This window comes from Mesorhizobium sp. B3-1-9 (genome assembly GCF_006439595.1).
Classification (GTDB): Bacteria; Pseudomonadota; Alphaproteobacteria; order Rhizobiales; family Rhizobiaceae; genus Mesorhizobium.
In genome coordinates this window covers 55,967-113,637 of the sequence record NZ_VFTJ01000007.1, presented here as the reverse complement: position 1 = coordinate 113,637, position 57,671 = coordinate 55,967, and the positions used below count along the sequence as shown (strand labels likewise).

The window sequence follows — 57,671 nt, the reverse complement described above, 5'->3', positions numbered from 1 at the left end:
CTCTATCTCTTTGTTTTGACGCAATTCCGGACGGAAAACCGTTTCAGACTTTTCCTTGAACCTGCTCTAGGTGCGACGGGCGGAATGACGCACGAGATCGGCGTCCACCATTTCGCGGATCATCTCTTCCAGGGAGATCGTCGCTTCCCATCCGAGCTTCGCCTTGGCCTTGCCAGGATTGCCGAGCAGGATTTCGACTTCCGCCGGCCTGAACAAGTCGGGATCGATCACAAGATGGTCATCCATCTTCAGCCCCACATGCTCGAAGGCGATACGGCACATGTCGCGAACCGTCGTCGTCCTGCCCGTGGCTACCACATAGTCGTCGGGCTGGTCCTGCTGCAGCATCAGCCACATGGCGCGGACATAGTCTTTCGAATGGCCCCAGTCGCGCTTGGCGTCGATGTTGCCCAGGCGCAGTTCCTTTGCCAGGCCCTTCTTGATGCGCGCGACGGCGTCCGTGACCTTGCGGGTCACGAATTCGATGCCCCGAAGCGGCGATTCGTGGTTGAACAGGATGCCGCTCGAAGCGTGCAGGCCGAAGCTCTCGCGATAATTGATCGTGATCCAGTGACCGTAGAGCTTCGCCACCGCATAGGGGGAGCGGGGATGGAAAGGCGTCGTCTCCGACTGCATCGGCTCCTGGATAAGGCCGTACATCTCTGACGACGAAGCCTGATAGAAGCGCGCTTCGGGGATTTCGAGGCGCAGCGCCTCGAGCACATTGGTGACGCCGATGCCGGTGACGTTGCCCGTCAGTATCGGCTGCTGCCACGAGGATTTGACGAAGGATTGTGCGGCAAGGTTGTAGACCTCGTCCGGCCTTATGTCGCGCATGGTTCGGGCAAGGCCCGACAGGTCCGTCAGGTTGCCGTCCACGATCCGCACGTCTTTCTCGATGCCCAGCCATTTCAGGCGTGTGGTGTTGACGTCCGCCGTGCTCGAACGCCGCGCAAGTCCGTGGACCTCATAGCCCTTCGCGAGCAGGAGCTCAGCCAGATAGGCGCCGTCCTGCCCGGTAATGCCGGTTATCAATGCTGTCTTTGTCATCAATGCTCTCAGTATGTTTTGGTGATTCTCTCCCAAGCCCTGTTGCGTCGCGGCCCGCCCCAGCCCTGCGGGCACCAATGAATCGCTATGCGCGACCGTATACGTCGTCGAAGCGCACTATGTCATCCTCGCCAAGATAATCGCCGCTCTGAACTTCGATGATCACCAGATCGATCTTGCCCGGATTTTCCAGCCGGTGCTTGTGGCCGCAAGGGATGTAGGTCGACTGGTTCGTCGCCAGGAACAGTTCCTGATCGCCGTTGACCACTTTCGCCGAGCCGCTGACCACGACCCAATGCTCCGAACGATGGTTGTGCATCTGCAGGCTTAGGCGCCGTCCGGGCTTCACTTCGATGCGCTTGATCTTGAACCGGTCGCCTTCCTCCAGAACCGTGTAGGTACCCCATGGCCGGTGCACCGTCGAGTGCAGCAGGTGCGCCTCATGTCCTGAAGCCTTGAGTCCTTCGAACAGTTTCTTGACATCCTGGACGCGGTCGCGGGATGCCACCAGCAATGCGTCCGGGGAATCCACGATGACCAGATCGTTCACGCCGACAGTGCCGATGACGCGCTTGTCCGAGCTGATGTAGCTGCCGGCCGTGTCCACCGTGTGGACATCCCCCCGTATCCTGTTCCCGCGATCGTCCGCCGGGGTCAGTTCCGCCATGGCGTTCCACGATCCGATGTCGTTCCACTCCATCTCGCAGGGAACCACCGCAAGATTGCGCGTCTTCTCCATTACCGCGTGATCGAGAGAGATGCGGGGCGCAAGCGCGAAATGCTCGGACGAAAGTTCGATCTTGTCGGACTGCCCGTTGTTGAATTGTCCCTGCTCATAGCTCGCGGCAACCGCCTTGAGGACGGCAGGGCAGTGTGCGGCCATAGCATCGAGCATGGTTTGCGCCTTGAAGCAGAAGATGCCGGCGTTCCAGAAAAAACTCCCTGACGCTAGGTAGGTCTTAGCCGTGTCGAGGTCCGGTTTCTCTACGAAACGGATGACCTTCTCGCCGTCGGCCTCGATATAGCCGAAGGCGGTGTCTGGACGGCTTGGCCATATGCCAAGCGTGGCGATCAGCCCTTGCCGCGCATGCTCGATGGCCCGGCCCATGACATTTGTAAATGCGGGCAGGTCGCCGATCATGTGGTCCGCCGGGAAGACGCACAAAATTGCGTCCGGACCCTGCGTTGTATTGGCGTGAACAACAGCCGCAGCAACCGCGGCGGCCGTGTCACGCGCTTCCGGCTCAAGAAGGAAAGTATGCGGCGGTATTGCCGGAGAAAGTTCGTCGAAATCGTCTTTTGTCAAGAAAAGATGATCCCTTGACGTTACCGCGACAAGCTCCGCGACATCCTTCAGCGAAGCGGCACGCAGCACGGTGTGCTGAATCAGCGAGTGCCCATCCGCAACCTTGAGAAAAGGCTTTGGATGCGACTGCCGCGACGCCGGCCAGAGCCGCGATCCGGCGCCGCCGCTGATGATGACGGGGACCACTTTCATTCGATAGCCTCTCGCTCGTCTGACACTGTGGCGTCCCGCGCCCGTTCCAGCGCCATTGCCACAATTTCGGTCGCCCTGTCATGGCTGGCGGCCTCGGCATAGCAACGAAATTCGGGGGCGTTGCCGGAAGGCCGCAGATGGATGATCTCGCCGCTGCTCATCCGTGCCCTGAGGCCGTCGGTCTCATCGACGTCCGTGACGGTGCCGAAGGGGGCAAGGAATTGCCGCAACGCATCGCGGTCGGCGAGCTTGCGCATCAAGCCGCGCGATGCCTCGACAGGGAAGTTCTCGAGCCGCTCGCTGGCACAGACCGGAAGGTTCCAACTTTCGCGCAGGCCCGACAGCGATTTGCCGGTCGATGCCGCCGTGCCCAGGACAGCCAGGATGGGCAAGAACGAATCCCGCGTCGGCAGCGCGGACAAAGTCCTGCCGTTCACCAGGCAGTCCGACCCCAGAAGAACCCCGCCATTGGCTTCGAAGCCGACGACGGTGCCGCGGGCCGATTGCGCACCCTCCATGCCCGCTATGACGAAAGGGGACCCGACCTTCGTTCTCCTGACGCTGAACCCGAAAGCCTCGGAGATGCCTGAATTGGAGGTGACCGGCGTCACCACGATGTCGGCCTTGAGGAACAGCGCCGTCGCCAGCCCGATCAGGTCGCCGCGGAACAACTCGCCACTGTCGTCAATGATGAGAGGGCGATCGGCATCGGCATCGGCCGAGAGCACGGCGTCGAATTTGAATTCGCGCACCCAGGCTTTCATCTTCGCCATCGTTTCCGGGCTGACGGCCTCGGTATCGACCGGCACGAACGTTTCCGCTTTGCCTACGGGGATCACATCGGCGCCGTAGGATCGCAGAACCTCGACCAGCAGCGCCGCCGCAACGGTGCTGTGCTGGTAGACGCCGAGCCTCATTCCGGAAAGGGCGCCAGGAGGGAGAATGCCGCCGACCCGGTCTCGGAAGGCCACGTGCGCCTGTTCGTGGGCGGACTGCCACTCGGCGGGAGCCGGCGGCCACGGATACTGGTCCGACAGTTCAGCGACATGATGGGTGATCGCTGCCTCGTCCGCCTTGTCGATCTCGCCCTTCGGCCCGTAGAACTTGATGCCGTTGCGGTCGGCGGGAATATGCGAGCCGGTCACCATCAGCGCCGCGGCGCCGTGCAGGCGGGCATAAAAGGCAAGCGCGGGTGTGGGGATGGGGCCGCAATCGACCGGCTGGAAGCCGGCTGCGGCCAGGGCCGCCATGCAGTCCTCTGCAATTGCCGGACTGCTGTCGCGCAGATCGCGTCCGACGAAGACCTTGCCTTGCTGAAACCCGGTCGACCGCAAGCGCCGGGCGAAACCCTCGCTATAAAGCCCGCTTGGCCTCCCAACCAATTCGGAAGCCAAACCCCGAACGCCGCTTGAGCCGAATTTCATCAGTCTGCTTTTGCCGTTGGAAGATCGCCGCTACTTATTGGAGTGAGCAAGACTGTCAACAGCAAAAGATACCTTGAAATCCGCGTCTTTCCTAATATCCCCATACAGCCAGTTCGTTGCCGGCCGGATCTGTGAAATGAAACCGTCTACCGCCGGGAAAGGCGAAAATTGGCTTGATGATGGTGCCGCCGGCACTCTCGACAGCGTCCAACGCTTCCTCGAGGTTTTCGCAGTAGATGACCGGAAGCGGCTTGGCCGGCGCTTCGCCGGCATCTGCCTGGAAGCCGCCGTCGAGTCCTTCGGCAAAGGCGGCATAGGTCGGGCCGTAGTCGGTGAACGACCACGAAAAGGCGGCGCTGTAGAAGGACTTGACGCTGTCCAGCTTGCCGCCTGTCGCCGGCAGTTCGAGATAGTCGAGTTTTCCGTTGAGTTTCATCACGCTACTCCACTATGTTCCCTTTATGTTCTATATCGCGCCGCCCCCTCCCGCAAGTCTTTTTGACGCAGTTTTTGCTTAATCGATTGTAGTTGCGATGCCCGCTGGGCCGGTGCCTTGCCTTTCGCACTGCAGCATCCTATCGCTCGGGTCGGGGAAGGCGGGGAACCGGGCAATCATCCGGATGTTCTATCTTCCACGAACTGGAGGGCAAGCATGACCAAGTGGGTTTACACCTTCGGCGACGGCGTTGCCGAAGGCCGTGCCGGCGACCGCAACCTTCTCGGTGGCAAGGGTGCCAATCTGGCCGAGATGTGCAGCCTCGGGCTGCCGGTGCCGCCCGGTTTCACCATCACCACCGAAGTCTGCAACGCCTATTACGCCAACGGCCGCACCTATCCCGACGCACTCGAGGCGGACGTCGTCTCCGCTCTCGATCATCTCGGCCGCATCACTGGCCGCCGCTTCGGCGACCCGTCGAAGCTGCTCCTGGTTTCCGTGCGCTCCGGCGCCCGGGCCTCCATGCCAGGCATGATGGATACGGTGCTCAATCTCGGCCTCAACGACGAGACGGTCGAGGCCCTGGCCGCCGATTCCGGTGATGCGCGTTTTGCCTATGACAGCTACCGCCGCTTCATCCAGATGTATTCCGACGTCGTGATGGGCCTGGACCACGAAGTGTTCGAGGAAATCCTCGAGGACGAGAAGGCGAGCCTCGGTCACGAGCTCGACACCGGGCTCTCGGCCCAGGAGTGGCAAGGCGTGATCGGCCTCTACAAGGCCAAGGTAGAGGAAGAGCTCGGCAAGCCGTTCCCGCAGGATCCGCGGGAGCAGCTCTGGGGCGCGATCGGCGCAGTGTTCTCGAGCTGGATGAACAACCGTGCCATCACCTACCGGCGCCTGCACGACATCCCGGAAAGCTGGGGCACGGCCGTCAACGTCCAGGCCATGGTGTTCGGCAATATGGGCGACACATCCGCGACCGGCGTCGCTTTCACCCGCAATCCCTCGACCGGCGACCGGCAGCTCTACGGCGAGTTCCTGGTCAATGCCCAGGGCGAGGACGTGGTGGCCGGCATCCGCACGCCGCAGAACATCACCGAAGCGGCGCGCATCGCCGCCGGCTCCGACAAGCCGTCGCTGCAGAAGCTGATGCCCGACGCCTTCCAGGCTTTCGTCGACATCTCCGACCGGCTGGAAAAGCATTACCGCGACATGCAGGACCTCGAATTCACCATCGAGCGCGGCAAATTGTGGATGTTGCAGACCCGCTCCGGCAAGCGCACCGCCAAGGCGGCGCTGAAGATCGCCGTCGAGATGGCCAGGGACGGGCTGATCACCAAGGAGGAGGCCGTCGCCCGCATCGATCCGGCTTCGCTCGACCAGCTGCTCCATCCGACCATCGACCCGAAGGCCGCGCGTGACGTCATCGGCATGGGCCTGCCGGCCTCGCCGGGTGCGGCCACCGGTGAGATCGTTTTTTCCTCCAGCGATGCCGAGGATGCCAAGGCGCAAGGCCGCAAGGTAATCCTGGTGCGCATCGAGACCAGCCCCGAGGACATCCACGGCATGCATGCCGCCGAAGGCATCCTCACGACGCGCGGCGGCATGACCAGCCACGCCGCAGTGGTGGCGCGCGGCATGGGCAAGCCCTGCGTGTCGGGCGCAGGCTCGCTGCGTGTCGACTACAAGGCAGGCACGCTGCTCTCGATGGGCCAGACCTTCCGCAAGGGCGACATCATCACCATCGATGGCGCCAACGGCCAGGTGCTGAAAGGGGCGGTCGCCATGCTGCAGCCGGAGCTGTCGGGCGATTTCGCCGCCATCATGGAATGGGCGGACGCGGCGCGCCGCATGAAGGTGCGCACCAATGCCGAAACGCCGCTCGACGCGCGCATGGCGCGCTCCTTCGGCGCCGAGGGCATCGGGCTGTGCCGCACCGAGCACATGTTCTTCGACGGCGACCGCATCGTCGCCATGCGCGAGATGATCCTGGCCGATACCGAGAAGGACAGGCGTGCGGCACTGGACAAGCTCCTGCCCATGCAGCGCTCGGACTTCCTCGAACTGTTCGAGATCATGGCCGGCCTGCCGGTGACGATCCGCCTGCTCGATCCGCCGTTGCACGAATTCCTGCCCAAGACCGAGGCCGAGCTCGCCGAGGTCGCCGCGGCCATGAACGTGTCGGCGGACAAGCTCAGGCAGCGCACGGAGGCGCTGCACGAATTCAACCCGATGCTCGGCCATCGCGGCTGCCGGCTCGCGGTCTCCTATCCGGAGATCGCCGAGATGCAGGCGCGCGCCATCTTCGAGGCGGCGGTCGAGGCCGGCCACAAGGCCGGCGCGCTTGTCGTGCCGGAAATCATGGTGCCACTGGTCGGCCTCGTGAGGGAGCTGGAATATGTCAAGGCGCGCATCGACGCGGTCGCGCAAAGCGTGATGCAGGAGAGCGGCACCAAGATCGATTATCTGACCGGCACGATGATCGAATTGCCGCGGGCGGCGATCCGCGCCCATGTCATCGCCGAGGCGGCCGAATTCTTCTCCTTCGGCACCAATGATCTTACGCAGACCACCTTCGGCATCTCGCGCGACGATGCGGCATCCTTCCTCGAAACATACCGGCAGAAGGGCATCATCGAGCAGGATCCGTTCGTGTCGCTCGATGTCGACGGCGTCGGCGAGTTGGTGCGGATCGCGGCCGAAAAAGGCAAGGCGACGCGGCCGGGTATCAAGCTCGGCATCTGCGGCGAGCATGGCGGCGATCCGGCCTCGATCCGTTTCTGCGAGGAGGTCGGCCTCGATTACGTCTCGTGCTCGCCCTACCGGGTGCCGATCGCCCGGCTGGCGGCCGCGCAGGCGGCCGTGGCGGCGGCGAAGGGCGCTGCAAAACGCGCTTCCTGATGCATGTCGCCCAAAAGTGCGCAGCGGTTCTGGGACAACGACATGCATCAAGATAAAGACTTGAAGCGCGCGGCCTGAATTCGTTTCAGCGCGGCGCGCTCAAGGGGCATTCGGATACCTTACGGTTTTGTATGCAATGTCACGCGAACGTGCGCGTGACGGCCCTGAATCTCGACACCGTTTCAAGCGACCTTCCGACACCGAATTTATTGGTGTCGGAAAATCCATGTTGCAGATTTCCCCATCCGCTTACCGCTCGATCCTGATCCTGCAGACCAAGTTCATCGGCGACATCGTGCTTGCCTCCGCGCTGGCGAAGAACCTGCGGCTTCAATATCCGGGCGTCCGGATCGTGTTTCTTTGCGAAGCGCATTTCGCCGGCTTCCTGACTGCCCATGGCATAGCTTCCGAGGTCGTCCCCTTCAGCCGTGCCAAGATGCGTGGCTCGCCGCTCGAGCGGGGTCGCGAGCTCTTCCGCATGGTGCGCACATTGCGGCAGCACCGTTTCGACATGACCATCGACATCACCGATTCCAAGACCTCGCGGATCATTTCCGAACTGGTCAACGCTCCGGTCAGGGTCGGCTATTTTCCGACGGAGCGGCCTTTGCGCTGGCACGAGCGTCAACCCGCCAACGTCAGGATGAAGCCCTTCGGATTTGGCAAGACGCATTATCTCTACCGCTATCTGTCTCCGTTGGAGGCGCTGGGCGTCGGTCTGCGCGTCAGGGCGCCTGCCATTCGCCCGCTGCCCTTCGAGACGACGCGCGCCCTGGCCTTGCTCGCCAGGCACCAGATCCGGCCAAACGCTTTTGTTGCGGTCCATGCCGGAGCAAGCTTCGTGGGTCGCCGGTGGCAGCCGGAGCGCTTTGCCGAGGCAATCGGCAGGATCGTCCGCGAAACCGGCCTGCGCGTGGTTCTGGTCGGCGGTCCGGACGAGAGCGAGGCGACCGACAGGATCATGGCCGCGGCCAAGACGCCAGTCCTCAACCTAGCGGGCACGCTGCGGTTGGAAACGCTGCTGGCGCTGCTCAAGGAGGCGCGGCTGTTTCTCGGCAACGAAAGCGGGCCGATGCATATGGCGGCCGCGGCCGGCACGCCGGTCGTCGGCCTGTTCGGCCTGACCAGCCCGGTTCGCTGGGCGCCGATCGGGGTGCCCAGCATTTCGTTGCGGCCATCCATGCCTTGCGACTGCGTCGGCGGCGACCTTTGCCGCCGGACCGACCCGCGTAAGGCATGCTGCGTCTGGCGCCTGGAGGTCGATCCGGTCGTCGACGCTGCGCTCGAACTGCTGGCGCGCACCGAGATGCTCCTGGAGGCCGCGGTCTGACATTCGCCGGAAAGTTGCCCGTCGGCGGCGTAGCGTCCTTTGGACCAATCCCAGGAAGGTATGAAACGTTGGGCGCGGCCCCTTCGCCTTTTCCGTGAAACGGTGGAAGGCGCTTGTCGGCGCGCGAGTCACTCTGGTCCATGATCTTGCCATCTTGTATATGAGAGCCACGTGAAACAAGCGCATGACGGCTCCACATGTCGACGTCTCAGCCCAGCTTCGTGGACTCCGATCCGTCCGGCGCCCGGACGCGGGTGTCGCAGCTTCTCTCCGGCCCTCTCCGGTCGATCCTGATCCTGCAAACGAAGCACATTGGCGATCTCGTTCTTTCCTCCGCGTTGGCGAGGAATCTGCAGCTCGAATATCCCGGCGTGCGCATCGTCTTCCTCTGCGATGGCCGCTTCGCCGGCCTCCTCACGGCCAACGACATCGCCTCGGAGGTCGTGACATTCCGCCGTTCCCATATGCGCGGCACGCCGCTGCGGCGCACGCAGGAGCTCATTCTCACGCTCCTTAAGTTACGCCGCGGCCATTTCGATATGGTCGTCGACATCACCGATACGAAGACGTCGCGATTCATCTCAGGACTGGTTGGTGCACGGGTTCGCGTCGGATATCACCCGTCAGAAAGGCCCCCGCGTTGGCTCGAGCGCCAACCTGCCAATGTCAAGGCAAAGCCGTTCGGCTATGGCGAGCAGCATTTTCTCTATCGTTATCTTTCGCCGCTGGAGGCGCTTGGCATAGAGTTGCGTGTGCGGGATCCCGACATTCGACCGCTGCCGTTCGAGACGACGAAAGCCTTGGCCCTGCTGGACAAGTTCCACCTTCGGCCGAACGCCTTCGTCGCGGTGCATGCCGGTGCAAGCTTCCCCGGGCGCCGCTGGCAGCCGGAGCGCTTTGCCGCCGCGATCGACCGGATATCGGCTGAGACAGGTCTGGACGTCGCCCTGGTCGGCAGCCCGGACGAGAACGAGGTGGTCGAAAAGATTCTGGCGGCTGCGAAGACGCCGATCGTCAATCTGGTCGGAGCGCTCCCGCTCGACACGCTGCCGGCGCTGTTCAAGCAGGCGCGGCTGTTTCTCGGCAACGACAGCGGCCCCATGCACATGGCCGCCGCGGTCGGCACTCCGGTCGTCGGCCTGTTCGGCCTGCAGAGCCCGGTCCACTGGGGACCGGTCGGCGTGCCGAGCATCGCGGTGCGCCCGGCCATGCCTTGCGATTGCATCGGCGGTGACCTGTGCGAACGGCCTGACCCCAACAAGGCGTGTTGCGCCTGGCGCCTGGAGGTCGACACGGTCGTCGATGCCGTGCTCCAGCTGCTGGCGCGAACGGAGTTGGCGCTGGAGGCCGCGGTCTAAGCGAAAGCAAATTTTCGCGACTGCTGCTTTTTGCGCTGTTTGCCGTCCCGATTTTCGCCTAGATGCGGGCTTTGTAGAGGCGAGTTTTGTTGGCGCGGCGCGGAGAATGCCCGAACGTGCCGGTTTGGAACGAATGATGGGCGTGCTTCGGAAATCCCTTTGCGCGATGGCGCTGTCGCTGTTCGCGGCGTCGGCGGGCAATGCCGCGACGCTGCTCGAGCCGACGCTGCATGTGAAGCCGCAGGGCCTCGAGGTCGGCGGCGGGCGCGTCGCGCTGACGCTCGATGCCTGCGGCGGCAAGACCGACACGAGGATACTTTCGGCGCTCGTCGACAACAGGATACCGGCGACGATCTTCGTTACTGGCATCTGGCTGAAGCGCAATGCCGAAGCCGTCGAGATCATGCGGGCGCATCCCGATCTGTTCGAACTCGAAAACCACGGCGGCCGCCACATTCCGGCGGTCGATACGCCCCAGAAGATCTACGGCATCCGCAGCGCCGGCAGCCCGGACGCCGTGCAGGCCGAGGTCGAATCCGGCGCCGCCGCGCTAGCCGGCGCAGGCGGGCCCGCGCCAAAATGGTTTCGCGGCGCAACCGCCGAATACAGCCCCTCGGCGATCGCCATGATCCGCAGGCTGGGCTTCAAGATCGCCGGCTTCTCGGTCAATGGCGACGGCGGCTCGCTGCTCGGCGCGAAGGAAACCGCGCGCCGCATCGCCGCCGCCAAGGACGGCGACGTCATCATCGCCCACATCAACCAGCCGACCCATGCGGCCGGCGAGGGCGTGGTTCAGGGGCTGCTCGCCTTGAAGCAGAAGGGCATGACCTTCGTGCGCCTCGACGATGCCGAGGGCATAGGCAACGACGGCACGACGGACTGAGTTGCCATGATATTCAGGTGAAGCCGGCCTGCGAACAGCGAGTTCCTGCGCTTCCGGCCTTCGCCAGCCGAAGCACTCATGAATGGCACGTCAGTTAAGGTTACGGCCGGCGTAGGCCGGTTCTCGGAACTCGCTTTTGTCGGCTCGGCCTGACCTGAATCTCAAGGCACCTCTGGCGGGCCAACAAAGGCTCAGCCCGGCTCAGCTTCGACCGTTACCTTGCTCGTATAGAATGCGCCGTGATTGCGGATTTCGGCCATCTCGTCGAATGGCGTCTCATAAGCCCACATTGCATTTTCGCCGACGTCGCCGGCTTCGCGGACGCTCCAGTAGCTGGCATCCCCTTTGTACGGGCAATGCGTCGAGTGCTCGGTGGCGGCCAGCTTGCTGAAATCGATGTCGTCGAACGGGATGTAGAAAGCATCCGCGTAGGGCGGCTCCGACAGCACCTTGGCCCGGGTCGACCGGCCGATGACGGTGTCGCCCGCGCGCACGATGACGCTGCCGCGATAGGGTTCGACTGTGATCGCCTTGTCCGGGTTGCGCTGGAAGCCGGGGGCGGGGTTGGCGAGCTTGTCCATGAATAATCTCCTTGGGGGAGATTTACATGTGTCGGACAAGCGCGTCGCGCAAGCCCGCGCGGTGCGAGGTGTCATCACCATTCATTGAATGTCTGTCACGCAGCCGTCAGGCGGCCGTCTTGAAGGCATCCATGAGGCTGGCATAGGCGGCGGCAATGCCCGCAACCGGATTGGTGCTTCTCGCCGCGGTTTCGACCTTCAGCGCGCCGCCGCTGGTCGGCAGCGTCAGCAGCAGGAACTGACGATTGTCGGCGTTGCCGACACAGGCCGCGGCGACATGTTCACCCTCGGTCCCGTTTTCGACGCGCATCTTGAACAGCAACGTTCCGCCGACGGCCTCCAGCGCGCCGCCGACGACTTCGGCAAATTCATCTTCGGAAACTGTTTTGGTGTCCGGCGTCAGAACGTCCAGACTTTCGGCAAGCGTGCTTTCGAGGGCCTTATCGTCGAGCTGCGCGTCCATGCGAACCACTCCATTCGCCAATCTCACCCAGCCCGTTAATGAAGCTTAACGGCGACGATGGCCGGATTATGGCGGTTTTTCAGGTTCTTCGATCCATCCACGGGCTTCTACTTATGGCGGCTGGACAAACCGCCGGTTCGTTCCACAATGCGTGAAACAAACGACGCGAATGCGCAAAGGGGAGGAACAGATGCTTGGATTGATGCAGGAATGGCCGCTGCTTTGCCACAAGCTGCTCGACCATGCCGAACGCCAGCACGGCGGCAGGGAGGTCGTGTCGCGTTCGATCGAAGGCCCAATCGTGCGCACCACCTTCGCCGAAATCCATCACCGGGCGCTCAAGGTGGCGCAGCGGCTGGAGCGTGACGGCTTCAGGCTCGGCGACCGCATCGCAACCCTTGCCTGGAACACGGCCCGCCATATCGAGGCCTGGTACGGCATCATGGGCATCGGCGCGATCTATCACACGCTCAACCCGAGGCTTTTTCCCGAGCAGATCGCCTGGATCATGAACAATGCGGAGGACAAGGCGATCTTCGTCGATTTGACCTTCGTGCCACTCCTGGAAAAGATCGCCGGCGCAATCCGGTCACTGAGAAAGGTGATCGTGCTGACCGACCGGGCGCATATGCCGCAAACGTCGCTGGCGAATGCCGTCGCCTATGAGGAATGGCTGGCCGAGGCCGATGGCGCCTTCGCCTGGAAGGCGTTCGACGAGAACACCGCCGCCGGCATGTGCTACACCTCGGGCACGACGGGCGACCCGAAGGGCGTGCTCTACAGCCACCGCTCCAATGTCCTGCACGCGATGATGGCCGCCATGCCCGACGCCATGGGCATATCCACCCGGGATGTGATCCTGCCTGTCGTGCCGATGTTCCACGCCAATGCCTGGGGTCTCGGCCAGAGCGGACCGATGATCGGCGCCAAGCTGGTGATGCCCGGCTGCAGGATGGACGGAGCCTCGATCTATGATCTGCTCGACACCGAGAAGGTGACGTTCAGCGCGGCCGTACCGACCGTCTGGATGATGCTGCTGCAATATCTGGAGGAGACCGGCAAGAAGCTGCCTCACCTGAAGAAGGTCGTCATCGGCGGCGCGTCCTGTCCGCGCGCCATCACCGCCAAGTTCCAGGACAACTACGATGTGCAGGTGGTGCATGCCTGGGGCATGACCGAGATGTCGCCGCTGGGCACGCTCTGCACCCTGAAGCCGCAATATGAGACGCTGACTGGCGAGGCGCGGCTCGATATCCAGGGCAAGCAGGGTTTTTCGCCCTTCGGCGTCGAAATGAAAGTGACCGACGACGACGACAACGCGCTGCCCTGGGACGGCAAGACCTTCGGGCATCTCAAGGTGCGCGGCCCCGCGGTGGCCCGCGCCTATTATGGCGGCGCCGGCACCGAGCAGTTCGATGCCGATGGCTGGTTCGACACCGGCGATGTCGCCCATATCGACGCCAGCGGCTACATGCAAATCACCGATCGCGCCAAGGACGTCATCAAGTCCGGCGGCGAATGGATATCGACCATCGATCTCGAGAATCTCGCCGTCGGCCATCCCGACGTGGCGGAGGCGGCGGCTATCGGCATCCCGCATTCGAAATGGGGCGAGCGGCCCTTGCTGGTCGTCGTGAGCAAGCCCGGCAGGGAGCCGAGCAAGGGCGACATCCTCACCTTCATGAGCGGCAAGGTGGCGAAGTGGTGGATGCCCGACGACGTGGCCTTCGTCGGCGAAATTCCGCACACCGCCACCGGCAAGATCCAGAAGACCAGTTTGCGCGACCAGTTCAAGGATTACCGCCTGCCGACGGATTGACCAAAAATGTTTGTTCTTTCGGCTTCAAGCCGGCGTCAAAAACCGCTAACTCTCGGCGCGGGTTGGGACGACACGGCACAGAATGGCATCTATTCCTGAAAGGCAGACGTCGAGGGCGGCCGGCTGGTCGCGGCGGATCGGGGCATTTTCCCTCGTCCTTTTGCTCACCGTCATTGCCGCCTACAGGCTGGGTCTCGTCGACACACCGCCTTTCCTGTGGGTGCTGGCGGTCGTGGCGCTGCTGGCGGCGCTTGCCCTTTTGCTGGCTGGTCTCGGTCTGTCCAGGGTCTGGAGTTTCGGCGATCGCGGTGGCCGCGATCTCAGCATCGGCGCGCTGCTGGCGCTTCTGGTGCTGGCGCCATACGGCGTCGCCGTCTACTGGGCGACGATCTATCCGCCGCTGCGCGACATCTCGACCGATCTCGACGATCCGCCGGTGCTGGACACCAGCGAGCGCACCGCCGACATGAACGAGCTGTCGCCGCCCACCCCGGGCGAACAGAGCCTGCAGGCCGACGCCTATCCGCTAGTTAGCGGGCGCAGCTACAACCTGCCTTTCGAAACCGTCGTCGACGCTGTCGAAACCGTGCTCGACCGCCGCGACTGGCAGCTGACGGCACCTTATCCCGACATCAACGGCCAGAGCGAGGCGACCATCAATGCGCTGGCCAAGGGCTTCGTGCTCGGACTGCCGGCCGACGTCGCCATCCGCGTCACGGACGACGGCGAGCAGGTGGTCGTCGACATGCGCTCGGCCTCGCGCTACGGCCGCTACGACCTTGGCGACAACGCCGCCCGCATCACGGATTTCCTCGGCGAGCTCGACCAGGAGGTCGCCGGGCAGGTCGGCGCGGCGCCGGCCGAATAGAGCAATTCCCGGAAAAGTGTGAAGCGGTTTTCCGTCCGGAATTGCGCCAAGAAGGACGAAGGAGCGCTTCGCCGTTTCCGTGAAACGGTGACGCGCTCCGGACCTACGCAGCGGGCGCGAAAACGCCGTCTATGGCCGGATCGCCTTCCGTGACGACCAGGCCGCGCGCGACCAGATCCTCGAGATGGGCAAGCACCGAAAGCCCCGCGGCGCCGTGCAGCCGCGGGTCTGTGTCGCGATAGATCGCAGCGACCATTTCCGCGATCGTCCGGTCTCCGGCGCGGATGCGTTCCAGGATCGCCCTTTCGCGCATCTTGCGATGCGTCTTGAGGCCGCGCATGAACCGTTGGGGCGCGGTCACGGGGCCGCCATGGCCTGGCAACAGCAAGCGATCCTCGCGCGCCAGCAGCTTGTCGAGGGAGCTCATATAGTCCGCCATGGCGCCGTCCGGCGGCGCGACGATCGAGGTCGACCACGCCATGACATGGTCGGCTGAAAACAGGGTTCCGGCTCCCTCGAGGGCAAACACGGCGTGGTTGGCGGTGTGGCCGGGCGTCAGCACGGTGCGGATTGTCCAGCCGTCGCCCTGGGTAAGCGCATTGTCGGCCAGCACGACATCGGGAACGAAGCCAAGGTCGGCGCTGGCGTCGAGCGGATTGACCTCGCCGATGCGTAAAGGCCGTGCCGGTCGATGCGGGCCTTCGGCAAGCGTTGGCGCGCCGGTCAGCTCTTTCAATCGCGACGCGAGTGGCGAATGGTCGCGATGGGTGTGGCTGACGAAGATGTGGCTGACCGGGCGGCCAGCGATCGCGGTAAGCAACGTCTCGAGATGGGCGTCGTCTTCCGGCCCTGGGTCGATCACCGCCAGCGTCTCGCGGCCGACGAGATAGCTGTTGGTGCCGTGGAAGGTGAAAGGGCTCGGATTTCTGGCGGTGATGCGCAGCACATCCGGCGCAACCGCAACCGCCCGGCCATAGGCGGGATCGAAGCTGGTGTCGAATTCAAGGGCCATGCCGGCGGGCTCCGTTGCAATGCGGCAAAGTGATTGCCGCCCGATACGGAAGCCAATATAGGAAAATTAGTGCATGTCGCCCAAAAGTGCGCAGCGGTTTTGGGAGAACGACATGCAGCGACACGAAGTTTGAAGCGCGTTGCCTGAAATCCGTTTCTGCGCGGCGCGCTTCAAGCCAGCAAATCAGCCACCCAATAGATTAGCCAGAATGGGGAAGACCATGGCAACTGCAACCACGATGCGCCCGCTTGTTTCTCTCACTCTACCGGATCGGGGCGCTGCCCGGCTCGCGACTCAGCTCTTCCTGGCACTCGCCGGAACCCTGCTGCTGACGCTTTCGGCCAAGACCAAAGTGGTGCTTGGCCCGGTCGACATTTCGCTGCAGACGCTGGCCGTGCTGTTGATCGCCTCGGCGTTCGGCCTGCGGCTGGCCGTCGCCACGCTCCTTCTCTACCTCGCCGAAGGTGCTTTTGGCTTGCCGGTTTTCCAGGGTACGCCGGAAAAGGGCATCGGCATCGCGTATATGCTGGGTTCGACGGGTGGCTATCTTGCCGGCTTCGTGGTCATGGCGGCGATCGCCGGCTGGGCCGCGGATCGCGGCTGGGACCGCAATCCGTTCAAGCTGTTCGGCGCTATGCTGACGGCGGAGGTCGTCATGATGGCCATCGGCTTTGCCTGGCTGGCGATCCTCATCGGGCCGGAAAAGTCCTGGCAGTTCGGCGTCCTGCCCTTCATCGTCGGCGACCTGATCAAGGTGGCTTTGGCCGCCAGCCTTGTGCCGGCCGTGTGGACATTGCTCAAGCGCGGCTGAGACAATCGGCGAGAAAAGGGCCGGCGGGCGACAAGCGCCGGCCGGCCCTTTTTCATGGCGCTGTCGGATTTCGCTCGAAACCACCTTATGCCAGATGATAGAAAGCGATGAAGTAACGTCGGGAAGCAGTCGAAGCCGACATTGACAAGCCAGCGCCCGAAAACTAAGCACGGGCAACTTGGCGTCGAGGCGGGGGCCGCGGTAGCTCAAGGAGAGCTTGTTGAAAGGAATTATCCTTGCGGGCGGCAGCGGAACACGTCTCTATCCGCTTACATTAGCGATTTCTAAGCAGATACTGCCGATCTACGACAAGCCGATGATCTATTACCCGCTGAGCGTGCTGATGCTCGCGGGAATTCGCCAGATTCTCATCATCTCGACTCCGCGCGACTTGCCGGTCTTTCAGGCATTGCTGGGCGACGGTTCCGAATTCGGGCTGGAATTGTCCTATGCCGAGCAGCCGCAGCCCAACGGTCTCGCCGAAGCCTTCATCATTGGCCGCGAGTTCATTGGCAACGACAGCGTGTCGATGATCCTTGGCGACAACATCTATTTTGGCGGCGGCCTGTCGCAACTCTGCCGCGAGGCGGCGATCCGCGAGGGCGGCGCCTCGGTCTTTGCCTACTATGTCGACGATCCTGAGCGTTATGGCGTGGTTTCCTTCGACAAGGCCTCCGGCAAGGCTCTGACGATCGAGGAGAAGCCGCAAAAGCCGAAGTCCAACTGGGCCGTGACCGGTCTTTATTTCTACGACAACAACGTGGTCGACATTGCCTCGACGATCCGCCCTTCGGCGCGCGGCGAGCTCGAGATCACGGCGGTCAACAACGTCTATCTCGAGCGTGGCGAACTGCATGTCCACCGTCTCGGCCGCGGCTATGCCTGGCTCGACACCGGCACGCATGACAGCCTGCTCGAGGCATCGTCTTTCGTGCGCACGATCGAGCATCGCCAAGGCATCAAGATTGCGTGCCCCGAGGAGATTGCGCTGGAGCAGCACTGGATCAGCGCCGACAAGGTTCTGGATCGCGCCTTTCGGCTCGGCAAGAACGAATATGCCGCCTATTTGCGCCGGCGGGTGGCCGATCTGATGGAGGAACGCGGTGCTTGAGGTCAGGCCGCTCGGCCTCGATGGCGTGCTGGAGATCGTGCCCAAGCGGCATGGCGATGCACGCGGTTTTTTCAGCGAGACCTGGAATGCCGAACGCTTCGCCGAAGCCGGCATCGATCTCGCCTTCGTGCAGGACAACCATTCCTATTCCGCCGCGGCCGGTGTGCTGCGCGGCCTGCATTACCAGTTGCCGCCGCGCGCGCAAGCCAAGCTGCTGCGCGTCATCCGGGGCAGCGTGCTCGATGTCGCGGTCGACATCCGCCGTTCCTCGCCCACTTTCGGCAAATGGGAAGCGCTGGAGATATCGGCCGACAAGGGCAACCAGGTTCTGGTGCCGAAAGGCTTCGCGCATGGTTTCGTCACGCTCGTGCCGGATACCGAGGTGCTCTACAAGGTGACCGACACCTACTCGCCCGGGCACGACCGCTCGATCCGCTTCGACGACCCGGCGATCGGCATAAAATGGCCGGCGATTGCGGGCGGCTTCCAGCTTTCGGACAAGGACCGCAACGCGCCCTTGCTCGGCCTGGCGGAGGTGTTCGCGTGAGGAGGGATGGCGGCATGAATTTTCTGGTCACCGGAGGCGCCGGCTTCATCGGCTCGGCCGTGTGCCGGCATCTGTGCGCCAATCCGGCCTATCGCGTCACCAATCTCGACAAGCTGACCTATGCCGGCAACCTCGCATCGCTGAGGCCGATCGAGAACGCGCACAACTACCGCTTCGAGCAGGCTGATATCTGCGACGAGCGCGCGGTGCTGGAGATCTTGCGCGGCGACGACATCGACATCGTCATGAACCTCGCCGCCGAGAGCCATGTCGACCGCTCGATCGACGGCCCCGGCGCCTTCATCGAGACCAACATCGTCGGCACCTACCGCATCCTGAATGCGGCGCTGGAATACTGGCGCGGGCTTCCGCAGGCCCGACAGGACAGCTTCCGCTTCCACCATGTCTCGACCGACGAAGTCTTTGGCGACCTGCCTTTCGACGGCGGCATGTTCGTGGAGGAGACGCCTTACGCGCCGTCCTCGCCCTATTCGGCCTCGAAGGCGGCATCCGACCATCTGGTGCGGGCCTGGCACGAGACCTATGGCCTGCCGGTGGTGCTTTCCAACTGCTCGAACAATTACGGCCCCTATCATTTCCCGGAAAAGCTGATCCCGCTGGTCATCCTCAACGCGCTCGACGAGAAGCCGCTGCCCGTCTACGGCGCCGGCGCCAACGTGCGCGACTGGCTGTTCGTCGAGGATCACGCGCGGGCCCTTGAACTGGTGGCCACCCAGGGGCAGCCGGGCGAGAGCTATAATGTCGGCGGCAATTCCGAGCGCACCAATCTCGGCGTCGTCGAGGCGATCTGCGATCTTCTCGACCAGAGGCGGCCGCGCGCCGGCGGCAAGCGCTATCGCGATCTCATCGCCTTCGTCACCGACCGCCCCGGCCATGACCGACGCTATGCGATCGACGCCTCCAAGATCGCGCGCGACCTCGGCTGGGCGCCGCGGGAGGACTTCGACAGTGGCCTGGCCAGGACCGTCGACTGGTATCTCGACAACAAATGGTGGTGGGGGCCGATCCGCGAGCAGCGCTACGATGGCGCGCGGCTAGGCCGAGCTACGGCGCAAAAGCGCCCGATCGAGAACGCCCCGGTCGAGAACGCCCAGATCGAAAATGCAAGGGTCGAAAGCAGCCCGGCCGGGAACGCGGCCGAGAGCAGGAAGGTGACCACGTGAGGCTTGCCGTCACCGGACGTGAAGGCCAGGTCGCCGCAAGCCTGGTCGAGGCGGCGCGGGGCCGCGACGATGTCGAGGTCGTGGCCGTCGGCCGGCCGGCGCTCGACCTGGCGCGGCCAGACACGGTGTTCGCAGCCCTCGAAGCGGCAAGGCCCGACATCGTCGTTTCCGCCGCCGCCTACACCGCCGTCGACCAGGCCGAGGACGAGAAGGACCTGGCCTTCGCGGTGAACGCGACCGGCGCCGGCAAGGTGGCCGAAGCCGCGGCAAGGCTCGGCGTGCCCGTCATCCATCTGTCGACCGACTATGTCTTCGACGGCACCAAGGATGGCGCCTATGTCGAGACCGATCCGACCGCGCCGCTCGGCGTCTACGGCGCCTCCAAGCTCGCCGGCGAAGAGGCGGTCGCGGCGGCCAATCCGCGCCACCTCATCCTGCGCACCGCTTGGGTCTACAGCCCCTTCGGCAGGAATTTCGTCAAGACGATGCTGCGCCTCGCCGCCGACCGCGACGAGATTCCAGTCGTCGCCGACCAGTGGGGCAATCCGACATCCGCGCTCGACATCGCCGCCGCCATCCTGCATGCGGCGGCGAAGCTGCGGGACGACAGGAATTTTGCCGCCTTTGGCGTCTATCATCTGGCGGGCACCGGTGAGATCAACTGGAGCGGCTTTGCCCGTCACATCCTGGATACGAGCCAGGCCCTTGGCGGTCCGCATGCCCGTATCCTCGACATCGCAACCGCCGATTACCCGACAAAGGCAAGGCGGCCGGCCAATTCGCGGCTATCGAGCGCGAAATCGGCGGCTGCATTCAGGTGGACCGCTCCGGATTGGCGGGAATCGACCGGAGCTGCCGTAGGTCGTATCGTCGCCGACCGTTCGGCCTCGGGACGTTGATCGACAGCCCGTGCCATGGAATAGGTCCGAAGCGATCTGGCGCGCCGTATAGAGACAGTCCGATGCGATGAACGAGGCGTCGTAGAAGGATGCTCTGAGATGACCGCGGGGGAGCAAATGGCCATGCCCTGCCCCTTCGTCAACACTACAGCGCAATGCAAACAAAAAACCTCTGGCTCTCCCGCTCGCTCCGCGCTAAGGCGATAACCGGGTTACGGGGGTAGGGGATTTGCAATCCAGGGTGGTGGCGGACGCTGGTCGGGCCGGCGCCGTTCTGGTAGGCATATCCCGCGCCTGGAGCCAGTACTGCCCAATGACCGCATACGTAGAAGCCGTATCGGAACTCCGACCGAGGATGCGGCGCGCCATCATCATGATCCAGGACCTCGTCATGGTCCTGGTCGCGGTTGCGCTTAGCCTCATCCTGTCGCAGTCGCGGCTTTCCTTCGACGCGTTCTCTTCCGGCGGGCTGGCCTGCTGGGCGCTCATCGTGCTCATCGCCCATCTGCTGTTCCGATCCAGCGGCCTCTACAACACCGTCTGGCGCTTTGCCTCCACGCCCGACTTCTTCAACATCCTGAAGGGCTGCGGCAGCCTGACGGTGATTCTCTATCTGGCCTCGCTTGCCTTCCGCTTCTTCTTCCAGCCGGTCGCCGGCCTCAACGAGCGCCAGTTCATCGTCTTCTTCCTGGTCTCCTTCACCATCATTTCGGCGCCCAGGCTCTATTATCGCTTCCTGCGCGACGGCGCGAGCTGGCGCATCCTGCGCCGCGCCGCCGGCGATGCCTCGACCAAGCAGGCGCTGTTCATCGGCCGGCTGAGCGAGGCGGACCTGATCGTCCGCTTCACCCGCACGGCCATGCCTGCCGAATACGCCATCGCCGGCATCATGGCCACCGAGAGCGACGCGCCGCTCGGCACGCGGATCCAGGGCGTTCCGGTCGTGGCGCTGCGGCCGCGCCTGGTCGAGGTGCTGGAGGAATATGTCAAGGGCACGGAAAACCTCGACCTCCTGATCTTCGGCCAGGGGGTCGAGCGCGAGATCGAGGACTATGCCGAACTGGTGCGCGTCGCCCGCCACAGCGGCATCGCCGTCGTCCAGTTTTCCGGCCTGTCGGAACTGGGGCAGGGCGGCAAGCTGGTTCTCGATGCCGTCGAAATGGCGACCATCATGCGCCGTTCGGCGGTCGCCACCGACATCACGCGCATCGGCGCCTTCGTCGGCGGCAAGCGCGTGATGGTCACCGGCGGCGCCGGCTCCATCGGCCGCGTGCTGGTCAAGCGCGCGCTGGAACTGGGCGCCGAGGCGGTGCTGGTGGCCGACAATTCCGAGTTCGGCATCTTCCAGCTCGATCAGCAGACCGACGACGGCGACCGCGACCGGCTGACCAGCCGCATCGTCGATGTCACCGACCGGCCTCACATGACGCGCCTCGTCAGCGAGTTCAAACCCGCGATCATCTTTCACGCCGCGGCGCTGAAGCACGTGCCGCTGCTCGAGGAAAACTGGGAAGCGGCGATCGAGACGAATGTCTTCGGGACGCTCGCCTGCGCCGAGATCGCCGCCGAATGCGGCGTGCCGCAGTTCCTGCTGATTTCCAGCGACAAGGCCGTCGACCCGACCTCGGTGCTGGGCGTCACCAAACGGGCGGCCGAACAGGTCGTCTCCTCGCTGCATGAAACCCAGGCGGCCTCACCGCCGCCGCGTGCCGGCGCGGCAAATGGCCACCCTGCCGGCGCCCCCGATCTGCGTCATTCGGGCACGAAATTCATCGCCGTGCGCTTCGGCAACGTCTTCGGCTCCAACGGCTCGGTGGCGACCATCTTCCAGGCGCAGATCGAGGCCGGCGGGCCGGTCACCATCACCGACCGGCGCATGACCCGCTATTTCATGACCGTGGCCGAGGCCGTCGACCTCGTCATCATGTCGGCCGCCGATGCCGAGCAGCGCCGGGGCGCGGATGACTACGCCATCTACATGCTCGACATGGGCAAGCCCGTGCCGATCCTCGAAGTCGCCGAAACCATGATCCGCATGGCCGGCAAAAGCCCCTATACCGATATTCCGATCCGCTTCACCGGCATCAGGCCCGGCGAGAAGCTGCACGAGACGCTGCATGCCGAGAACGAGGAGGTGGTCAAGCTCGACACCGCCAAGATCTTCGGCCTCAGGACCGGCGTCATCGAATGGCCGAAGATCGAGGCGGCCCTGCCGGCGTTGGTGGCCGCGATGCACGATCGCGACAAGACCGCCGCGCTTACGGTGCTGGCGGGGCTACATCAGGACCAGAACATTCCAGATCGCGACATGCCGAAAGCGGCAGGGCAAACGGCTTAGCCTGACTTGTTCATGCGCAGCCACCCAAGTGTACCCGAATACAGGCTGGATGTGCCGCTCTTGTTCCCCTTTTGGCGACGGATCTGAGCGATGACCGCGAAGCGCGCGCTCGACCTCGCGGTCGCCGTTCCGATGCTGGCGGCGGCGGCTCCCGTCCTGCTTGTCGCGATGCTGGCAATCCGGGCAACATCGCCCGGCCCGGCCATCTTCTCGCAAATCCGCGTCGGCCGGGGAGGAGCCCTCTTTGCCTGCCGCAAATTGCGCACGATGTATCGCGCAACGCCTTCCTTGCCCACGCACGAAGCGCCGGCCGGTTCGGTCACCGCGGTCGGCAAGGTGCTGCGGGCAACCAAGATCGACGAATTGCCGCAGCTCTGGAACGTGCTCAAGGGCGAGATGAGCCTTGTCGGCCCTCGTCCATGCCTACCGACGCAGGCGGAACTGATCGAACGGCGCAGGGAACTGGGCGTGCTCACCGCACTTCCAGGCATCACAGGGCTCGCGCAGATCAAGGAGATCGACATGTCGGATCCAAAACTTTGCGCGGAAACCGACGCGGCCTACATCAAGGCCGCCTCGACCAGCCTGGACCTGAAGATATTGCTGGCTACGTTCTTTTGAGGCGCTCCCGCAGGGAAAGCTACGGCGAAGGCGCCGAACCTGGCCGCTTTCCGGAATCGTTCTGACCGGCCTGCCGCGCCAATTCCTCAAGCCGGCCGAGCGTGTCGGTTTCCGGCATCCAGCCCTCCGAGGCCAGCAGGGACGGGTCACAGATCTGCGTCGCCATGAAGGCTTGCCATGACGCCTGCCGGCCAAGCAGCATGGCCAGCAGGCGCAGCGGCCAGGCCGGCATGGGGAAAAGCCGGGCCGGCCGGCCGTATCCGCGCCAGAACGCGGTGATGATTTCGGACATCGTAACCGGCGAAGCATCGCTGAGCACATAGATCGGGCGCGGCGGCGCGGGACGGGTCAGAAGATGCGTCACGGCGCCGGCCACGGCGTCTTGCGAGACGAGCGAGCGAACCGCCGTCAGGGCGGCTGCTGGCAGCGGCAGGCCGTTGGCGGCGAGGCGCGTCAGCCCGCGCAGATTTCCCTTCATGCCTTCGCCATAGACCGGCGGCAGCCGCAGCGCCGTCGCCCCGGCGCGCCTTGCCGCTGCGAAAGCCTCCAGCGTTTTGATCTCGCCTTCGCGCTTGGAACGCCCATAGGCGTCTTGCGGGGCAGGGGGCGTGGCCTCGTCGATGGTGCCGCTGAAACCGGCGCCCACCACGGCGCGGATCGAGGAAAGATAGATGAAGCGCCCGGCGGTGCGCGTGGCCGCCGCCTGGGCGAGCCGTCCGGTCAGCATCGCATTGACGGCCTGGAAGTCGGCAGCGCCGGCGTTGCGGTCATTGTTGAGCGCTGCGCAGTGGACGACATGCGTCACCTCGCGCATCAGCTCCAGGAAGGCTTCGTCCGGCGCATCGGCGTTGGGCAGCGCGACGGCATCGTCCACGCCCGCCAGTTGCTGCGGCTGGCGAGAGGCGATCCGTATGCCGAATCCGGCCTCACGCAACCGGCTGACGACCCGGCGTCCAATGAAGCCTGTCGCGCCGGTGACCAGGACCTTCATGGTTGCAGGCTGGCGTCCGGCGCCGCCGCAGGCGCGCTTCTCCCGGTTGGCGCTGCCGTCCGCCCGGATGCAAGGTAGGTCCCCGAGATCAGGAACACCATCAGCGTCGCGTCGAGGATGTCGTGGCCGACCAGGATGCCGGCCATTCCGCCGGTGAGATAGGTGATGACCGCGACAAGGACGATCGTCGCGCCGAACCGCTCCACCGGATCGACGCTGAGGCGCAGCGTCCGTGCCGCGTTCCAGGCAGCGACGACGAAAATCGACGCCAGGGCCAGCGCCCCCAGCAGACCGGCCTCGACCAGCGCGGTCAGGAAGCCATTGTGAAAATGGCTGAAACCCGCGCTTAGGCCGAACTGCTCGTGAAAACCCTGCTTCATCAGCGCCCGGCTCGCCGAGATGCCATGGCCGAAAATCGGCATGTCGCGAAACGCGGCAAAGCCGATTTCCCACATCGCTACGCGCAGGCCGAGCGCCGTCGAATGGTCACCATTGGCGTTCAGCGCATCCCAGTCGCTGACCAGGAAGTCGGTTCTATCCAGCACGGCGCGGGAGCCGATGGCGGCGATCACAAGGGCGACCACGACGCCGATCGCCACGAAGCGTGCCAGGCTGGCGCCGGTGAACCGGCGACGGTTGATGAGAAGCACGACGATGCTGGCGATCGGCACGGCCACCCAGATCATGCGCGATCCCGAATAGACAATCGCAATGACTCCGGCGACCGCCGCCAGGACCAGCAGCTTCCAGCGTTTCTCGATGCCCGACAGCGCGCCGGCAAGGCATGTCATGACGGCAAGGCAGGTAACGGTTGCGAAAACGATCGGATTGCCGGCGCCGCCCTCCGCCCTCACGCCGAGCCGATGATACTGGAACACGGCCATCGCCAGCGCGCCGAAGCAGGCCGCGGTGCTGGCCAGAATGGCGATGCGTGCCAGCGCGCTCTTCTCGGTGATGCTCCAGGTCGAATAGGAGATGGGGAACAGCAGGAAGGTGATCAACGGCAGGAAAAACCGCAAATCGGCGGCCAGCGTGCCGTTGACGATCGAAGCCAGAACCATGGCCGCGCAATAGGCGTAGATCGCCACCGTGACGGCGAGCATCGGCCGGTCGATGTTGAAGCGCCGGCGTTTCGCGGCCAGAAGCATCGCGGACCACACACCACCGGCATTGAAGGCGATGCTGACCAGCGATCCAAGCACCGGCGGCGAGAAAAAGCAGACGATCGAGAAATAGATGTTGATCTGTGCGGGCGTGAGGTGGCGCCGGAGCGTTGTAAACGGGTTCAAATGCTTGCTTCGCAATTTTCCAGGTTGCGCCCGGATCCATGGAGCCAGCCAGAGGCCACCTCGCCGATCTCCGTTTGCCGCGCCTTGCCCGTTCCCCGAGCCCGTATAGCGGCTGGCGCCGCTCCGCGATAGTGCGGTCGACGATGTTGCGGCAGAAATCCCCGATCAGGCCACGATCGGACGGCCTCGGAATTCCCCGGACGCCACGGGCTTTCTCCGCTTCCGCGTTTTCGATGGCTCCGGCAGGATTTTCCGCTTTGCCGGCCGCGCTTGGAAAATTCGTTCTCTAATCACCTCGCGCCGCGCGGGTCTTGCATTGTTATCGGCGGCGCCGATCTGTTAGAACGCCCGCACGAAACAGTTTGTCTGAAGTGAAATCTGCGCCCGGGGGGCATGGAATTGCGCCTGCGATGCAAGATTTCCGCTCCACGGCACGAAAGAACGCTCGACGCTCCATGAATATCGCGCTCACGCATCTGCAGCGGCTCGAGGCCGAATCCATCCACATCTTCCGCGAGGTCGCGGCATCTTTCTCCAAGCCGGTGATGCTCTATTCGGTCGGCAAGGATTCGTCCGTGCTGATGCATCTGGCGATGAAGGCCTTCTATCCGGCCAAGCCGCCTTTCCCGTTCCTGCATGTCGACACCACCTGGAAGTTCCGCGAGATGATCGCCTTTCGCGATCAGATGGCGCAGAAGCTTGGCTTCGACCTCCTGGTCCACGTCAATGAGGATGGTGTTCGCGAGGGCATCAACCCCTTCGATCATGGCTCCAACACCCACACCCATGTGATGAAGACGGTGGCGTTGCGCCAGGCGCTCGACAAATACGGCTTCGACGCCGCATTCGGCGGCGCCCGCCGCGACGAGGAGAAGTCGCGCGCCAAGGAGCGCATCTTTTCCTTCCGCAACGCCCAGCACGCCTGGGACCCGAAGAACCAGCGGCCGGAAATGTGGAAGATCTTCAACACCCGAATCGCGCCGGGCGAATCGATCCGCGTCTTCCCGCTGTCCAACTGGACCGAGCTCGACATCTGGCAGTACATCCTGCAGGAAAACATCCCGATCGTGCCGCTCTATTTCGCCAAGGAGCGGCCGGTGGTCGAGCGCGACGGCATGCTGATCATGAAGGACGATGACCGCATGCTGCTGCGCCCCGGCGAGGCGGTCGATAACCGGCTCGTGCGCTTCCGCACACTGGGATGCTACCCGCTGACCGGCGCGATCGAGTCCGACGCCGACACGCTGGAGGCCATTGTCGGCGAGATGCTGACCGCCCGCACCTCCGAGCGCCAGGGCCGCCTCATCGACCGCGACGAGGCCGGCTCGATGGAAAAGAAGAAGCGCGAGGGTTATTTCTGATAATGCGCCACATCATGGCAAAAAGCCTCGCCCCGACCGATTCGATCCGCGACTACATGGCCGCGCAGGAGAAGAAGTCGCTGCTGCGCTTTCTCACCTGCGGCTCGGTCGACGACGGCAAGTCGACGCTGATCGGGCGGCTGCTCTCCGACACCAAGCAGATCTTCGAGGACCAGCTTGCGGCGCTCGAGAAGGATTCGCGCAAGCACGGCACCACCGGCGACGACATCGATTTCGCGCTGCTGGTCGACGGGCTGGAGGCGGAGCGCGAGCAGGGCATCACCATCGATGTCGCCTATCGCTTCTTCGCCACGCCGAAGCGCAAGTTCATCGTCGCAGACACGCCCGGTCATGAGCAGTACACGCGCAATATGGCAACGGGCGCCTCGACCGCCGATCTCGCCATCGTGCTGATCGACGCGCGCCAGGGCGTGCTTCGCCAGACCAGGCGTCATTCGATCATCGCCTCGCTGCTCGGCATCCGGCACATCGTGCTTGCGGTCAACAAGATCGACCTCGTCGGCTTCGACGAGACCGTGTTCGACCGGATCGTCACCGACTATGGCGAGTTCGCGAAGGAGCTGGGCTTCGTCAGCATCGCGCCGATCCCGATGTCGGCGCGCTTCGGCGACAACGTCACCAGCCGCTCGGAGCGCACGCCCTGGTATTCCGGGCCATCGCTGATCGAGCATCTCGAAACCGTGTCGGTCGACGAGGCCGCCGTCGAGCTGCCTTTCCGCTTCCCCGTCCAGTATGTGAACCGCCCCAACCTCGATTTCCGCGGCTTCGCCGGTACCATCGCCTCGGGTGTGGTTTCTGAAGGAGACGAGGTCGTCGTGGCCAAGTCTGGCAAGGCGTCGCGGGTCAAGCGCATCGTCGCGCAGGGCGGCGATCTCGAGCAGGCGGTTGCCGGCCAGGCGGTCACGCTCGTCCTCGAGGACGAAGTGGAGGTGTCGCGCGGCAACCTGCTGGTGTCGCCGGCCGCACGGCCGCAGGTCGCCGATCAGTTTGCCGCCAACATCGTCTGGTTCGACGAGCAGGCGCTGCTGCCCGGCCGCTCCTACGTCCTGCGCACCGAGACCGATCAGGTCAGCGCCACCGTCACCGAGCTGAAATACCGGGTCAACGTCAACGATTTCGCGCATGAGGCGGCGAAGTCGCTCGACATCAACGAGGTCGGCGTCTGCAACCTCTCGACCCGCGCGCCGATCGCCTTCGATCCGTTCGCCGAGAACCGCACCACCGGCGCCTTCATCCTGATCGACCGCATCACCAACGCCACCGTCGGCGCCGGAATGATCCTGCATTCGCTGCGCCGCGCCGAAAACATCCATTGGCAGTCGCTCGATGTCGGCAAGCGCGGCCGCTCCGACCTGAAGAACCAGCGCCCGGCCGTGTTCTGGTTCACTGGGCTCTCCGGTTCCGGCAAGTCGACCATCGCCAATTTGTTCGAGAAGAAGCTGTTCGCGTCCGGGCGCCACACCTACATCCTCGACGGCGACAATGTCCGCCACGGTCTCAACCGCGATCTCGGCTTCACCGACGCCGACCGCGTGGAAAACATCCGTCGCGTCGCCGAGGTGGCGAAGCTGATGGCCGATGCCGGCCTGATCGTCATCGTCTCCTTCATCTCGCCCTTCGCCGCCGAACGGCGCGTAGCGCGCGAGCTGATGGCCGAGGGCGAGTTCGTCGAGGTCTTCGTCGACACGCCGTTCGAGGAATGCGCAAGGCGCGATCCGAAGGGTCTTTACGCGCGCGCCTTGAGCGGCGAGATCAAGAATTTCACCGGCGTGGATTCTCCTTATGAGGCGCCGCAGAATCCGGAAATTCACCTGAAGACTCTCGGCAGGAGCCCGCAGGAGATGGCGGAAGCCCTGGAACATTGGCTGACCGAGCGCGACATTGCCGAGGAGCAGTACGACAATGGCGGCGGTATCTGACGACGAGGCAATGTTGGGCGTCTTCGAGCGCCTGGCGCTCGAAGCCGGGCGCGAGGTGATGCGCGTCTTCCACGAGGGCTGCGCCGTCGACAGCAAGGCCGACTCTTCGCCGGTGACGGAAGCCGACCGCGAAAGCGAGAAGATCATCCTGGCCGGCCTGCGCGCCGCCTATCCGGAAATCCCTTGCGTGGCCGAGGAGGAGGTTGCGGCAGGCATCGCAACACCTGATCTTGACGGCGCGTTCTTCCTGATCGATCCGCTCGACGGCACCAAGGAATTCGTCAACCGCCGCACCGATTTCACCGTCAACATCGCGCTGGTCCGCCATGGCGTGCCGGAAGTCGGCGTCGTTTTCGCGCCGTGCACGGGGCGCTTTTTCTCCGGACGACCCGGCAAGGCCGAGGCGCTCGAGGTCGATCCCGACTATCGCGTGGCCGGCCGCCGGCCGATCACGGTGCGGGCAGGCGGCTCGCCGCTCGCCGTCGTCGCCAGCCGCTCGCACAACACGCCGGAGACCGATGCCTTCATCCGCGATCTCGGTGCCGCCGAGATCGTCTCGGTCGGCTCGTCGCTGAAATTCTGCCTGCTCGCCGCGGCGGAAGCCGACGTCTATCCGCGCTTCGGCCGCACCATGGAATGGGATACGGCGGCGGGCGACGCGGTGTTGCGCGCCGCCGGCGGCATGACGCGCACCCTGGACGGCGAGCCGCTCGTCTACGGCAAGCGCAACCAGGCGAGTGACAGCGATTTCGCCAACCCGCATTTCATTGCAACGGGGAAGACCGCGGCTTAGGGCAGCGTTGCCAATTATCGATGCTGGCGGGACAGAGGGGGGGCGGCGCCGACCTTTCAGGCTTTAAGCCGCCGCCACATGCGCCGAGTTCGACCCGATATAATTGCGGATCGTCTCGATGATGCGGTCCTGGTCGGCCTCGCTCAAATAGGCGTGCATCGGCAGGCAGAGGATCTGCTTTGGCAATGCCTCCGAGACGGCGAGGCCGGTCGGCGTGCGCGGATAATCCTTGTAGGCCACCTGCTCGTGCAGCGGCTTCACATAATAGATCACCGACGGAATGCCCTTTTCGCCGAGATGGGCCTTGAGCCCGTCGCGTTTCGGCGTCTCGATCGCATACTGCGCCCAGGCCGAGCGGCCATGGCCAAGATTGCGCGACGCCTTGACGATGTCGCCGAGGCCCTTGGCATAGCGGTCGGCGACGATCTGGCGCGCCACCATCTCATCCTCGAGGATGGCGAGCTTTTCGATCAGGATCGCCGCCTGCAGCGTGTCGAGGCGCGAATTGATGCCGACGCGGACATTGTCATATTGCGTCTCGCCCTTGCCGTGGAAGGCGAAGGAGCGGAGCTTGTCGGCCAGCGCGCCGTCATTGGTGAACATGGCGCCGCCGTCGCCATAGCAGCCAAGCGGCTTGGCAGGGTAAAAACTGGTCGAGCCGACATGGCCAAAAGCGCCGCACATTTTGACGTCGGCGGAACCGCCCATCGACTGCGCGGCATCCTCGATCACCAGAAGGTTCTCGCGCTTGGCGATCGCCATGATCGCCTCGTAGTCCGCGGAGAGCCCGAACAGGTCGACGGGGATGATCGCCCTCGGCTTCAGCCTTCCTTCCTTCTTGATCATCTCGATCGCCGCCTCGAGGCTGGCGATGTCGATGTTGTAGGTGTCGCGGTCGACGTCGACGAAGACCGGCTCGGCCTTGGCTAGCGCCACCACTTCGGCGGTGGCGGCGAAAGTGAAGCTCGGCACGAACACCGCATCGCCCGGGCCGATGCCGGCGGCAAACAGCGGCAGAAGCAGCGCGTCGGTGCCGTTGGCGCAGGCGACCACATGCTTGACGCCGATATAGGCCGCCAGCTTGTTCTCGAGTTCGGTGACCTGCGGGCCGAGGATATAGCGGCCGTCCTCGACGACTTTGTCGATAGCGACCTTCAGCCGGTCGCGGATACGTTCGCGCTGTGCGCCAAGATCGATGAACTGCATGTCGGCCTCAATGCCTGTAAAACCGGCCCGCTGGTAACAGACTTGAACCGGCTGAGAAAGCCGGCGGCGGCCGGCGCAGATTGCTTATGTGTCGCAGCGTGTTAGCGACTTTACCGGCGCAATGCCTGAAAAAGCCGGAAATCCGAGCTTTGAGAGGCGTTTTCCGGCCCCTCTTGTCGCGTCGTTCCACCGATGGGAAACATAAAGTGATCGGCCGCGAAGGGCGGGCTCACGTCCGTCCCCGCGCCGGATCAGGCGATCTCGTGCCGCCATGGCGGGTTGGCGCCGGCCCGCGAAACCGTTACCGCGGCGGCCTTGGCGCCGAGTTCCAGCGCCTTGCGGATGGCGTCCTCGGAGAGGCTGCCGATCGCCGCCTTGGTGAGCAGGCCCTGCTCGTGCAGCGAAGCCAGGATGCCGGCATTGAACGTGTCGCCGGCGCCGACCGTGTCGATGACCTTCACCTTCTGCGGCATGACCGTGACCTTGTGCGCCTTGCTGTAGCCGACGGCGCCTTCGCCGCCATGCGTGACGACGATCAGCTGCGGCCCACGCTCCAGCCAGTTGCGCACCACATCCTCGTGCGAGCCGGCCTCGTCGAACCATTTCAGGTCCTCGTCCGACAATTTCACGATGTCGGCCATCGCCATCATCTCGCGGATGCGTCTGAGATGCTTGGCCTTGTCCGGAATGAAGTTCGGCCGGATGTTGGGGTCGAGCATCATGACGCGGCTTTGGCGCTCGCGTCGCATGAATTCTTCGTAGGCCGAGCCCGCCGGCTCAGAGATCAGGCTGATGGCGCCGAACAGCATCGCCTCGATCTCGGCCCCGAGCTTCGGCAGGTCCTCGATGGTCAGCATGCGCCCGGCGGTGTTCTCGTCATAGAAAGTGTAGGTCGCCTGGCCGTTGGTGAGCCGCACGAAGGCGAGCGTGGTTGGACGCGGCGAGGTGTGCGCATAGGTGGAGCTCACCTTGCTGGCGCCGAGCGCCTCGCGGAATTGGCCGCCGAACAGGTCGGAGGAGAGGCCGGAGAAGAAGCCTGCCGGGGCGCCGAGCCGGCCGAGCGCGATCGCCGAGTTGAACACCGCGCCGCCGACATAGGGCGCGAAAGCCGCTTCGCCTTCCGTCGTGGTGCGCGGCAGCATGTCGATCAGGGCTTCGCCACAGCAAAGGATCATGTCGTCTTGGTCTCCGGCGGATGGATCACGCCCTTGCGGATGATGATGTTGGCAAAGAGCCTGGGTTCGCTGGTCGCCACGATCGCGTGCGCGGCCTTGACGCGTGCATAGAAGTCGGGCCCGGCCAGCGCAACCACCTTGTGACCCGGCGCGCGCCTGGCGCAGACCGCTTCCATCTCGCGATGCACGGGGTCGGCGAGCGCCGGGTCACCCTGCACCGAGGCACGGAACAATGCCTCCGGCACCGCCTCGTCCACCGGCAGCACGCTGAGCACGGCGTCGAGGACGGCTATGACGTGGTGGCCGTCCGCGCGGATCAGCCGCCGCGCCTGTTCCTCGGCCGGATAATTGCCGTCGACGATCGCGATCTCGTCGCCATGGCCCATTGCCCTGAGCGTCGCCAGGAACTGGGGCCCGAGCAGCGACGGGATGCCGATCAGCATGTCAGGCGCCCCCGGACGTGTTCGGCCCGATCAGGAAGCGCTCGGAGAGCGGCAGGCTGGCGCCGCCCATGGCGCGTGCGTGGATGCCGACCGTTCCCTCGCGCACGACAGGCAGTTTCAGTCCTTCGGCATCGATGCGGGCGATCGTTTCCGTGACGGCATCGACCAGCCGGCGCCGCACGTCGAGCGGCATCCAGCCATCGATGACCGCCGCTTCGAAATCGATGACCGACGAGGCAGCGACGATGGCATAGGCGAGCGCCCGCGAGGCGCTGGCGATCCACTCGTCGAGATCGGCGCCGATCTCGCCCCATTCCTGCGGCGAGGTCCAAAGATAGGAGCCGTCGATGCCCTTGGCGGAGAGCGCCCTTTCCAGCATCGCGATCGAGGCGACGTCGATGAGCTGCGTCGGCTTGCCGTCCGGCCCCGGCACCGGCATCGAGCCCAGCGCGCCGGCGTTGCCTTTCGGCCCGCTGTAGAGGCGGCCGTTGAGCACGATGCCGCCGCCGGCGAAGGCGCCGATATAGAAATAGACGAAATCGCGCGCCGCGCCGGCCCGCCCGAAGACGAGCTCCGCGCCACAGGCCGACGTCGCGTCGTTCTGCAGGTAGACGGGAAACTCGCACTGCCCCTGGATGTCGGCGCGGATGTCGCGATGGCGCCATTCGTCCATGATCTCGCGCGGCGCGCCGGCCGTGTCGACCCAGTTCCATAGCTCGAACGGCATGGCGATGCCGAGCCCGGCGATGCGCTTGTCCTGAGCCGGCGTAAGCGCGCCGCGCATCGTCTTGATGCCGGCGGTGACGAACTCGACGGTCTCGCGCGGTGCGGGATAGCGGTAGGAATGCTGCAGCATGGCGCGCACATTGCCGAGGAAGTCTATCAGCACGAGCTCGGCGCTGCGGCGGCCGATCTTGAGGCCGATGAAAAAGGCGCCTTCCGGATTAAGCGCCATCGGGATCGAAGGTTGGCCGATCTTGCCGCGCAGCGGCGCCTGGCGCACGAGCAACTTGTCTTCCTCGAGCTCGCGCATGATCACCGACACTGTCTGGGCAGACAGCCCGGTCATGCGCGCAATGTCTGATTTGGCCAGGCTGCCATGCTGGCGCACCAGGGACAGCACGAGCCGCTCATTGTGGTCGCGCATGCCGCTCTGGTTGGTGCCGCGATGCAGCCGGCTTTCCAAAGCCTCGGGCGAACCGTGCCTCGCAATGCCGGTCTCCACCCTGTTCCTCCCGTCTGTTTCCCCTCGATGCTTTTCGTTCAGAATGAGTGAACAGCGCAAGAGTGTCAATAATAAATAAGAGTGATTTAATTATTGACAGCCGTTGCGGACTGGTGTCTCTTTGACATCGCGCCCACACTGGGAGAACTTCGGTGGGCGCTCCGCAGGCGCCGGTTGGCCGGCGCCGGAGTGGTTCACTGGGAGGAAATCATGCGTAAATGGACTATCCTGAAGGCGGCCGTTGCCGGCCTTGCCTTTTACGGCGCGATGGCCACGGCCTCGTATGCCGCCGACATCGTCGGCCTGATCACCAAGACCGAGGGCAACCCGTTCTTCGTCAAGATGCGCGAAGGCGCGCAGGCCAAAGCCAAGGAGCTCGGCCTCACGCTGCAGACCTTTGCCGGTAAGTTCGACGGCGACAATGACAGCCAGGTCGCGGCCATCGAGAACCTGATCTCGGCCGGCGCCAAGGGCTTCGCCATCGTGCCGAGCGATTCCAGCGCCATCGTGCCGACCATCAAGAAGGCGCGCGATGCCGGCCTGCTGGTCATCGTGCTCGACACGCCGCTCGATCCGATCGACGCGGCGGACGCCACTTTCGCAACCGACAATTTCAAGGCAGGTGAGCTGATCGGCGAGTGGGCCAAGGGCACGCTGGGCGACAAGGCCTCCAGCGCCAAGATCGCCTTCCTCGATCTCGCCACCAATCAGCCGACTGTCGACTATCTGCGCGACCAGGGCTTCATGAAGGGCTTCGGCATCGACATCAAGGATCCGAAGAAATACGGCGACGAGGACGACGCGCGCATCTGCGGCCATGAGATGACCGGCGGCGCCGAGGATGGCGGCCGCACCGCCATGGAAACGCTGCTGCAGAAGTGCCCGGACGTGAGCGTGATGTACACGATCAACGAGCCGGCGGCGGCCGGTGGTTACCAGGCGCTCAAGGCGGCCGGCAAGGATGACGGCTCGGTCCTTGTGGTTTCGATCGATGGCGGTTGCCCGGGCGTCAAGAACGTCGCGGCCGGCGTCATCGGCGCGACCTCGCAGCAATATCCGCTGAAGATGGCCGCCATGGCCATGGAAGCGATCGAGAAGTTCGCCAAGACCGGCGAAAAGCCGAAGCCGACCCCCGGCAAGGAGTTCTTCGATACCGGCGCCACGCTGATCACCGACAAGCCCGTCAACGGCGTCGAGTCGATCGACAGCAAGAAGGGCGCGGAACTTTGCTGGGGCTGATGCCCTTCCTAATACCCGCAACAACGGACTAAACTCACCGAAAGGGCGGCTCCGGCCGCCCTTTCCCGAAACACGGGATCCTGGGAGGGGATAGAGATGAGCGACGACGCAACCGGCTCAGTCTCGGCCGAGCGCGGCCTTCACGGCAGCGATCAGTCCGTGGCGAGCTTCGACGAAGACCGGGGCTCGGTGCTGAAGAGCATCCAGCGCTTCCTGCACGAATACCCTACGGCCATCCCGTTCATCGTGCTGGTCATCGGCATTCTGATCTTTTCGGTTGCGGCGGGCGGACGGTTCTTTGCGCCGTTCAATCTTTCGCTTGTCCTGCAACAGGTCACCATCATCGCCTTTCTGGGCATTGCCCAGACGCTGGTCATCCTGACCGCCGGCATCGATCTTTCGGTCGGCGCGATGATGGTGCTGTCGTCCATCGTCATGGGCAGGCTGACCGTCACCTACGGCGTGCCGGTCGAATTGAGTTTCGTGCTGGGCCTGCTCACGGGTCTTGTCTGCGGCCTGATCAACGGCGTGCTGGTGGCGGTGATCAAGCTGCCGCCCTTCATCGTCACGCTCGGCACCTGGAGCGTCTACGGCGCGATGGTCATCTACGTCTCGCATTCCGAGACCGTGCGCGCCCAGGACATCGAGGCGGCGGGACCGCTGCTGCAGTGGCTGGGCCACACGATCAGGTTGGGAGGCGGCGCGGTGCTGACCTACGGCGCCATCGCCATGATCCTGACGGCTCTGATCATCTGGTATGTGTTGAACCGCACCGCCTTCGGCCGCCATGTCTACGCCACCGGTGACGACGACGAAGCCGCACGCCTCGCCGGCATCAACACCCGCGGCGTGTTCATTGCCGTCTACACGCTGGCCGGCTTCATCTGCGCCGTCGCCGCCTGGGCGCTTATCGGCCGCATCGGCGCCGCAAGCCCGCTCGGCAACCAGACCGCCAATCTCGATGCCATCACCGCCGTGGTGATCGGCGGCACCTCGCTGTTCGGCGGGCGCGGCTCGATCGTCGGGACATTGTTCGGCGCATTGATCGTCGGCGTCTTCCGCAATGGCCTGGCACTCGCCGGCGTCGACTCGCTCTGGCAGGAGTTCACCGTCGGCATCCTCATCATCCTCGCCGTCACCATCGATCAGTGGATCAGGAAGATTTCGGCATGAGCACGCAGCCCATTCTTCAGGCCCCCATTCTGCAGGCAAAAGGCCTCAACAAGCGCTACGGCAGGGTGGTCGCTCTCGACAATGCCGATTTCGACCTGATGCCGGGCGAGATCCTTGCCGTCATCGGCGACAACGGCGCCGGCAAGTCGACGCTGGTGAAGGCGCTGTGCGGCGCGGTCATCCCGGACTCCGGCGCGATCGAGCTCAACGGCCAGCCGGTGCATTTCCGCTCGCCGATCGAGGCGCGCATGGCCGGCATCGAGACCGTCTACCAGAACCTGGCCTTGTCGCCGGCGCTGTCGATCGCCGACAACATGTTCCTCGGCCGCGAGCTGCGTAAGCCGGGTTTTGCCGGGCAATGGCTGAGGAGGCTCGACCGCTCGGCCATGGCGCGCATCGCCCGCGAGAAATTGTCCGAGCTTGGGCTGATGACCATCCAGAACATCAACCAGTCGGTCGAAACGCTCTCGGGCGGCCAGCGCCAGGGCGTGGCGGTGGCCCGCGCCGCGGCGTTCGGCAGCCGCGTCGTCATCATGGACGAGCCGACCGCGGCGCTCGGCGTCAAGGAAAGCCGCCGCGTGCTGGAGCTGATGCTGGACGTCAAGAAGCGCGGCCTGCCGATCGTGCTCATCTCGCACAACATGCCGCATGTCTTCGAGGTGGCCGACCGCATCCACATCCATCGCTTGGGCCGTCGCCTCGCCGTCATCGATCCGAAACAATATACAATGTCCGACGCTGTCGCTTTCATGACCGGCGCCAAGGCTCCGCCGGAAGTTTTGGAGACGGCCTGATTGGGCCGTCTTGTTCCGGCACACGACCATTGGCCAGCCGTCTAAATCGATTGAGTATATGTTGCAATGCACTAGGATGGGCTGGGAGGAACGATACAAGCCGTTATGATCACGCCAGTTGAACGAGAGGCGAAATGACATCCGCCATGACGATCGAAGCCCCTGTTCTCGACAATCCCGATCCCAAGACCCTCGCTGAGGAGGTCTTGATGTCGCTCAAGTATCGGGTCGGCAAGGACACAACCGTCGCCACGCCCTATGACTGGTTGACGGCTTCGATCAAGGTCGTCCGCGACCGCATCGTCGACCACTGGATGCAGGCAACCAAGGAAGCCTATGACCAGCAGGAAAAACGCGTCTATTACCTTTCGCTGGAATTCCTGATCGGGCGCCTGATGCGTGACGCCTTTTCCAATCTAGGCCTGATGGAGAATATGCGCGAGGCGCTGTCCTCCCTCGGCGTCGACCTCGACCTCATCGCGGGGCTCGAACCGGACGCCGCGCTCGGCAATGGCGGCCTCGGCCGTCTCGCCGCCTGCTTCATGGAAAGCATGGCGACCGTCGATATCCCCGCCCATGGCTACGGCATCCGCTACGCCAACGGTATGTTCCGCCAGGAAATCCACGGCGGCTGGCAGGTCGAGCTGCCGGAGACCTGGCTCGATCACGGCAATCCCTGGGAGTTCGAACGGCGCGAGCGCTCCTTCGAGGTCGGCTTCGGCGGCTCGGTGGAATCGATCACCTCCAAGGACGGCCGGCTCGAACGCCACGTCTGGAAGCCGACCGAGCATGTGCTGGCCGTCGCCTACGACACGCCTGTCGCCGGCTGGCATGCCAGGCGCGTCAACACGCTGAGACTTTGGTCCGGCATGCCGATCGATCCGATCCTGCTCGACAAGTTCAACGCCGGCGACCACATCGGCGCGCTGGCCGAAAGCAACAAGGCCGACGCGCTGTCGCGCGTGCTCTATCCGGCAGATTCCCACATGGCCGGACAGGAGTTGAGACTGCGGCAGGAGTATTTCTTCTCTACCGCCTCGCTGCAGGACATCGTGCAGCGTCATCTCAGCCAGTATGGCGACCTGAAATCGTTGCCCGACAAGGCGGCGATCCACTTGAACGACACCCATCCCGCGGTCGCCGTGGCGGAGCTGATGCGGCTCCTGATGGATGTCCACGGCATGGACTTCGACCAGGCCTGGGACATCACCAAGCGCACCTTCGGCTACACCAACCACACGCTGTTGCCCGAGGCGCTGGAAAGCTGGCCGGTGCCGCTGTTCGAACGTCTGCTGCCGCGCCACATGCAGATCGTCTATGCCATCAATGCGCAGGTGCTGCTCGAGGCCCGCGCCACCAACCAGTTCTCGGGCGATCAGATCGCCCGCATCTCGCTGATCCAGGAAAATGGCGACCGCCGCGTGCGCATGGGCAATCTGGCCTTCGTCGGCTCGCATTCGATCAACGGCGTCTCGGCCCTGCACACCGAGCTGATGAAGGTGACGGTGTTCGCCGATCTCCACAAGCTCTATCCCGACCGCATCAACAACAAGACCAACGGCATCACGCCCAGGCGTTGGCTGATCCAGTGCAATCCGGGCCTGACCTCGCTTGCCCGCGAGGCGATCGGCGACCGCTTCATGGACGACATCGAGGCGATCAAGGATCTCGATCCGCTCGCCGACGACGCGGCGTTCCGTGAGAAATTCGCCGCCGTGAAGCGGCAGAACAAGGTGAAGCTCGCCAACCTGATCGCCGATCGGCTCGGCGTTCGGCTCGACCCGTCGGCGTTGTTCGACATCCAGGTCAAGCGCATCCACGAATACAAGCGCCAGCTCCTCAACATCATCGAGGCGATCGCGCTCTACGATCAGATACGCTCGCATCCCGAGCGGGACTGGATGCCGCGCGTCAAGATCTTCGGCGGCAAGGCGGCGCCGAGCTACCACAACGCCAAGCTGATCATCAAACTGGCCAACGACGTCGCGAAAGTCATCAACGGCGATCCGTCGGTGCGCGGGCTGCTGAAGGTGGTGTTCGTGCCGAACTACAATGTCAGCTTGGCCGAAGTGCTGATGCCCGCCGCCGACCTCTCCGAGCAGATATCGACCGCCGGCATGGAAGCATCCGGCACCGGCAACATGAAGTTCGGCATGAACGGCGCGCTCACCATCGGCACGCTCGACGGCGCCAATGTCGAGATGAAGGAACATGTCGGCGACGACAACATCTTCATCTTCGGCCTCACCACCGCCGAGGTCGCCGATCGGCGCAACAATGGCTACAACCCGCGCGGCATCATCGAGGCGTCCCCTGAATTGTCGCAGGCCGTCGCGGCGATCTCGTCCGGCGTCTTCTCGCCCGATGACCCCAATCGCTACCGCGACCTCATGAACGGGCTCTACAGCAGCGACTGGTTCATGGTGGCGGCCGACTTCGATTCCTACGCCGCCTGCCAGCGCGACGTGGACCGCGTCTGGCGCGACAGCCCCGATTGGAACGCGCGCGCCATCCGAAACGTTGCCCGCATGGGCTGGTTCTCGTCCGATCGCACGATCCGCCAATATGCGAAAGAAATCTGGAACGTACCCGTCTGATATGATTGCATGAGATCACGAACAATGTGGTGTCGTGCATGTCGCCCAAAAGTGCGGAGCGGTTTTGGGCCAACGACATGCACAAAACAAAATAACTCCCGGGGAGGGAACACCGCCTGATGAGGAAGCCGCGCGCGACCGCTGCGACAAGCGGGCCGGACGGACTGGCGCCAGCCGGCGATGTCGCGGCGATTGTCGCCGGAACGCATGGCGATCCTTTCTCGGTCCTGGGCGTGCAGGAAGCCGGCAAAGGCTTCGTCGCCCGCTGCTTCGTGCCCAACGCCGAATTCGTCACCGCCTATACGCTGACCGGCAAGGAGGTCGGCGAGCTCTCCCGCCGCGACGATGCCGGCTTCTTCGAGGGCAAGGTCTCGATCCGCAAGCGCCAGCCGCTGCGCTATCACGCCAGCAACGCCGGCGGCGACTGGTGGCTGACCGATCCCTATTCCTTCGGTCCGGTGCTCGGTCCGATGGACGACTATTACATGGCCGAAGGCTCGCATCTCAGGCTGTTCGACAAGCTCGGCGCCCACATCGTCGAACACGAGGGCGCCACCGGCGTGCATTTCGCCGTCTGGGCGCCCAACGCAAGGCGCGTCTCCGTGGTCGGCGCCTTCAACGATTGGGACGGCCGCCGGCACACCATGCGCGACCGCAAGGACACCGGCATCTGGGAATTGTTCATTCCCGATCTCGGCGCGGGCCAGCCCTACAAGTTCGAGATCATCGCGCCCGACGGCGTGCGCCTGCCGCTCAAGGCCGATCCGTTCGCCTTCGAGTCGGAACTGCGCCCGGCGACCGCCTCGGTGACGGCGCCGCCGATCGCGCATCAATGGGGCGACGAGGCACATCGCGGCTACTGGCGCAAGGCCGACCCCAGGCGCGAGGCGATCTCGATCTACGAGGTCCATGCCGGTTCCTGGCAGCGCCGCGACGACGGCACGTTCCTGTCCTGGGACGAGCTGGCCGCACGGCTCATCCCATACGTGGTCGACACCGGCTTCACCCATATCGAGTTCCTACCGATCTCGGAGCACCCCTACGACCCGTCCTGGGGCTACCAGACCACCGGCCTTTACGCGCCATCGGCTCGCTTCGGCGACCCCGACGGCTTCGCCCGCTTCGTCGACGGCGCGCACCGCGCCGGCATCGGCGTCATCCTCGACTGGGTGCCGGCGCATTTCCCTGTCGACGAGCACGGGCTGGTGAAGTTCGACGGCACCGCGCTCTACGAGCATGCCGATCCGCGCCAAGGTTTCCATCCCGACTGGAACACGGCCATCTACAATTTCGGCCGCCGCGAGGTGGTGTCGTTCCTCGTCAACAACGCGCTGTTCTGGGCCGAGAAGTACCATGTCGACGGCCTGCGCGTCGACGCGGTCGCCTCGATGCTCTACCTCGATTACTCGCGCAAGGCCGGCGAGTGGATCCCCAACGAGAAGGGCGGGCGCGAGAACCTGCAGGCTGTCTCCTTCCTGCAGAAGATGAACAAGGAGCTTTACGGCCACCACCCCGGCGTGATGACGATCGCCGAGGAATCCACCTCATGGCCGAAAGTGTCACGTCCCGTGCATGAAGGCGGCCTCGGCTTCGGCTTCAAATGGAACATGGGCTTCATGCACGACACGCTGGAGTATCTCTCCAAGGAGCCGATCTTCCGCAAGCACCATCACAACGACATCACCTTCGGCCTAGTCTACGCCTTCTCGGAAAACTTCGTCCTGCCGCTTTCGCATGACGAGGTCGTGCACGGCAAAGGCACGCTGCTCAACAAGATGGCCGGCGACGACTGGCAGAAGTTCGCCACGCTGCGCGCCTACTATGCCTTCATGTGGGGCTATCCCGGCAAGAAGCTGCTGTTCATGGGCCAGGAATTCGCCCAGCGCCGCGAGTGGAGCGAGGAACGCGCGCTCGACTGGGACCTGCTCGAATTCGCGCCGCATCGCGGCGTCTGGCAGGCGGTGCGGGATTTGAACTACCTCTACCGTTCGCGCCCGGCGCTGCATGCGCGCGATTGCGAGCCGGAGGGCTTCTCCTGGCTGATCGTCGACGACCGCGACAATTCGGTCTTCGCCTGGCTGCGCAGCGCGCCGGACGGCAATTCGATCGCCGTCATCTCCAATTTCACGCCGGTGCCGCGCGAGAACTATCGCGTGCCGCTGCCGAAGGCGGGAAAATGGCGCGAAATCATCAATACCGACGCCGAGGTCTATGGCGGCTCCGGCATGGGCAATCGCGGCGTGGTCGAGGCGAGCGGGGAAGGGGGAGGCATATCGGCGACGATGCTCTTGCCGCCGCTGTCGACGATCATGCTGGAATTCGTCGCGGATTGAAGCAGATGATGTCTCATCCTGCTCTTGCAACGGTCCGGGCAGCTTGTTTGGGAGGGTAACAAAATGGCAGAGATCAAAAGAACCCAGCCGCTGGCGCGCGATGCCATGGCCTATGTGCTGGCCGGCGGCCGCGGCAGCCGCCTCAGGGAACTGACCGACCGGCGCGCCAAGCCCGCCGTCTATTTCGGCGGCAAGACGCGCATCATCGATTTCGCCCTCTCCAATGCGCTCAACTCCGGCATCCGCCGCCTCGGCGTCGCCACCCAGTACAAGGCGCATTCGCTGATCCGCCATCTGCAGCGCGGCTGGAACTTCCTGCGGCCCGAGCGAAACGAAAGCTTCGACATCCTGCCGGCATCGCAGCGCGTGTCTGAAACGCAGTGGTATGAAGGCACCGCCGACGCCGTCTACCAGAACATCGACATCATCGAGGCCTACGGGCCCGAATACATGGTGATCCTCGCCGGCGACCACATCTACAAGATGGATTACGAGCTGATGCTGCGCCAGCATGTCGACGCCGGCGCCGACGTCACCGTCGGCTGCCTCGAAGTGCCGCGCATGGAGGCGACCGGCTTCGGCGTCATGCATGTCGACAAGAAGGACAACATCATCGCCTTCGTCGAGAAGCCGGCCGATCCGCCGGGCATTCCGGATAAACCGGAATTCGCCCTGGCCTCGATGGGCATCTACGTCTTCAAGACCAAGTTCCTGATGGAACAGCTGCGCCGCGACGCGGCCGAGCCTGGCTCCAGCCGCGACTTCGGCAAGGACATCATCCCTTACATCGTCCAGCATGGTAAGGCGATCGCTCACCGTTTCGCCAAATCCTGCGTGCGTTCCTCGCATGAGTCCGAGCCCTACTGGCGCGACGTCGGCACGGTGGACGCCTATTGGGAGGCCAATATCGACCTCACCGACGTCACGCCCGAGCTCGACCTCTACGATCGCGACTGGCCGATCTGGACCTATGCCGAATTGAAGCCGCCGGCAAAGTTCGTGCATGACGAGGACGGGCGCCGCGGCGAGGCGATCTCCTCGCTCGTGTCGGGCGACTGCATCGTCTCCGGCGCATCGCTGCGCCGCAGCCTGATCTTCACCGGCGCCCGCATCAATTCTTATTCCAAGCTCGAGGAGGTGGTGATGCTGCCCGACGTCACCGTTGGGCGTAAGGCGCGCCTCAAGCGCGTCGTCATCGACCATGGCGTGCAGATTCCGGAGGGGCTGGTGGTGGGCGAGGATCCGGCGCTCGACGCCAAGCGTTTTCGCGTGTCGGAGAAGGGCATCTGCCTGATCACCCAGGACATGATCAACAAGTTGTCGACCCCGTAGGTCGATCAACAAGCTGTCAACCTGATAAGGTTGATCAGCTGTCGATCTGATAGGGTCGATCAGCAAGCTGTCGGGTCGATCAGCAAGCTGACGACTTGATCAACAGATTGTCACTTTGACCTGCCACGTTGAGATCGGAATGTGGAGCGCATGCAGGTTCTGTCGGTTACGCCCGAAATCTTTCCGCTGGTCAAAACCGGCGGACTTGCCGACGTGACCGGCGCCCTGCCGATCGCGCTGGCCGGCAAGGGCGTGGCGATGCGCACGCTGGTTCCCGGCTATCCCGTCGTGATGGCGGCCTTCGCCAAGAAGAAGGCCGTTTACCAGTACCCGCTGCTGCAAGGCGGCAAGGCTTCGGTCCATGCCGTCAAGATCGGCGAGCTCGATCTCTTCGTGCTCGACGCGCCGCATCTCTTCGATCGCCAGGGCGGCCCCTACGGCACCGCCTCCGGCGCCGACTGGCCGGACAATTGGCGCCGCTTCGCGGCCTTGAGCCAGGTCGGCGGCGACATTGCCGGCGGCGCGATCTCCGGCTACCAGCCGGACATCGTTCATGCCCATGACTGGCAGTCGGCGATGACGCTTGCCTATATGCGATACGGCAAGGCGGTCGGCGTGCCGTCGCTGATCACCGTGCACAATCTTGCTTTCCAGGGCCAGTTCGGCGCCGGCATCTTCGGCGAGCTCGGCCTGCCGGCCGTGGCTATGCAACTCGACGGCGTCGAATATTATGGCGGCGTCGGATTTCTCAAGGCCGGCCTGCAAGCCGCCTGGGCGATCACCACGGTAAGCCCGACCTATGCGCAGGAAATCCGCTCGCCGGAATTCGGCATGGGTCTCGACGGGCTGATCAACATGCGCTCCACCGATCTCTACGGCATCGTCAACGGCATCGACGTCGACATCTGGAATCCCGAGACCGACAAGCATCTGGTGGCCAATTATTCGGCCGAGACGCTTGCTGCGCGGGCCAAGAACCGCGAGGCGGTCGAAGAGCGCTTCAACCTGGAGGCGGACGGCAGCCCGATCGTCTGCGTCGTCAGCCGGCTGACCTGGCAGAAGGGCATGGACATCCTGGCCGCGGTCGTCGACGGCATCGTCGCCGCCGGCGCGCGCCTCGCCATCCTGGGCTCTGGTGACGCCGGTCTCGAAGGCACGCTGCTTGCCGCCGCCGCCCGTCATCGCGGCCGCGTCGGCGTCGTCGTCGGTTACGATGAAGGCCTTTCGCATGTCATGCAGGGCGGCTGCGATGCCATCGTCATTCCGTCCCGCTTCGAGCCCTGCGGCCTGACCCAGCTCTATGGCCTGCGCTATGGCTGTGTGCCGGTCGTCGCCCGTACCGGCGGTTTGGCCGACACCATCATCGACGCCAATGAAGCCGCCTTGTCGGCAGGCGTCGCCACCGGCTTCCAGTTCGCGCCCAACAATGGCGGCGCGATGGTGCATGCCATCCAGCGGCTCGTCGAGCAGCATGCGCGGCCGTCGACCTGGGCCTCGATCCAGCGCCAGGGCATGAAGGCCGATGTCTCCTGGGACAAGAGCGCCGAAAAATACGTCGAACTCTATCGCTTGCTGCTTTCGAAAAGGGCTGCCTGAGGCATGATCAGAACCGTCCCCACCAAACCCTATACCGACCAGAAGCCCGGCACCTCCGGCCTGCGCAAGAAAGTGGCGGTGTTCCAGCAGGAGCACTATGCCGAGAACTTCATCCAGGCGATCTTCGATGCGCTGGACGGTTTTCAAGGAAAGGCGCTGGTGATCGGCGGCGATGGCCGCTTCTACAACCGCGAGGTCATCCAGAAAGCCATCGCGATTGCCGCCGGCAACGGCTTCGGCAAGGTGATGGTCGGGCAGGGCGGTATCCTGTCGACCCCCGCCGCCTCCAACATCATCCGCAAATACAAGACCTTCGGCGGCATCATCCTGTCGGCCAGCCACAATCCCGGCGGCCCGCACGAGGATTTCGGCATCAAGTACAATGCCGGCAATGGCGGCCCGGCGCCCGAAAAGATCACCGACGCGATCTTTGCCAAGTCGAAGGAGATCAAGAGCTTCAAGATCGCCGAAATAGGCGCCATCGACATCGACACCGTCGGCACCGTCAAGGCGGGCGACATGACGGTCGAGATATTCGATCCGGTCAAGGATTATGCCGAATTGATGGAAAGCCTGTTCGACTTCGATGCGCTGAAGAAGCTCTTCAAGTCGGGCTTCCGCATGCGCTTCGATGCCATGCACGCGGTGACCGGCCCCTATGCCAAGGAGATCCTCGAACATCGCCTCGGCGCGCCCGACGGCACCTGCCGCAACTTCAAGCCGCTTCCCGACTTCGGCGGCCATCACCCGGATCCGAACCTGGTGCATGCAAAACACCTCTATGACGAGATGATGGGGCCGGACGCGCCGGACTTCGGCGCGGCCTCCGACGGCGACGGCGACCGCAACCTGATCATCGGCAGGGGCATCTTCGTCACGCCGTCGGACTCGGTGGCGATGCTTGCCGCCAATGCCAAACTGGCGCCGGGCTACAAGGACGGCCTGAAAGGCATCGCCCGGTCCATGCCGACCAGCGGCGCGGCCGACCGCGTCGCCGAGAAGCTCGGCATCGGCATCTACGAGACGCCGACCGGCTGGAAGTTCTTCGGCAATCTGCTCGACGCCGGCATGGCGACCATCTGCGGCGAGGAGAGCGCCGGCACCGGCTCCAACCATGTGCGCGAGAAGGACGGTCTGTGGGCCGTGCTTTTGTGGCTCAACATCCTCGCCGCGCGCGGCGAGAGCTGCAAGCAGATCGTCACCGAGCATTGGGCGACGTACGGCCGCAATTACTATTCGCGCCACGATTACGAGGAGGTCGAGAGCGACCGCGCCAACGCGCTGGTCGACGAACTGCGCGCCAAGCTTGGTTCGCTCCCCGGCACCGGCGTGCGCGGCCTCAAGATCGCCAAGGCCGACGATTTTGCCTATCACGATCCGGTCGACGGCTCCGTGAGCAAGCATCAGGGCATACGAATCCTGTTCGAGGGCGGCTCGCGCGTTGTCCTGCGCCTCTCCGGCACCGGCACGTCAGGGGCGACGCTGCGCGTCTATATCGAGCGCTACGAGCCGGACAAGGCCAGGCACGATCTCGACACCCAGGAAGCGCTCGCCGATCTCATCGCCGCCGCCGACGACATCGCCGGCATCAAGAGCCACACCGGCCGCAACAAGCCGAGCGTGATTACTTGAGGGTGGCGGCGCGGCGCGGCTCTCCCTTCTCCCCTTGTGGGAGAAGGTGTCGCCGAAGGCGACGGATAAGGGGTGCTCCAGCTTGGCGCAAACCGGCGTTGGCACCGCCGGCGCCTCATTTCTTCCAACCCTCATCCGTCTCGGCGCCGCGCGCCGATCCACCTTCTCCCCCAAGGGCAGAAGGGGAGGCGCTCGCATGACCCAGCTCGGCGCCACCATCAACCCCGAAGGCATCCGCTTCGCCGTCTGGTCCTCATCGGCGCGGCGTCTCTGGGTCTCGATCTTCGACGAGACCGGCGCGCGCGAATTCGATCGGCAGGAGCTCAATCCGGAAGGCGAGGGCGTGCACGCGCTCCTCGTCCCCGGCCTTGGCGAGGGCACGCATTACGGCTTTCGCGCCGATGGCGACTATGCGCCGGAGCGCGGCCTTTGGTTCGACCCGAACAAGCTTCTCACCGACCCCTACGCCGTCGAGTTGGACCGTCCATATCAATATCATTGGCGGCTTGCCGCCAAACGCAATGAAGGCGCCGACACGTCCTCGCTGATGCCGAAGGCGATTGCGCGTCCGCTGCCCAAGCCGGAATCGGCCAAACCGCCGCTCTTCCAAGCCGGCGGGCTGATCTACGAGCTCAACGTCCGCTCCTTCACCAAGCTGCATCCGGAGGTTCCGGAAGCGCAGCGCGGCACCATTGCGGCGCTCGCCCATCCGGCTGTCATCGAGCACCTCCAGCGTCTCGGCGTCTCGGCCGTCGAACTGATGCCGGTCACCGCGTCGATCGACGAGCGGCACCTGCCGCCATTGGGCCTCAGCAATGCCTGGGGCTATAATCCCGTCACGTTCATGGCTCTCGATCCGCATCTCGCGCCCGGCGGCCTCGAGGAACTGCGCGATACCGTCGCCGCGTTGCGCAAGGCGGGCATCGGCACCATCCTCGATCTCGTCTTCAACCACACCGGCGAAAGCGACCGGCTCGGGCCGACGCTGTCGCTGCGCGGACTGGATGCGATAGGCTACTACCGGCATCAGCCGGACGGCAGGCTGGTCAACGACACCGGCACCGGCAACACCGTCGCCTGCGACCATCCTGTGGTGCGCGAGATGGTGCTCGACACGCTCCGCCACTTCGTCCGCTCCGCCGGCGTTGACGGCTTTCGCTTCGATCTGGCGCCAGTGCTCGGTCGCGTCGACGGCGCCTTCGATCCCGAGGCACCGCTGCTTCAGGCTATCGCCGGCGATCCTGTGCTCGCCGATCGCGTGCTGATCGCCGAGCCCTGGGATATCGGTCCGAACGGTTACCAGCTCGGCAGTTTCCGTCCGCCATATCTGGAATGGAACGACCGCTACCGCGACGATGTCAGGCGCTTCTGGCGCGGCGATACCGACGCGATCGGCGCCTTGGCCACCCGGCTTGCCGGCTCTTCCGATATCTTCGGCAGGGACGGCCAACCGGCGAGCCGCAGCGTTAATTTCATCGCCGCGCATGACGGCATGACGCTGACCGACATCGTCGCCTATGAGCGCAAGCACAACGAGGCAAATGGCGAGCAGAATCGCGACGGCCACAACGACAATCTGTCCTGGAACAACGGCGCCGAGGGCGAGACGGACGACGAGGCGATCGCCATGGCCCGCTTCAACGACCAGCGCGCGCTGCTCGCCACGCTCTTTGCCTCGCGCGGCACCATCATGCTGACCGCCGGCGACGAGTTCGGCCGCACGCAGAAAGGCAACAACAACGCCTATGCGCAGGACAATGCCATCACTTGGCTCGACTGGGCTGGCCGCGACCGGGCGCTGGAGCAATATGCATCGTCGCTGGCCACGCTGCGCCGGGCCTTCCCGGTGCTGGCGGATCCGCATTTCCTGACCGGCGAGCCCGCCGACGGATCGGAAATCCCCGACGTGGCCTGGCTGACCGAGACCGGCGCGCCGCTCGGCGAGGCCGACTGGAACGATCCCGGCCGACATCGCCTCGTCATGCTGCTCGGCGATGCCGAGGGCGGGCGCCTGGCAGTGGTGATCAACGGCGACCGCCGCCAATGTGTCTTCAGCCTGCCCGCGCGGGACGGATTTGAATGGCGCCCGGCAATCGAGACGCAGCCGGTCGATCTGGCGCGGCCGTTGGCCGGCCGCAGCGTCGGTTTCATGATCGAGCGGCGAGCCGCTAAATCGCGCAGCAGGAAGGGGTCGTGATGGCTTGCGGCAATCCAGAGCAAGGCGCCGAATGGTGGCGCGGCTGCGTCATCTACCAGGTCTATCCGCGCTCCTTTCAGGATACGAGCGGCGACGGCAGCGGCGACCTGAAGGGCATCACCGCGCGGCTCGCCCATATCGCTTCGCTCGGTGTCGACGCGGTCTGGCTGTCGCCCTTCTTCAAGTCGCCGATGGCCGACATGGGCTATGACGTGTCCGATTACCGCGATGTCGATCCGATCTTCGGCACGTTGGAGGATTTCGACGCGCTGGTCGCCGAGGCGCATCGGCTCGGCATGAAGCTCATCATCGACCAGGTGATCTCGCATTCTTCCGACAAGCACGAATGGTTCGTCGAAAGCCGCGCCAGCCGCGACAATGCCAAGGCCGACTGGTATGTCTGGGCCGACGCCAGGCCGGACGGCAACGCCCCCAACAACTGGCTGTCCGTCTTCGGTGGCCCGTCCTGGGAATGGGACGCCACCCGCCGGCAATATTACATGCACAATTTCCTGGCCGCGCAGCCGGATCTGAACTTCCACAATCCTGACGTTCAGGACGCGCTGCTCGACACCGTGCGCTTCTGGCTGGAGCGCGGCGTCGACGGCTTCCGGCTGGATACCGTCAACTACTATGTCCACGACCGCTGGCTGCGCGACAACCCGCCCTTGGCATCAAGCGTCGCCGGCACCAACGGTTCGACCAGTACCTATGCCTTCCAGGAGCATCTCTTCGACAAGACGCGGCCCGAGAACCTCGACTTCCTGAAACGCTTCCGCGCGCTGCTCGACGAATATCCCGACCGCGCCGCGGTCGGCGAGGTGGGTGACGAGGAGCGTTCCTTGCAGACGCTCGCCACCTATGTATCCGGCGGCGACAAACTGCAGATGTGCTACACGTTCGACCTGCTCAGCCCGCAATTTTCCGCCGCCCATGTGCGCGGCTGCGTGGAGGCGTTCGAGACGACCGCCCCGGACGGCTGGGTCTGCTGGGCCTTCTCCAACCATGACGTCGTGCGCCACGTCAGCCGCTGGACACGGCCCGGCGAGAGCCCGGACGCGGTGGCGAAGTTCTCGATCGTGCTATTGTCATGCCTGCGCGGGTCGATCTGCCTCTATCAGGGCGAGGAACTGGGGCTGGAGGAAGCCGAGCTTGCCTATGAGGATCTGCGCGATCCGGTCGGCATCCGCTTCTGGCCGGGCGTGAAGGGTAGGGACGGCTGCCGCACGCCGATGGTATGGCAGGCGGAGGCGGACAATGCCGGCTTCTCCACCGGCAAGCCTTGGCTGCCGGTGCCGCAAGCACATCGTGTGCGTGCGGTCGATGTCCAGCATGGCGAAGGCGGTTCCGTGCTGGCGACTTATCGCTCGATCCTTGCCCTGCGCAGGCGCCATTCGGCGCTGATCCAAGGCTCTATCCGTTTCCTCGAGGCCGAGGGCGATGTGCTGGCTTTCATCCGCCAGCACGAAGACGAGAAATTGCTGTGCGTCTTCAACTTCGCCGCGGAGCCGGCGAACTGGGCGCTGCCGGCCGAGATCAGGGATACCGAGGTAACGGCTCTTGCCGTTGACGTCGCCGGCGTTCTTGGCGGTGTTCTCGAGGAGTTTGCCCTGGCACTGCCGCCCGTGGGGTGCTTCGTCGGGAGAATTGCCTGAAAGGCGGCTTACTGAACCAGCACCGAGCGTCCGCACGTCGCGCCGGTGACCCGGACGTCGGCCTCGCCGACACCGACCCCAAGCGCCCCAAGCACATTGTAGACCAAGCTGTCGACCGGCGCGGTCACGCCGTTGAGCAGCGTCGTCACCGCCGGCTTCACCGTGCCGAGCACGGCGGTCACGTCGAGGCCTAGCCCCAGCGCATTGACCGAAAGCGACAGGTTGTTGACCAGCGATGTCGTCAGCGACTGCGTCAGGTTCTTCGTCGACACCGTCTTGATCGCCTTGTTGGCGATGTCGGTGGCGTTGTAGGTCAGGGTGGTCGGCGCCATGTTGGTGACCGAAAAGGCCGACGATCCATTGATCTGCAACAGGTTGAGATTGATCAGCAGCAGCTTGAGGCTGACATCCGCGATCTCGGCGTCGGAGAAGGATTGCGGCTTGGTGAAGTCCGCGAAACCGCTGGCGCTGCTTTTGGCGAGATGGGCCTCGACCACGCCCGGCTGCGCGGCGATCGAAACCTTGATGCTGGAGGGCCCGGTCGGGCAAGTGATGTCGGTCAGCTTGGCTTCCGCATAGGCGACTTCGACATTGAGCGGCAGGTTGACGGCAAGCAGACTGATGCCGCCGCCGAGATTGGCGTTGCCGAGCGTGACGCTGGCGTTGAGCTTGATGCGCGTCTGCGCCGTGCGCACCACGGTGCCTGCTTCTCCGACCGCGAGCCAGGGCGAGTTCTGCATCGGCTCGCCGATGGCGATGGCAAGCGTCGTCGATGCCAGCCCCGGTATCGTGGCGCCGAGATTGACCGGGACCTGATTCGTGCCGTTGGCAAGCGCCGCCGCCGCCGTCAGCATGCTGAGCGCGCTGGCGTCGACCGACAGCCCGGCGGGTTTCTGCCCGAGGCCGAGGCTGCCCACCGAGCCCAGGTCGACGAGGCTGCCGAGCGGAATCTTGACCGTATTGGTGGCGCTGGAGGCCATGGTCTGCAGGGCGATCTTGGCTGTGCGGTCCAGCCCCGGCACATTGGCCATGGCGGTGGCGATCTGGCCGATCGTCGCCTTGGAGGCGAGCACGTCGGAATAGCTGACGCCAGTCAGATGCAATTGCGTGGCCAGCGCATCGGTGAACGAGAGAACATCGACATCGGCCGACACCAGTGAATTATAATCCATCACGCTGAGCGAGATGTTGCCGCCGAGAAGGCCGCCGAGAAGCGCGTTGAGAATGCCGCCATTGAGGCTGGCAAGCCGCGAGCCGACCGAAAAAGCCGCTTGCGGCTGCGCGCTGGCGATAGCGGTCGTGCCAAGAGTGGGCGGCGACATGATCGAGCCGGCGAAATAGAGCGTGCCCTGCTTCTTCAGCGACACCTGCACGGCATTGTAGGGCAGCTTGCCCGCCTCGAACCGGTTGCCGGCGGCAATGGTGCTGACGCCCGTGTAGCGCCCCGGCACGATCTGGACGACCGCCTTGCTGGCGGTTGGCGCCACGGTGGTGCCTTGCTGCTGCACGGCGACCGAGGTGATGCCGTTGTCGCTGAGCGTCGTCAGCACCGCCTGCTCGGCATTGGTGATGTTCGAGGCCGCGGTGATGGCGGCAAGGTCGACGATCGACTGCGCGGCGCGGCGCTCGTTGTAGAGCGAACCTTCGTCGATCGCGAAGGCGGTCAGCGCCAGCGCCACCGGCGTGCATAGCGCCGTCATGACGGCGAAATTCGCGTTACGGTCGGCGAGCAGTCTCCGCGTCGCCGCCATCAATCCCCCCTTGACGGGCATCATATGCCTCCGACGCGGATCGTCGATTGACTCTGGATCGTCGTGCCCGGCAGCGGCAGCGTCCGGAACAGGTTCCAGATCGGCAGGTTGCGCGCATCGTAGCTGACCGAGACGACGAACTGGCTGCCGTCGGCGACGCTGTCCTGTGCGTTGATGGTCAGCTTGTTGGGATCGACGAAGGGGTACCCCGCGACGTCGTGTGCGATGAAATCGGTGACCAGTGCCTGCCGCTCGGTCTGATTGAGGCCTGCAATGGCCGTTCGTGCCGCATCGGCGGCGATCTGCTGCACGGAGTGGCTGGCACCGAAATAGATTCCATATGCAACCATGCCGAGCAGAAGCAGGATGAAGATCGGCGCAAGCATGGCGAATTCGATTGCCGACGTGCCCGAGGCGTCCGCCCGGAAACGAGACCAAGAAACAGGGAATTTTCGGTTTTTCAGCATGTTGCGGAGAATGCCAACACCTGCCTGCAAAAACAGAAAACACATCGAACAACCGGCAGGTGTGCCAAGTTGAAAGCAAGCTATAAGCTTTAGTTTTCGCTGTTTTAGCGTGATGACGCTCACTCTGCGTCAAGCAGGCAATGGTTGAAATAAGATTTCGCTCTGTCTAGTCTCCTGCCACCAGCCGCCGGAACGGACCGGCGGCACGCCTGAAACGGGCCGTTTCAACGGTTCCGGGGTGTCAAAACTTAAAAAGGCGCGGCTGAGGGGCTGCGCCGACAGGGAGAGACTTAATGCTGAAAAACATGCTGAAGGCGACGGTGTTCGCCACCATGGCTCTGGCCGCCGGCACCTTGTACACGCCGGCCTTCGCCGAGACCGTCTACAACCGCGGCGCCGCCGCCGAGGCGGAGACGGTCGATCCGCACAAGACATCGACAGTCTATGAAGCCGATATCATACGCGACCTGTTCCAGGGCCTCGCCATGCATGACCAGAAGACGAACCTCATTCCGGGCGCCGCCGAAAGTTGGACGGTATCGGATGACGGCACCGTATACACCTTCAAGCTGCGCAAGGACGGCCTCTGGTCGGACGGCACCCCGGTGACAGCGGACGACTTTGTCTATTCGTTCCGTCGACTTGAAGATCCGGCCACCGCTGCGGAATACGCCTCGATGCTCTATCCGGTGAAGGGCGCGGAGGACTTCAACACCAAAAAAGGCAAGGCCGAGGATATGGGCGTGAAGGCGATCGACGCCAACACGCTTGAAGTCACGCTGAAGGCTCCGACACCCTACTTCCTGGAGATGCTGACCCACCAGGCGACCTATCCGGTCAACAAGGCTTCCATCGACAAGCTCGGCGCCGACTGGATCAAGCCGGGCAAGCTGGTCTCCAACGGCGCCTATACGCTGGCGGAGTGGGTTCCCAACGACCATATGAAATTGGTCAAGAACCCGAAGTTCTGGGACGCCGCGAGCGTCAAGCTCGACGTGGTCAACTACATCCCGACCGAGGATCGCTCGTCGGCGATGAAGCGTTTCGAGGCCGGTGAACTCGACAGCTATGGCGACCTGCCAACTGAGCAACTCGCCGATCTCAAGACCAAATTCGGTGACCAGGTCCGTGTCGGGCCATATCTCGGCACTTATTATTACGCGATCAAGACCGACAAGGCGCCGTGGGACAATGTCGAGTTGCGCAACGCAATCTCGATGGCGATCGACCGCGACTTCCTCGCCGAGAAGGTCTGGCAGAACTCGATGCTGCCCGGATATTCGATGGTGCCTCCGGGCATCGAGGGCTACACGCCGGCACTGGCCAAATACGCCGACATGCCGCAGATCGACCGCGAGGACGAGGCCAAGAAGATCCTGGAAAAACTAGGCTATACACCCGAGCATCCGTTGAAGATGGAGATCCGCTACAACACCTCGGAGAACCATAAGAACACGGCGGTCGCCATCCAGGAACAGCTGAAGCCGCTCGGCGTCGAGGTGACTCTGCTCAACACCGACACCAAGACGCACTACGGCTTCCTCGAGCAGAAGGGCAATTACGACGTCGCCCGCGCCGCCTGGATCGCCGACTACAAGGATCCGGAGACCTTCCTCGGCATCTCGCGCAAGGCAAGCGGCAACAACTACTCGAACTACAACAGCCCTGCCTATGAAGCCGCCATGGACAAGGCGGCCGCCGCGGGCGGCAAGCCTGAGGAGCGCATGAAGGACCTCGCCGCAGCCGAGCGCATCCTCGTCGACGATGTCGGCGAGATCCCGCTTCTCTACTACAGCTACCACGACATCGTTTCGTCGAAGCTGCATGGCTTCGACGACAATGTCATGGACATTCATCCGTCCCGCTTCATCTCCAAGGACTGACAAGAAACCTTGGCCGTGCCGCCGCTCTCTTTTTGGGAGCGGCGGCCTCGGTCTGTCGTCGTGCCGGGCCGAAAGTCGGATTGGATTTTCGGGCATGCCGGTGCGAAGATCAGAGATGCCAGCGCGCCACGGTCTCGTCTGGAGAGCTGTCGCCCTGGCTGAAGCGGGGCGCCGATGCTGCGTTATGTCTTCCGGCGGCTGTTGACCGCCATCCCCACGCTGTTCGTCATCGTGACGGTGGCGTTTTTCCTGATCCGCGTCGCCCCTGGCGGCCCGTTCAACCAGGAGCGGGGCCTGAGCCCTGAGATCAGGGCCAATCTCGAAGCCCAGTTCGGCCTCAACGATCCGCTCTGGCTGCAATATGTTCACTATCTCGGCAATCTTTTGCGCGGCAGTTTCGGCCCGAGCTACAACCTGCCGGATTTCACCGTCACCGAACTCTTCGCCAAGGGCCTGCCGATCTCCATCCAGATCGGCACCTCGGCGCTGGTGCTGGCGCTGCTGCTGGGCTCCATCCTGGGCACCATCGCCGCGCTCAACCAGAACAAAATAGGCGATTATTCGGTGATCGCCTTGGCCACCGCCGGCAGCACCATCCCGACATTCGTCATTGCGCCGGTGATCCAGCTCGTCTTCGGGCTGTCCTGGAAGCTATTGCCGATCGGCGGCTGGGGCGACGGCGCCTTCATCAACAAGGTCGGCCCGGTGCTGACGCTGGCCTTGCCGCAGATCGCCATCGTCGCCCGCCTGATGCGCGGCTCCATGATCGAGAGCCTGCGTTCGCACCATATCCGCACGGCGCGCGCCCTCGGTCTCTCCGACTGGTCGGTGGTGGTCAAGCACGCGCTGCGCGGCGCCGTGCTGCCGATAGTCTCCTTCAGCGGCCCGGCGGCCGCCGCGCTGTTGACCGGTTCGATTATCGTCGAGACGATCTTCTCCATCCCCGGCGTCGGCCGCTACTTCGTCGATGCAGCCCTCAACCGCGACTATACGCTGGTCATGGGAACCGTGGTGGTGATCGCGCTCTTCACCATCGTCTTCAACCTGATCGTCGACCTGCTCTATGCGGTCGTCGATCCGAGGGTGCGCTATGACTGACCTCGCCGTCGCCGTCCCCGAGCCGATTGTCGGCCGCTCGCTCTGGGGCAATGCCTGGGCTCGGCTCAAGCGCAACCGCGCCGCGATGCTCAGCCTCTATTACCTGGCCTTCATCGCCGTCACCAGCATTTGCGGTCCGTGGGTCGTGCCGCATGAATACACCACCATCTATGGCGACTATGTGCGCATGCCGCCGAGCCTTTCGGCCTATCCGAAACCCGACATGATCCAGGGTGCGCTGGGCGACGCCATCAAGCGCATGCGCGCCGACATCAAGGAATGGCACCAGGACGGCAATCGCGTCACCGTAACCGTCACCTCGACCAAGCCGATCGACGACCGCAACATCCGCTATCTCGACCGCTCCGACGCCTTCGACGACACCAGGATCGAGAACAAGTCGCCCGACGGTCTCGAAGTGACGATGAGCTCGGCCGTGAAGCAGCAATATTTCTTCTTCGGCACCGACAACACCGGCCGCGACCTGCTCTCGCGCACGCTGATGGCCGGACGCATCTCCTTGGCCATCGGCCTGCTCGCGGGCGTCGTCGCCGGCGTCATCGGCGTCATCTATGGCGCCACAGCTGGCTTCGCCGGCGGCAGGGTCGACGAGGTGATGATGCGCATCGTCGACGTGCTCTATTCGCTGCCCTTCATCTTCTTCGTCATCATGCTGGTAGTGTTCTTCGGCCGTAACTTCGTGCTGATGTTCCTGGCGGTGGGTGCTGTGCTGTGGCTCGACATGGCGCGCATCGTGCGCGGCCAGGCGCTGTCGATCCGCAGGCAGGAATATGTCCAGGCGGCAGAAGCCATGGGCGTCGGCCAGCGCGGCATCCTGCTGCGCCATGTCATCCCAAACCTGCTCGGGCCGGTGGTCATCTACATGACGCTGCTGGTGCCGCAGGTCATTATCCTGGAGAGCTTCCTCTCCTTCCTCGGTCTCGGCGTGCAGGAGCCGATGACCAGCTGGGGCGTGCTGATCTCGGTCGGCGCCAAGAACATCGGCTACGCCAACTGGCTGCTGCTGTTCCCGGCCTTCTTCCTCGTCTCGACGCTGTTCGCGCTGAATTTCGTTGGCGACGGCCTGCGCGACGCCCTTGACCCAAAGGACCGTTGACATGGCCACCGAAACGATCCTCAGCGTCAAGGACTTGCGCGTCCGCTTCCAGACCCTCGACGGCACGGTCGAGGCGGTCAAGGGCATCAACATCAAGGTCAATGCCGGCGAGACGGTCGCCGTCGTCGGCGAATCCGGCTCCGGCAAGAGCCAGACGATGATGGCGGCGATGAGCCTGCTTTCCTCCAATGGCGAGGCGACGGGCCATGTCGATTATCGCGGCCGGAACCTTCTGGCCATGTCGAAGAGCGAGCTGAACCAGGTGCGCGGCCGCAAGATCAGCATGATCTTCCAGGAGCCGATGACCTCGCTCGACCCGCTCTACACCATCGGCAACCAGCTGATCGAGCCGATCCGCCGGCATCGCGGGCTTGCCGCCGCGGCCGCACGGGAGGAAGCGCTGAAGCTTTTGCGGCTGGTGCATATTCCCGATCCCGAACGGCGGATGAAATCCTATCCGCACGAGATGTCGGGCGGCCAGCGCCAGCGCGTCATGATCGCCATGGCTCTGGCCAACGATCCCGACATCCTGATCGCCGACGAGCCGACGACGGCGCTCGACGTTACCATCCAGGCGCAGATCCTGACGCTGCTGGCCGAACTGCAGCGCAAGCTTGGCATGGCCATCGTCTTCATCACCCACGACCTCGGCATCGTGCGGCGCTTCGCCGACCGCGTCTATGTCATGCGCCAGGGCGAGGTGGTGGAGGAGGGCGCGGCGGAAGCGCTCTTCGCCAACCCGCAGCACGCCTACACCAAGATGCTGCTCGCGGCCGAGCCGACCGGCACCAAGTCGGCGCCGCCGGCCAATTCGCCGGTGCTGCTCGAAGGCCGCAATGTCGAGGTGGTGTTTAAGATCGGCGGCGGCTTCTTCGGCGGCGAGCCGCTGATGCTGCGCGCGGTGGACAGGATCTCGGTCCGGCTGAAGCGCAACCAGACGATCGGCATCGTCGGCGAGTCCGGCTCGGGCAAGTCGACGCTCGGCCGCGCGCTGCTCAGGCTCTTGCCCAGCGACGGCGTCATCCGCTTCGGCGACCGCGATATTTCCGAGGCCGACCGCCAGGCGATGCGGCCGCTCAGGCGCGAATTGCAGCTCGTCTTCCAGGATCCGTTCGGTTCGCTGTCGCCGCGCATGACCGTCGGTCAGATCGTTACCGAAGGCCTTTTGGTGCACGAGCCCTCGCTCACGGGCAAGCAGCGCGACCAGCGCGCCATCGGGGCGCTGCGCGAGGTCGGCCTCGATCCCA

Annotated in this window: 45 protein-coding genes (1 of these 45 cut by a window edge); 30 read left to right on the top strand and 15 right to left on the bottom strand. The window is 64.2% G+C overall.

What is annotated here, in order from left to right; translation table 11 throughout:
* Window positions 1–66: 66 nt before the first annotated feature.
* The 4 genes from gmd to FJW07_RS14995 form a co-directional block, all read right to left on the bottom strand.
* Complete coding sequence (gene gmd / locus FJW07_RS15010) at window positions 67–1,050, bottom strand: GDP-mannose 4,6-dehydratase (RefSeq protein WP_140857266.1); 984 nt, start codon at window positions 1,048–1,050, stop codon at window positions 67–69.
* Between the two features lie 85 nt (window positions 1,051–1,135).
* Window positions 1,136–2,548 (bottom strand): mannose-1-phosphate guanylyltransferase/mannose-6-phosphate isomerase, encoded by a 1,413-nt coding sequence (locus tag FJW07_RS15005; protein WP_140657112.1) that lies wholly within the window; start codon window positions 2,546–2,548, stop codon window positions 1,136–1,138.
* Window positions 2,545–3,972 carry a phosphomannomutase gene (locus FJW07_RS15000; RefSeq protein WP_140857264.1) on the bottom strand — a complete coding sequence of 476 codons (1,428 nt, stop codon included), beginning with the start codon at window positions 3,970–3,972 and terminating at the stop codon, window positions 2,545–2,547. The genes FJW07_RS15005 and FJW07_RS15000 overlap by 4 nt, the downstream gene beginning before the upstream one ends.
* A 91-nt stretch (window positions 3,973–4,063) precedes the next feature.
* Window positions 4,064–4,408: a VOC family protein gene (locus FJW07_RS14995; protein ID WP_140857263.1), complete on the bottom strand. Its 345-nt coding sequence runs from the start codon at window positions 4,406–4,408 to the stop codon at window positions 4,064–4,066.
* A gap of 216 nt (window positions 4,409–4,624) precedes the next feature.
* Between FJW07_RS14995 and ppdK the strand changes: the two genes are divergently transcribed.
* The 4 genes from ppdK to FJW07_RS14975 all read left to right on the top strand — a co-directional run bounded on the left by ppdK (window position 4,625) and on the right by FJW07_RS14975 (window position 10,883).
* Window positions 4,625–7,312 carry a pyruvate, phosphate dikinase gene (gene ppdK, locus FJW07_RS14990; RefSeq protein WP_140857261.1) on the top strand — a complete coding sequence of 896 codons (2,688 nt, stop codon included), beginning with the start codon at window positions 4,625–4,627 and terminating at the stop codon, window positions 7,310–7,312.
* A 226-nt stretch (window positions 7,313–7,538) separates the two neighbouring features.
* Complete coding sequence (locus tag FJW07_RS14985) at window positions 7,539–8,642, top strand: glycosyltransferase family 9 protein (protein ID WP_140857259.1); 1,104 nt, start codon at window positions 7,539–7,541, stop codon at window positions 8,640–8,642.
* A gap of 197 nt (window positions 8,643–8,839) precedes the next feature.
* Window positions 8,840–10,000: a glycosyltransferase family 9 protein gene (locus FJW07_RS14980; RefSeq protein WP_140857257.1), complete on the top strand. Its 1,161-nt coding sequence runs from the start codon at window positions 8,840–8,842 to the stop codon at window positions 9,998–10,000.
* A 136-nt stretch (window positions 10,001–10,136) separates the two neighbouring features.
* Window positions 10,137–10,883, top strand: a complete 747-nt coding sequence (locus FJW07_RS14975; protein WP_140657102.1) for a polysaccharide deacetylase family protein — start codon at window positions 10,137–10,139, stop codon at window positions 10,881–10,883.
* Between the two features lie 191 nt (window positions 10,884–11,074).
* Here the strand turns inward: FJW07_RS14975 and FJW07_RS14970 are convergent, their stop codons facing one another.
* Together FJW07_RS14970 and FJW07_RS14965 are read right to left on the bottom strand one after the other, a co-directional pair.
* On the bottom strand, window positions 11,075–11,464 hold the full coding sequence (locus tag FJW07_RS14970; protein WP_140857255.1) for a DUF427 domain-containing protein: 390 nt from the start codon (window positions 11,462–11,464) through the stop codon (window positions 11,075–11,077).
* A gap of 106 nt (window positions 11,465–11,570) precedes the next feature.
* The gene (locus tag FJW07_RS14965; protein WP_140643350.1) at window positions 11,571–11,927 is read right to left on the bottom strand and encodes a hypothetical protein; all 357 of its coding nucleotides are present in this window, start codon (window positions 11,925–11,927) and stop codon (window positions 11,571–11,573) included.
* 190 nt (window positions 11,928–12,117) lie between these two features.
* On the opposite strand from FJW07_RS14965, the gene FJW07_RS14960 reads away from it, so the two are divergent.
* Both FJW07_RS14960 and FJW07_RS14955 read left to right on the top strand, forming a co-directional pair.
* The gene (locus FJW07_RS14960; RefSeq protein WP_140857253.1) at window positions 12,118–13,746 is read left to right on the top strand and encodes a fatty-acid--CoA ligase; all 1,629 of its coding nucleotides are present in this window, start codon (window positions 12,118–12,120) and stop codon (window positions 13,744–13,746) included.
* Between the two features lie 82 nt (window positions 13,747–13,828).
* Window positions 13,829–14,614: a DUF1499 domain-containing protein gene (locus FJW07_RS14955; RefSeq protein WP_140783381.1), complete on the top strand. Its 786-nt coding sequence runs from the start codon at window positions 13,829–13,831 to the stop codon at window positions 14,612–14,614.
* A gap of 103 nt (window positions 14,615–14,717) precedes the next feature.
* Here the strand turns inward: FJW07_RS14955 and FJW07_RS14950 are convergent, their stop codons facing one another.
* On the bottom strand, window positions 14,718–15,626 hold the full coding sequence (locus FJW07_RS14950) for an MBL fold metallo-hydrolase (RefSeq protein ID WP_140857251.1): 909 nt from the start codon (window positions 15,624–15,626) through the stop codon (window positions 14,718–14,720).
* A gap of 220 nt (window positions 15,627–15,846) precedes the next feature.
* Here FJW07_RS14950 and FJW07_RS14945 point away from each other — a divergent pair, with 220 nt between their 5' ends.
* The 7 genes from FJW07_RS14945 (at window position 15,847) to FJW07_RS14915 (ending at window position 23,137) form a co-directional block, all read left to right on the top strand.
* Window positions 15,847–16,437, top strand: coding sequence for a biotin transporter BioY (locus FJW07_RS14945; protein ID WP_140643358.1), 591 nt, complete (start codon window positions 15,847–15,849; stop codon window positions 16,435–16,437).
* Window positions 16,438–16,657: 220 nt separating this feature from the next.
* Entirely contained in the window at window positions 16,658–17,548 is an 891-nt protein-coding gene (gene rfbA, locus FJW07_RS14940) for a glucose-1-phosphate thymidylyltransferase RfbA (protein ID WP_140657092.1), read from the top strand.
* Window positions 17,541–18,095, top strand: a complete 555-nt coding sequence (rfbC, locus tag FJW07_RS14935) for a dTDP-4-dehydrorhamnose 3,5-epimerase (protein ID WP_140657090.1) — start codon at window positions 17,541–17,543, stop codon at window positions 18,093–18,095. Before rfbA ends, rfbC begins: the two co-directional genes overlap by 8 nt.
* A gap of 14 nt (window positions 18,096–18,109) precedes the next feature.
* Window positions 18,110–19,279 (top strand): dTDP-glucose 4,6-dehydratase, encoded by a 1,170-nt coding sequence (gene rfbB, locus FJW07_RS14930; RefSeq protein WP_246680762.1) that lies wholly within the window; start codon window positions 18,110–18,112, stop codon window positions 19,277–19,279.
* Window positions 19,276–20,178, top strand: coding sequence for a dTDP-4-dehydrorhamnose reductase (rfbD, locus tag FJW07_RS14925; protein WP_140857249.1), 903 nt, complete (start codon window positions 19,276–19,278; stop codon window positions 20,176–20,178). The genes rfbB and rfbD overlap by 4 nt, the downstream gene beginning before the upstream one ends.
* 313 nt (window positions 20,179–20,491) lie before the next feature.
* A complete protein-coding gene (locus tag FJW07_RS14920; protein WP_181182633.1) occupies window positions 20,492–22,516 on the top strand; it encodes a nucleoside-diphosphate sugar epimerase/dehydratase in 2,025 nt (674 codons plus the stop codon).
* Window positions 22,517–22,606: 90 nt separating this feature from the next.
* A complete protein-coding gene (locus tag FJW07_RS14915; RefSeq protein WP_140857247.1) occupies window positions 22,607–23,137 on the top strand; it encodes a sugar transferase in 531 nt (176 codons plus the stop codon).
* A gap of 19 nt (window positions 23,138–23,156) precedes the next feature.
* On the opposite strand, the gene FJW07_RS14910 is transcribed toward FJW07_RS14915, so the two are convergent.
* Complete coding sequence (locus FJW07_RS14910; RefSeq protein WP_140857246.1) at window positions 23,157–24,128, bottom strand: NAD-dependent epimerase/dehydratase family protein; 972 nt, start codon at window positions 24,126–24,128, stop codon at window positions 23,157–23,159.
* Complete coding sequence (locus FJW07_RS14905; protein ID WP_140857244.1) at window positions 24,125–25,417, bottom strand: O-antigen ligase family protein; 1,293 nt, start codon at window positions 25,415–25,417, stop codon at window positions 24,125–24,127. The genes FJW07_RS14910 and FJW07_RS14905 overlap by 4 nt, the downstream gene beginning before the upstream one ends.
* A gap of 455 nt (window positions 25,418–25,872) precedes the next feature.
* Between FJW07_RS14905 and cysD the strand changes: the two genes are divergently transcribed.
* The 3 genes from cysD to cysQ are packed head-to-tail and all read left to right on the top strand — an operon-like array spanning window position 25,873 to window position 29,511.
* Window positions 25,873–26,778 (top strand): sulfate adenylyltransferase subunit CysD, encoded by a 906-nt coding sequence (gene cysD / locus FJW07_RS14900; protein WP_246680761.1) that lies wholly within the window; start codon window positions 25,873–25,875, stop codon window positions 26,776–26,778.
* Between the two features lie 2 nt (window positions 26,779–26,780).
* On the top strand, window positions 26,781–28,718 hold the full coding sequence (gene cysN, locus FJW07_RS14895; protein WP_181175363.1) for a sulfate adenylyltransferase subunit CysN: 1,938 nt from the start codon (window positions 26,781–26,783) through the stop codon (window positions 28,716–28,718).
* Between the two features lie 10 nt (window positions 28,719–28,728).
* Window positions 28,729–29,511 (top strand): 3'(2'),5'-bisphosphate nucleotidase CysQ, encoded by a 783-nt coding sequence (cysQ, locus tag FJW07_RS14890; protein WP_181182644.1) that lies wholly within the window; start codon window positions 28,729–28,731, stop codon window positions 29,509–29,511.
* Between the two features lie 63 nt (window positions 29,512–29,574).
* Here the strand turns inward: cysQ and FJW07_RS14885 are convergent, their stop codons facing one another.
* The 4 genes from FJW07_RS14885 to FJW07_RS14870 form a co-directional block, all read right to left on the bottom strand.
* Window positions 29,575–30,717 carry a DegT/DnrJ/EryC1/StrS aminotransferase family protein gene (locus tag FJW07_RS14885; protein ID WP_140857241.1) on the bottom strand — a complete coding sequence of 381 codons (1,143 nt, stop codon included), beginning with the start codon at window positions 30,715–30,717 and terminating at the stop codon, window positions 29,575–29,577.
* Between the two features lie 251 nt (window positions 30,718–30,968).
* The gene (locus FJW07_RS14880) at window positions 30,969–31,892 is read right to left on the bottom strand and encodes a carbohydrate kinase (RefSeq protein WP_140857239.1); all 924 of its coding nucleotides are present in this window, start codon (window positions 31,890–31,892) and stop codon (window positions 30,969–30,971) included.
* A complete protein-coding gene (locus FJW07_RS14875) occupies window positions 31,889–32,335 on the bottom strand; it encodes an RbsD/FucU domain-containing protein (protein ID WP_140857237.1) in 447 nt (148 codons plus the stop codon). The genes FJW07_RS14880 and FJW07_RS14875 overlap by 4 nt, the downstream gene beginning before the upstream one ends.
* A gap of 1 nt (window position 32,336) precedes the next feature.
* Window positions 32,337–33,560 (bottom strand): ROK family transcriptional regulator, encoded by a 1,224-nt coding sequence (locus FJW07_RS14870; protein ID WP_140857235.1) that lies wholly within the window; start codon window positions 33,558–33,560, stop codon window positions 32,337–32,339.
* 210 nt (window positions 33,561–33,770) lie between these two features.
* Here FJW07_RS14870 and FJW07_RS14865 point away from each other — a divergent pair, with 210 nt between their 5' ends.
* From FJW07_RS14865 to FJW07_RS14820, 10 genes are all read left to right on the top strand, one after another.
* Window positions 33,771–34,799, top strand: coding sequence for a sugar ABC transporter substrate-binding protein (locus tag FJW07_RS14865; protein ID WP_140643399.1), 1,029 nt, complete (start codon window positions 33,771–33,773; stop codon window positions 34,797–34,799).
* Between the two features lie 96 nt (window positions 34,800–34,895).
* A complete protein-coding gene (locus FJW07_RS14860) occupies window positions 34,896–35,972 on the top strand; it encodes an ABC transporter permease (protein ID WP_140705420.1) in 1,077 nt (358 codons plus the stop codon).
* The gene (locus FJW07_RS14855) at window positions 35,969–36,766 is read left to right on the top strand and encodes an ATP-binding cassette domain-containing protein (RefSeq protein ID WP_140857233.1); all 798 of its coding nucleotides are present in this window, start codon (window positions 35,969–35,971) and stop codon (window positions 36,764–36,766) included. The genes FJW07_RS14860 and FJW07_RS14855 overlap by 4 nt, the downstream gene beginning before the upstream one ends.
* Window positions 36,767–36,900: 134 nt before the next feature.
* Window positions 36,901–39,363 carry a glycogen/starch/alpha-glucan phosphorylase gene (locus FJW07_RS14850; protein ID WP_140857231.1) on the top strand — a complete coding sequence of 821 codons (2,463 nt, stop codon included), beginning with the start codon at window positions 36,901–36,903 and terminating at the stop codon, window positions 39,361–39,363.
* A gap of 119 nt (window positions 39,364–39,482) precedes the next feature.
* On the top strand, window positions 39,483–41,696 hold the full coding sequence (gene glgB / locus FJW07_RS14845) for a 1,4-alpha-glucan branching protein GlgB (RefSeq protein WP_140705422.1): 2,214 nt from the start codon (window positions 39,483–39,485) through the stop codon (window positions 41,694–41,696).
* A 63-nt stretch (window positions 41,697–41,759) separates the two neighbouring features.
* The gene (glgC, locus tag FJW07_RS14840) at window positions 41,760–43,028 is read left to right on the top strand and encodes a glucose-1-phosphate adenylyltransferase (protein WP_140643409.1); all 1,269 of its coding nucleotides are present in this window, start codon (window positions 41,760–41,762) and stop codon (window positions 43,026–43,028) included.
* Between the two features lie 150 nt (window positions 43,029–43,178).
* Window positions 43,179–44,624, top strand: coding sequence for a glycogen synthase GlgA (gene glgA / locus FJW07_RS14835; RefSeq protein ID WP_140857229.1), 1,446 nt, complete (start codon window positions 43,179–43,181; stop codon window positions 44,622–44,624).
* A 3-nt stretch (window positions 44,625–44,627) separates the two neighbouring features.
* Entirely contained in the window at window positions 44,628–46,256 is a 1,629-nt protein-coding gene (locus FJW07_RS14830; RefSeq protein WP_140857227.1) for an alpha-D-glucose phosphate-specific phosphoglucomutase, read from the top strand.
* Between the two features lie 196 nt (window positions 46,257–46,452).
* Window positions 46,453–48,453, top strand: a complete 2,001-nt coding sequence (glgX, locus tag FJW07_RS14825) for a glycogen debranching protein GlgX (RefSeq protein ID WP_140857225.1) — start codon at window positions 46,453–46,455, stop codon at window positions 48,451–48,453.
* Entirely contained in the window at window positions 48,453–50,108 is a 1,656-nt protein-coding gene (locus FJW07_RS14820) for an alpha-glucosidase family protein (RefSeq protein WP_140857223.1), read from the top strand. Before glgX ends, FJW07_RS14820 begins: the two co-directional genes overlap by 1 nt.
* Before the next feature lie 8 nt (window positions 50,109–50,116).
* Here FJW07_RS14820 and FJW07_RS14815 read toward each other — a convergent pair whose 3' ends face one another.
* Both FJW07_RS14815 and FJW07_RS14810 read right to left on the bottom strand, forming a co-directional pair.
* On the bottom strand, window positions 50,117–51,859 hold the full coding sequence (locus FJW07_RS14815) for a pilus assembly protein TadG-related protein (protein WP_246680760.1): 1,743 nt from the start codon (window positions 51,857–51,859) through the stop codon (window positions 50,117–50,119).
* A gap of 20 nt (window positions 51,860–51,879) precedes the next feature.
* Window positions 51,880–52,449, bottom strand: a complete 570-nt coding sequence (locus tag FJW07_RS14810; RefSeq protein ID WP_246680759.1) for a TadE/TadG family type IV pilus assembly protein — start codon at window positions 52,447–52,449, stop codon at window positions 51,880–51,882.
* 170 nt (window positions 52,450–52,619) lie between these two features.
* Between FJW07_RS14810 and FJW07_RS14805 the strand changes: the two genes are divergently transcribed.
* The 4 genes from FJW07_RS14805 to FJW07_RS14790 all read left to right on the top strand — a co-directional run.
* Window positions 52,620–54,209 (top strand): peptide ABC transporter substrate-binding protein, encoded by a 1,590-nt coding sequence (locus FJW07_RS14805; RefSeq protein ID WP_140857220.1) that lies wholly within the window; start codon window positions 52,620–52,622, stop codon window positions 54,207–54,209.
* A gap of 174 nt (window positions 54,210–54,383) precedes the next feature.
* On the top strand, window positions 54,384–55,307 hold the full coding sequence (locus tag FJW07_RS14800) for an ABC transporter permease subunit (RefSeq protein WP_140643425.1): 924 nt from the start codon (window positions 54,384–54,386) through the stop codon (window positions 55,305–55,307).
* Window positions 55,300–56,424: an ABC transporter permease subunit gene (locus FJW07_RS14795; RefSeq protein ID WP_140657051.1), complete on the top strand. Its 1,125-nt coding sequence runs from the start codon at window positions 55,300–55,302 to the stop codon at window positions 56,422–56,424. Before FJW07_RS14800 ends, FJW07_RS14795 begins: the two co-directional genes overlap by 8 nt.
* Before the next feature lies 1 nt (window position 56,425).
* A protein-coding gene (locus tag FJW07_RS14790) for an ABC transporter ATP-binding protein (RefSeq protein WP_140857218.1) crosses the window boundary here: on the top strand, window positions 56,426–57,671 show its 5' portion. 371 nt of this gene lie beyond the right edge of the window; 1,246 of the gene's 1,617 nt are visible here — the first part of the coding sequence; the start codon lies at window positions 56,426–56,428; its stop codon lies beyond the right edge, outside the window.

Coding starts and splice junctions, on each gene's coding strand:
- ppdK (WP_140857261.1), top strand. CDS start 4,625: ATGACCAAGTGGGTTTACACCTTCGGCGACGGCGTTGCCGAAGGCCGT.
- glgA (WP_140857229.1), top strand. CDS start 43,179: ATGCAGGTTCTGTCGGTTACGCCCGAAATCTTTCCGCTGGTCAAAACC.
- FJW07_RS14950 (WP_140857251.1), bottom strand. CDS start 15,626: ATGGCCCTTGAATTCGACACCAGCTTCGATCCCGCCTATGGCCGGGCG.
- FJW07_RS14975 (WP_140657102.1), top strand. CDS start 10,137: ATGGGCGTGCTTCGGAAATCCCTTTGCGCGATGGCGCTGTCGCTGTTC.
- FJW07_RS14815 (WP_246680760.1), bottom strand. CDS start 51,859: ATGGCGGCGACGCGGAGACTGCTCGCCGACCGTAACGCGAATTTCGCC.
- FJW07_RS14830 (WP_140857227.1), top strand. CDS start 44,628: ATGATCAGAACCGTCCCCACCAAACCCTATACCGACCAGAAGCCCGGC.
- FJW07_RS14865 (WP_140643399.1), top strand. CDS start 33,771: ATGCGTAAATGGACTATCCTGAAGGCGGCCGTTGCCGGCCTTGCCTTT.
- FJW07_RS14850 (WP_140857231.1), top strand. CDS start 36,901: ATGACATCCGCCATGACGATCGAAGCCCCTGTTCTCGACAATCCCGAT.
- glgC (WP_140643409.1), top strand. CDS start 41,760: ATGGCAGAGATCAAAAGAACCCAGCCGCTGGCGCGCGATGCCATGGCC.
- FJW07_RS14960 (WP_140857253.1), top strand. CDS start 12,118: ATGCTTGGATTGATGCAGGAATGGCCGCTGCTTTGCCACAAGCTGCTC.
- FJW07_RS14965 (WP_140643350.1), bottom strand. CDS start 11,927: ATGGACGCGCAGCTCGACGATAAGGCCCTCGAAAGCACGCTTGCCGAA.
- FJW07_RS14795 (WP_140657051.1), top strand. CDS start 55,300: ATGACTGACCTCGCCGTCGCCGTCCCCGAGCCGATTGTCGGCCGCTCG.
- FJW07_RS14915 (WP_140857247.1), top strand. CDS start 22,607: ATGACCGCGAAGCGCGCGCTCGACCTCGCGGTCGCCGTTCCGATGCTG.
- FJW07_RS14970 (WP_140857255.1), bottom strand. CDS start 11,464: ATGGACAAGCTCGCCAACCCCGCCCCCGGCTTCCAGCGCAACCCGGAC.
- cysQ (WP_181182644.1), top strand. CDS start 28,729: ATGTTGGGCGTCTTCGAGCGCCTGGCGCTCGAAGCCGGGCGCGAGGTG.
- FJW07_RS14820 (WP_140857223.1), top strand. CDS start 48,453: ATGGCTTGCGGCAATCCAGAGCAAGGCGCCGAATGGTGGCGCGGCTGC.
- cysN (WP_181175363.1), top strand. CDS start 26,781: ATGCGCCACATCATGGCAAAAAGCCTCGCCCCGACCGATTCGATCCGC.
- FJW07_RS14855 (WP_140857233.1), top strand. CDS start 35,969: ATGAGCACGCAGCCCATTCTTCAGGCCCCCATTCTGCAGGCAAAAGGC.
- cysD (WP_246680761.1), top strand. CDS start 25,873: ATGAATATCGCGCTCACGCATCTGCAGCGGCTCGAGGCCGAATCCATC.
- rfbB (WP_246680762.1), top strand. CDS start 18,110: ATGAATTTTCTGGTCACCGGAGGCGCCGGCTTCATCGGCTCGGCCGTG.
- FJW07_RS14800 (WP_140643425.1), top strand. CDS start 54,384: ATGCTGCGTTATGTCTTCCGGCGGCTGTTGACCGCCATCCCCACGCTG.
- FJW07_RS14945 (WP_140643358.1), top strand. CDS start 15,847: ATGGCAACTGCAACCACGATGCGCCCGCTTGTTTCTCTCACTCTACCG.
- FJW07_RS15005 (WP_140657112.1), bottom strand. CDS start 2,548: ATGAAAGTGGTCCCCGTCATCATCAGCGGCGGCGCCGGATCGCGGCTC.
- FJW07_RS14875 (WP_140857237.1), bottom strand. CDS start 32,335: ATGCTGATCGGCATCCCGTCGCTGCTCGGGCCCCAGTTCCTGGCGACG.
- FJW07_RS14920 (WP_181182633.1), top strand. CDS start 20,492: ATGACCGCATACGTAGAAGCCGTATCGGAACTCCGACCGAGGATGCGG.
- FJW07_RS14995 (WP_140857263.1), bottom strand. CDS start 4,408: ATGAAACTCAACGGAAAACTCGACTATCTCGAACTGCCGGCGACAGGC.
- FJW07_RS14985 (WP_140857259.1), top strand. CDS start 7,539: ATGTTGCAGATTTCCCCATCCGCTTACCGCTCGATCCTGATCCTGCAG.
- glgB (WP_140705422.1), top strand. CDS start 39,483: ATGAGGAAGCCGCGCGCGACCGCTGCGACAAGCGGGCCGGACGGACTG.
- FJW07_RS14980 (WP_140857257.1), top strand. CDS start 8,840: ATGTCGACGTCTCAGCCCAGCTTCGTGGACTCCGATCCGTCCGGCGCC.
- FJW07_RS15000 (WP_140857264.1), bottom strand. CDS start 3,972: ATGAAATTCGGCTCAAGCGGCGTTCGGGGTTTGGCTTCCGAATTGGTT.
- FJW07_RS14860 (WP_140705420.1), top strand. CDS start 34,896: ATGAGCGACGACGCAACCGGCTCAGTCTCGGCCGAGCGCGGCCTTCAC.
- FJW07_RS14885 (WP_140857241.1), bottom strand. CDS start 30,717: ATGCAGTTCATCGATCTTGGCGCACAGCGCGAACGTATCCGCGACCGG.
- gmd (WP_140857266.1), bottom strand. CDS start 1,050: ATGACAAAGACAGCATTGATAACCGGCATTACCGGGCAGGACGGCGCC.
- FJW07_RS14880 (WP_140857239.1), bottom strand. CDS start 31,892: ATGATCCTTTGCTGTGGCGAAGCCCTGATCGACATGCTGCCGCGCACC.
- FJW07_RS14910 (WP_140857246.1), bottom strand. CDS start 24,128: ATGAAGGTCCTGGTCACCGGCGCGACAGGCTTCATTGGACGCCGGGTC.
- FJW07_RS14955 (WP_140783381.1), top strand. CDS start 13,829: ATGGCATCTATTCCTGAAAGGCAGACGTCGAGGGCGGCCGGCTGGTCG.
- FJW07_RS14805 (WP_140857220.1), top strand. CDS start 52,620: ATGCTGAAAAACATGCTGAAGGCGACGGTGTTCGCCACCATGGCTCTG.
- glgX (WP_140857225.1), top strand. CDS start 46,453: ATGACCCAGCTCGGCGCCACCATCAACCCCGAAGGCATCCGCTTCGCC.